The following is a 57,671-nucleotide window of genomic DNA, read 5'->3' on the forward strand; positions in this document are numbered from 1 at the left end:
ACCCTGCGTTGCAGTTGACGGCGGGGGACTGTGCCGTGGTCAGAGTTTTGTGGTCTCTCAAAGTTTTATCTTGCTATCAAACTTTTGTGGTAATTCTCCCCGCCGCACCTGAACTTTATCGTTAGCTAATATAAAAGAAACTCAACGGGAGGTGACAATATGGTAATTACTATTCCATTAGATCAAATGACTACAGCAGAAAAACTTCTATCAATGGAGAACATATGGGATGATCTATGCCGAAGGGCAGATGAAATCTCTTCTCCGCCCTGGCATGGGGAGGTTCTCCAGCAAAGGGAAGAAAAAGTAAAGAAAGGGGTAGAGGAATTTACTGATTGGGAGAATGCCAAAGGGAAAATAAAAGAGTCTGTTTCATGAAAATCAAAATTCTTGAATCGGCATCCCAGGATTTAATCGAAGGCTACTGGTTCTACGAAAAACAGCAAGAAGGTCTTGGTAGTTACTTTCTCGATACATTGTTTTCGGATATTGATTCACTACAGATTTATGCTGGCATTCATCCCATATATTTTGAACGATATTATCGTTCACTATCTAAACGTTTTCCCTTTGCTATTTATTATCGTATTGAACAAAGAACAGTACTGGTATATGCAGTGCTTGATTGTCGTCGAAATCCAGCATGGATAAAAGACAGATTAAAATTAAGAATCTAACCAGTCGTTGCAGCGGACGGCGGGGAGCTAACTGCTTTTCAAAAGTTTGTGGTTTATCAAAGTTTTGTCTTGCTTATAAAGTTTGGTGGCGATTCTCCCCGCCGCCGCTGAACTCAGTGTTAGATGTAATCAAAATGCGTCATGGCGTAGAATTGCAAGGGAGGTAGATAATATGAAGACTTTTCCAGCGGTTGTTGAAAAGTGTCGTGAATCTGGTTTATACATTGGCTATGTGCCAGGCTTCCCAGGTGCTTACACACAAAGCAGAAACACTGGATGAATTACAAAGAAACCTTCGCGAAGTTATTGAAATGCTGTTTGAGGACGGTGAGCCAGTAATTGAAACCAAATTTATCGGTACACAAATGGTGGCGGTTGCCTAATGAGCAAGTATCCCATTCTTAAACCTCATGAAGTAGTATCGCTCTTGGAAACCATTGGCTTTGTGGAAGTGCGTCAAAGAGAAGAGGTTCGCATAAGCAGTATCGACATCCAGAGGGGCGGACTACAACCGTTCTTCTCTGCAAACTCTTGCGTCTCTGCGGTAAATTACCATCTGAACAGTTACCGGATTCTATAATACAAGGGAAGAAATGAACATGCAGAAATATTTCAATACTCATAAGATTCAAGCAGTAGAGAGAGGCAGGTCTAAAATAAAAACCTGCCTCTCCCAACAATAAAGGGGTGAGAAAAAGGATATATTTTCCACCTGTGCAATTAGAAATAAAGGGATAATATTTTGGGGACGCTGTCCCCAAACCCCTGCTGGGGGATTGCAATCCTAAAGTCCCCCTTTATACTGTTTGCCATAGAAGCTTATTTGGGTTATTCTATAAGGTAGTATTGAGGGATACCTCCTAATCATTCTCTTCTGGGGGATTTTACCCCCCAGAAGAGAATGATTAAAAAGCATTCTTTCAGTATAACCTTGCAGGAATAATCAACTAAGCCTGTAGAGCAGATAGTGTATAGGGGGTTTGGGGGATGGGGCATCCCCATTGGGAAAGGGAGTTTCTCCAATGGGGTCTGGGCAAAGCCCCAGAGCATCTTCCTTAATTTTCTACCTGCACCGGTCGAAGATTTTGGTAAAATATTCCCATAATGAGCAAAAGTTAATCAGACTCATCTGTTCTGTTTTAATATCGATGCAGGTAAGAATCTTATTGTCCTTTAGACGGGACACCATAAGAACAAAAGTTGCTATTGTTGGTCTAACGCAAGATATTTCATGATGGGCTTCCTTTTATTTTAGATTTTGTTATATCAGTATAACATACCTGTCAATCTATTCAAGGGTGCCCGTCTTTACATATTATCAATTTCCTATCAGTAGAAAAAGTGTAGTAATCGGGTTCATCACTACTACGGCACTCAAAAATGGCTTCATCCAGTATGGGTCTCTTTTAATTTTCCTATAAAAAAGAACCATAGCAACAAACGAATATGTGATAATTATAAAACCAAACACTGTTTTTATACCTATTCTCCCTGATAAAATTTTCGAGCTGGACCTCGGGAAAAGGAACACTCTTTATAACTCTTTATTATAGTATTTCTTTTAAATCATTCCTGTCTGTGTGTTAGCACGGCAGAACTGTAGTCTAATCAGCCTGTTATAGAAAGTTACCCCTCTGTCTCTTAGGTGATTCTTCTATTCTTTAAGACTTTTTGCCGCACCATCTTTATGTACAAGTTAGTAATATAACGACCTCTTTTGTCTCCGCAAAAGTTACCCACATGGACTGAGATAGGAAGTATTCAATATTAAACCATTGGAAGCACATATTTGTAAAAATTCTTCAATCTCCCTTTGTTCACCCCATAAATTAACCTGTCCATTAGAACTTACACTTACAGTGAGAATTCTTTTACCATACCTGCGCAAACAATGATTATGATTAAAGTTTTCACCCGATAATATGTTTTTATCTCCTCTTTTTTGCTGAAAAGATTTCTGTTTTTCCATTGTCATTCTCTCCAAAGTTAATCATCTTTCAAAAATAGGTATTTCCGAATTTACTTTGTTTGAATATCTTCATCATCCTCAAGTAAAAGCAACTCATGGTCTTCTTTGGAATAATTATCTTCTTCAGATGGTTGTTGAGATAGATTCAATTTATCTGGAGAAGAAGGTGGCTGTTCCCATTGTGGAGGAACCCCACCTATCCCTGGTGGATATTGACCTGGTTGTTGCGGATAATTTACTCCCCCTATTGGTTGCTGAGGGGGCGGAGGCGGATAATATCCACCTGCTCCTGATGGAGGTGGATATTGACCTGGTTGTTGTGACCAACCTCTTCCTCGAGTTGGCTGTTGAGGTGATGAAGGATGGGAGCGGATTCCTTTAATACGAAGTCCAGAACCACTATCCTGTGGTGGAGCTATAGGTGGTTGTTGTGGTGATGGAGGTGGATAAGGGGGCCATGGATGAGGGCCACCGTATTGTGGTGGATACTGACCCGGTGGAGGAGGTGGATAGTAAACTGGTTGTTGAGGTGGTTGAGGTCCATAATAAGTTCCTGAAGGCGGAGGAGGTGGACTACCCCATTGAGGAGGGCCACTATATGGCGGTGGATATTGGTCTGGTGGAGGTGGATAATTCCTTACCTGTGGTGAGGTTGATATATAAGTAGGTTGACCATAGGATGGTCGTTCTCCGATTCCATCAGAAGAAGAAACTCCATGTCTTATAGGTCTCCGAACAGGAGGTGCTATGGGAGGTATTAATCGTTCTCTCAGTAAAGTATAGATATGGGGAAGAAAGTAAAAGAATATAATGATGCCTAACATAATTGTAAAAGTTATCAGTCTCTCAGGTATAATTTCCTGATGAAGAATTTGCTTGCGTTTTTCAGGATCTTCTGGTAGTATTAAACCAGGAATATTAGAAAAATTAATCTTATAAGGGGCTGACTGTACATTGTTACTAAGTTGGACCTTATATTCTACAGCATCAACCAATTTTTTCAATTCAAGATTAGTTTTAAAAACAAGTTGATACTCCTTAATAACCCCTAATTGTATATCTTGATAAATTTGAATAAGTCTATCGCTTGAAGGAGCATAGTAGTAATCACCATGAGACAAAAAAGCAAAATCTTTCAAGATATTCTCATCTATACCAGAATCATTTCTATATCGGGGATTTCCAAATCCTATAGTATAAATAGGAATATTTACCTCTTTAATCTTTTCACAAACTGGATTCACATCTGTCAAACCTGTTTCCCCTTCTCTAACTCTAACATCATTCTTTCCATCAGTCAATAAAATAACTATCTGTCTCCCTCCTTGTGGTGATATAGATTCTAATGCTCTGATTGTAGCAGAGTATAGGGCTGTGTTATAAGTTGTTGCTTGAAGAAATTCTATTTGGTTTTTCAGTTTTTCCTTATCAGAATAGAATACTATCCTAGAAACTTCAGGTACATAACTATTAAAAGCCATTATTGCTACTTTATCGTAGTCCCGCATATTTTCAATAAAATGATAAGCTGATTCTTTAGCAGCATCTATTTTTCTCTTCCCTTGACCACTATCATTAGCCATACTTCCACTTGTATCTATTGCCAATACTGCAATCAATGGAGTATTACTTTCTCCGATAATAGTTATCTCCTCGGGAGTTCCTATGTTCTTACCATTTTCAAAAAGAGTAAAATCTTCTTTGACTAATTTTTCACTATAAGGCTTTTTCTCCTCATTAAGAACGGAGACATAAGCTTTCCCATGAGGACAGTTATCCATTTTCATTTGTCGCAAATGAACTGATGAGATTTCCTCAGCTAAACATCGATTAATCATCATAAAAAGCATCACCATTAATATTAAACTAGTTTTCCTTCTCAAAAACATCTTTCTTCACCTCCTAATTTGTTCTCTTGGAGGAAGATTTGAAGAATCACCTGACGAACTTCTTACTTTCAGAAATCTAAAGCAGCTACTGCCCAAACAAATAAGGTCTCCATGTTGAAGCTGTTGCTTTCTATCAATTTTATGACCATTTACATAAGTTTCCTCTCCTTGATTTGGTAGCTCATAAGGTGAGATAAAAAACTGTCTTCCTTCCCAAGAGATTGTTGCATGAAGGGAATCAATAAGTTCATCTCCGACTATTTGAATGTTAGCCTTTGAGGAAAATCTACCTGGGTCTCCACTACCAATAATATTTCGAGCGTCACGGTAGAGAGACTTTTTATATTGCTCGCCATACTTTGATGATTTATTCCCTTCTACCCCTTGCAAATAAGCATCTGACCCCAAGATACAAGCAAAACTTACTCCTGAAGCAATAGATGCTCCCAGAATAGTAATTCCCCATGCCATAGAGACAGTTGGACCAAATATGGTACCCAGAAAGTGATGTATAAAACCTCCTATCAATCCTCCAATAGCTCCACCCAGAAGTCCATTAAGTGCCCGCCGCATTGACCTCCATCTTATCGCCTCTGCTATACTTACTAAAACACCTAAGGTGGACCATCCAAACATTCTTCCAAAATATGGAATTGTATCTTTGGTTGCTTCATACAGATAGAAAAATACTACTCCACCTAAACTACCACCAATGATTCCAGTTAACGCTCCCAATAGGAAATCACCAAGACAGGTAGTAATACCTGAATCCATAATTCTTTCAAGGGCACAAACAAAAGAACCAATGAATATTCCTACCAGACAACCCACAGCAACAGCGGTAATTAGTGGAGAAAATGAAAGGTCAACTATCCAACACGAGGTAAACCAGCCCAAGAGTCCTGCCAGACAACCTGTAACTCCAAAATAGTATATACTTCTAAAAAAAGTCATCTTTTATACACCTCTTATTTGTGCTTCTAATTCCCTTATTTTTTGTCTTAAGGGAGCATTAGTCTTTGTTCTTTTGACTTCTTCTATAATTTCACTCAACCATTGAGGCATTGTAAGAGGAAGCATACTGTAAAAATTAGTTGCCTCAAGAGCCAAAAGCGATTGATAATCATAGATAAGGGGGTCATGATTTGGTTTAAAATCAGCAATAGCATTTTTCAAATGGTCTATATTTACCTTTTTGGTCTTTGCATATTCAGCCGCGCGTCTTACAATGACCTCAATAGCGGAACCAGTCAAACCTTCTGTCTCAACGGTTACAAAATCAAAGTCAATACCATCATCATATTCTATTTTTACCTTCTTTTCCATCACTTCAAAGATACTCTTTCTATCCTCCTTATCTGGGGGTAAAAGGGGTATAACCTTATCAAATCGACGAAGCATAGCCTGGTCCAGAACATCTGGTCGATTAGTTGCGGCTACCCAAATTATCTTACCTCGATTAGAATTATCCGACATAAATGTTAATATCTTAGCAAAAATACGCTGGCTTACTCCACTATCTCGACTATCTGTCATCCGAGAACCAAAAGCTTGATCAACTTCATCTACAAATACTACTACTGGTGACAGTGCTAGTAAAATATCAAATACCTTAGAAAGATTCCGTTCACTTTCTCCTACCCACATACTGCGTATGTCCTTCATTTTCACTAAGTTCATCGTTGCCTCTTTAGCCAGTGCTTCTGCCAGAATAGTTTTACCAGTCCCTGGAGGACCAACTAACAAAATTCCCTTAGGAAGTAATTCTACTATGTCTAAAAGGATATTATCGTCTTTTATCTCTTTTTTTTGCTCAAAATATCGTTTTATATCAGCCACTTTCTCCTCAAGAAATTTCTTCACATGGTCCAAACCACCTATCGAGTCAAAGCCATGTTTTGGCTCCATCACTTCTAACAAGTTATTACTTTCTGCTTCAATAATTTCCTTCTTCTTCTCTTTCACTAAATCATAACTTACATTAATTCCCAGAGCTTTAGCAGAGTTAAAAAGATAATCTAAATCTTTAAGGTTAAACCCTGCGGTTATTTCAGCCAGTCCTTCCAATGTAGTCCCTTCTTCTAATTTTATTTTAGGCTTAATTTCTTCTAATGCCTTCACAACCTCTTCTAAAGTGGGAATATCTTCACCTGGCACCTTTTCCTTCTCTGATGTTGAAACTTCTTCTGAAGAGGGAGAACTTTTTTCTTCTGGCATATTTTTCTTTTCAGAGGAAAGAAATCTTAGAAATGCCAATCGTGTTTTTGCATCTGGTCGATCTATTTTAATAGCCTTACAGCCATAATGAGAATAGATGTCTGGATGGACTGCACCAAGATTTGGAGTTACTAATAGAACTATGTTACCAGTATCCTGTCTAATCTTATAGTTCGAAGCCCACCGCTGTAATGTCTCAATCAAGATAATAGCATCTTTATCTTGAGTCCCTGCAGGCAGCAATTTATCTACATATTCGATAACGATGGCAGTGCGATGTTCCTTTTGTAACAGAAGATGTTCAAAATTAGGAAAGACTTTCTTAGGGTCTCTGAATGTTTCATCCTGGGATTGCCTAGCTTGCCTCCCAAATCCTTCAACAACTTTGCGTGACTCTGTTGAAAGGTTTTTTAGTCTTTCTTCATCAGATTTTTCTGGTTCTTCTTCCTCACCAGCACCAAAAATAGGTAGAGCAAATCGTTTAAGTATGTCTTTTTTTGGCACTAAACCCTCTGGATAGGTAATTCCAGCTGACTGGCAATAGAATAAGATAATATCATACTTTAATGCCAGTCGCATGGTTAAAAATTCACGCAAGGATAATTTACCTTTTCCTGGCACATAGATAAAATCATTCACATTAAAGTAGAGAAGAAACATATGAGAGGCATTAGCATTATAGACATTATTAAGTTCTTCCAGCCAGGCAGGAGATTCCCAATTCTCTATAATATTAGTTTCTGACATTAATTAACTCCTTTCTTTTTCTTGAGGACTAATTTGTTTAACCATAGAGGTAGGAATAGTTTCTTCTAAAAGTTCTACAAAATGTGGGGAGATACAAACTTCACCTTGGGTATCTACCTCTACAATCCCTTTACCCTCAATCGAAAAAGTTTTGATAACCTTATTTTTACCAATAGTTTCTATTTCTATCTTATCATAGCCCATTTGGTGGAGTGATAGTAATATTCTATCTACTACTATATCTTGCAAAGTTCGCTCATCTTGAATAAGTTGTGGAATTGTTCCTGTTCCTTCTTTTACGCCAGTTACCTTATAATTTAAGTATATGCCTCGATTTTTTAACTCATCAAAAAAATGCTGTAACTCGGGTAGACAGGTAGCCTGACCTGCCTCATCGGATTTAAACCCATCGAGGTCATACAAAATTTCTCCCTCCGCGGAAACATTGACCCTAAAAATTTTCTCTCCTTTTATAGCTTTGTAATATATTCGCTCTTTTATTTCAGACTTTTCAATTTCTGTATATTTCATTATTTGAAATACCTCTTCTATCTTTTGACTAATATGTGCCTGAAGATTTTGATTGAGGGTATTAATTGCCTTTTCTTTAATCTGATTAAATTTCTCCTGAGCATATTTTGCCTGGGACAGAGCATCATCTAATCTACCAGTGCGAAACATCTCTTGAGCTTCAGCTAAAGTCTGTTTTGCTTCCTCAAAGTTGTCTTTCAAAGTAAGTCTAACAATCTCTCTAACAGATTGAAGTGACTCTTCTTCACTCTTTTCTAACATTTCTATAATAATCTCAGCATCTTCTACAGCTTTATCAAAATCTATTTGAATCTGGTTTGTTCTTTTTTCCCAGGTTTCTTTTTCTATCCTCAACCTATTACTTAAGTTAGACAAATGTTTAGTTATATCTTCCATGTGCTGCCAAACTATCGTGTAATTCTGGTCTTTCCAATTAGTGGTTATATCTCTAATCTCATCTTCTATTCTGCTAATCTCCTGTTGATTATTAGAAGGAAAAGAACCTGCAATTGTCTCTGTTTCTAATAAATCCAACTCCGCTTTCATTATCATTTCATGAATTTTCTCTGTCTGCTGATAGTGCTGTTCCTGAAGAACATAAGCTTTCTTCATTGTCTCTTGAAGCACACTTAAGGCTTCTTCTGCAAGACTATAAGAAGATGGAAATTCTCCTCTCTCTAAATTCTCTTTTCCTCGCTGTTCAATATTAACTATCCTATCTATTGCCTCTTTTTCTACAAATGGCAATCTCTGAACTTTTTCTAACATAAAATCCACTTCTTGCCAATTCATTGAAATTATTTGTTTAGCTGTTCTTTCCTCAGCCTCCTGGCCTAAAAATTTCAATTCTTCCCTAAATTGCTTTTCTTGCTGGAGATATTTCTGTCTTCTTTGTTCAATCTCCTGTTGCTCTTTAATAGCCTGTTTATGAGTCTGAAATCGTAATTTTTTATCTTTTCCTCGCTCTTTTTTGATAACTTCTGCTTTTTTCTGATGTTCTTTAATTAATTTAGTAACTCTCTGTTTTTCTTTCTCAAGCATCTTTTTTACTTTTTCTCTTCGTTTCTGAGCTATCTCTTGAGCGGTGTTATTAACTACTTCATATAACTTACAACCACAAAAAACCAATCCTTTGGCACCATAATAAACTCCGCTTACTGCTGCCCCTAAACAAATTCCTATTACATCTGCTCCCCCTGCACTACTCATTGGTATTCTCCTTTAAACTACATCTTGATTATTCAACAAATTTCGACCTGTGCGGTTAGGTTCAAATAAAATGCAAGAAGCAGATATTCAATGCTACAAACAGGTCGCTCCTACGGAGCTACAAACATATTGCTTTTGCGGAATGCTACAAACAGATTGCTCCTACGGAGCTTTATTTATATTAGCTCCAGAGGAGCGGTCTGTTTGTAGAAAGATTATATCCTTACAACATAATTAGCTCCAGAGGAGCGACCTGTGTATTCTTTTTCTCACCCTAACCGCACAGGTGGACAAATTTTATAAAGCTCCTTTTGTTGCCTCTTGAGAAATCCTCATCCTGTTCTTCAAATTTTTAACTTCATCATTTAAGTCTTTGATTTGCTTTTTCAAGTTTTCATTTTCTGTCTTCAGTTTGTTACACTCATCTACAAGTTCATTATTGACCTTCTGTAAACTCTCCTTATCTGCATTCACTTTCTTAAGTATTTCTTCTATTTCTTTTACCTTATCTGCTTTCTGGTGATTTTGTTCTTCACTTTGTTGAAGTTTTTGAGATAAGATTTCATTCTCCTTTGCTTTTTGAGAGATTAAACCTTCCTTTTCTTTTAATCTCCGCTGAACTTCATTAAGTTCAAATTGAAGGCTATTTATTTCTTGCCTATGTTGTGTCTGTAGTATAGTAATCTGACTATTTAAAGAACGATTTTGAGTAGTTAGATTTTTTATTTCAGCCTTATAGCGTTCTATTTCAGTATGTAATTGTCGAATCTCTTTTTCCTGTCCTCCTAATAAGAGCGATGGGGTCCTACTCATATTAGAAACAGGAGTTGGTTTTCTTTTTCTTCGTACCCGTATATCTTTTATTTTCACACTCGAACTATTTTGCATGTGATTATCTCCATTAAATAGAACGGCATCGTTCCACCCACATTTATCCTCCTATGAAATTATCCAATTTGGTGATTGTAACCTTAGCTACCTCACTCCACTTACCCTTTCTCTCATTATAGTCAATAGCTCTAATTCTATACTCAAGGATTTTCGTCAATCTGTTACCTCTGCCCATTCTGCCCTACTCATTTGTTTTCTTCTTTCAAACCTTCATTTCTCCTTACCCCCTCTTCACCACTATCGACATTCTGTAACGACTGGTCTTCCTTATTTACATCTGATGGATTAGACATTTCTTCTTTTTTTACACTTGGTTGAAGTGGTTGTTGAGGTGAACCCTCATCCTTTTTTACGGTTGGACCTTTTTTTTTATCTTCCTTTTCTCTCTTTCTTGTGTTTGTATTCCAATTATTTTGCTGGCCCTTCTTTCTTTCTTCTTGGATTGTAACCTTAACCACCTTACTCCACTCCCCCTTTTCATCATTACAGCCAATAGTTCTAATTTTATACATAAGGTTTTTCTTTTGTTTTGGTGACCACTCATCGCTATATTCTTTTGAATTCCACGAATATATATCTTTTAGTTTTTTAAAATCCTCCTCTCCCACTTTTACCTGAATTTCATAATATTTAACGGAACTATCTAAATTATCATTCCATTTCAAAATCACAATTTTGCCATCTTTTTCCAGCTCAGCGTTGAATCCCGTAGGTGCTTCTAGTTTAGGTGGTATTGGTTCCTGTGGTATTGGTGACGAAAACTCTTTCGTATAAGATTTATCATTTTGTAACTTGAGTGTTAAAGTATATTTGTAGTCTTTTCCCGGTAAGACATCTGTATCTTTATACTGCCCATTAATTATCTCTTGATGACTAAGGGTTAGTGATTTATCATGCTCATTAGATGATGTTCTCTTTAAAATTCCGTCTTTGATTTCTTTTTCATCTACTCCTTTCAACTCCCATTTTACAACTAATCCATCTTTAGATAGTTCGGGGCGCAATATATCAAATATATCATTAGAGACTGGATTACTTAGATTATCCTTTTTTTCTTGAGGGAATTCAACAGGCCGTTCACTAGGGATTTCAACAGGTTGGAACATAAGGAAGATAAGGTAGATAAAGATGACAGCCATTACAATCATTCCACACCAAAGGATTATTTCCATCACATCCTGGAAAGTAATTTCCTCCAGAGATTCAATAAGCTCACCCCAAATTTTTTTAATTGGATTAGGTTTTTTAGGACGGTATTGAGGTTCAGTTTTCTCATTAGATTGCCGATTTTGTCCTTTTGTAGGAATATTATTAACTCTGCGAGTTGAATAGTTATCCATGCAAGGGGAATAGTCATCCAGATAAAATTCAGCTCTACATTCTGAGTCTAACCTATCATTTTCCCAGATAAAGTATCCTGCTGTCTTCTTTTTAGGTTGAATAACCAAAGCTACATGCCAGGGCTGCATAAAATTGGTTTTCGCTAACTCTCGGTCAGGAGGAGAGAGTGAGATATCGTGACTTGGATGACTATGATACCAACCCACTTGTTTAAGATGTGAATACTTCTCTTGTTGTAGGTTTTTTACCCTATTTTTTTCTTGAGGGGTAAAGACAAAGTGGTCGTATCTGGCATTGTCATACTTCATAGGAATGGCTTCCTCAATATGAACCATATATGTTTCTCTTCCCATTTTCTTTACTGGAGGAGGCACATACCCTAACAAAATTCCTCCTGTTTCATTAGGAATTTTTTCTTGAGATTGAAAAAAGATTTTTTTGTAGACCCTCTTCACACAAAAAATTTCTACTGGAGAATTGGATACCTGCCAGGGAATCGTCTCGCCACTTATCTCTGTCTCCTTACTATTTCGTATCCCTTTTATTCGTAGATTAGTAACATTTTGGTTCTCTTTCTCTTTACCCAATTCTTTTTCTTTCTCAGGGGGAGGTGACATAGCTGATTGAGAAGATACTTGACTCTGTCTGGGAATAGAAGGTTGTATAGATCCTATTTTATGTTCCCACTGTTCTAATCTTCTTTGTAACCAATTTTCTTCCTTTTCCTTCAAGTCCATACTTCACCTCTTATATTTCAAGACTTTGCTTTTTAGTAGATTTCTCTGATGAATCCTTGTGCAATACTATTTTGACCCTTTTCTCTCCTAGTTTTAAAGGAAGTGTCAGCCCTACTCTACTTAAAGGAAAGAAGTCAGGATGTTTCTCTTTATAAGCCAAATACCATTCTTTGGCTTTAAGATTCATCCTCGGGTGGTCATCATCGAGGTTTACAGACCAATATTGTATCAATTTACAACACTGGACACAGGCATAAATCAAGTTACTGTCCAGTGGATACCATTCGAAGAATAAGCATACATCCCTTTTCTTATCCATATTGGCATTAGGATGAAAAATATCGGTTACCGCGATTACAACTGGTCGAAGAATAGGATAATCTCGTGACAATGTTAATCTAAGAATATGTTCATCTTCCTTTATTATTGGTTCTTTCTTATCGTCTAATCCACTAATTCCCTTTATCTTCATCAAAATAATTTCAATCTCTCCTGGAGATAGCCCCTTCACTCTTAGATGTTCAGGATTAGCCGTTGCTAACCGTAATAATCCAGCCCGGTCTTCTTGAACCCGGTTCGTGTTCTCATAGGCAGCTACTTCTGATGGGTCATATACTGAAATAACACTTCCTGGTGGGACACCCATGTTTGACAAACTATTATCAAGAAAGAGCTCCTCTTGATTCCAGAAAACAGAGTACTGAACCTCTTGTCCCTTTTCATCATAGAGACGGATAGGATATTCTGTTCCTTGAGAGGTTCTGATAAGGTCTCTCAAGACATCTATCAAAGATGTCTCATCATCCACTTCTACACTATACTCCTGCTGACCTTTTGGTGTAGTTACTACAAAAATAAAATTATTAATCATTAGTGATACACCTCCTTCAGAAGATTAGACTTTAACTTGACTTTTGAACGGAATAAGCAGGAAAATCCTCTTCAATCTTCCCCATTTCTCTCATTAAGAAGATTATCAAGATACCATTTGTTGGCTCCAAATCCAGAAGAGTTTCCGTTTTCTTTATGCTGAGTTTTCTTTCTGCTATTCTCTTTATCAAAGCGGGATTAATTGGTAATACGCAGTAGTTATTGCCCACCTCTTTTATTTCAGGGATAAAAACTGGTAATAAATCTACTATTGATACATCTGCTGGCAGCCGTCCTGAATATAGTTTCAACTGAGCAAACAGAAATGAAACAGCAAATACTGTAACGATAGGTCGAAGAACTAATTCTTCACAAGGAAAGATATTCTGTTCGTAGAGTCGCTTTTCGTTGTCTATCCAAATTCTTTTCTCTGGATGAACTAACCGATAATCTGTTATTCGAGATGCCTCTCCCTTATTCCATACTTCATTTGTTAATCTTAGGAAGTCAGGATGGTTAAATATTTGACTTACGGGCTGAAGACAATCTACATCAATCTCCACTCCTCCTTTTTCTCCAAATGTAGTTATCTTCATTTTAATAGACATAGGGTATGCAGTAATACTCTCCCCTTCTTCTAAAACAAATGGAGTAGGGTCTTGTGCTTGAAGTAATTGTTTTCTACCCTTAACTAAAATGAAATTATTCCACTTAACATCTTGTTGTAGATATTGATACAGAGAATAGATAGGATACCTTCCATCCGTAGGGAAATATAATGAAAATTTTTCCCCCTGCCTATCTTTGCTAGTCCAATTAAGGATCTCAACTACATCAGGGCTTTTAATCAATAGAAGATTTTCATGATGTCCCCTTAATTGTTCAAGAGAGAGTTTTAGATTTTTAACAATACCCCAGGAATTACGGTTGGGAGAAAAAACAGCTACATTAGTTTGCGCTTCTCTCCACTTAATTTCAGCTAAAAGTTGTGTTTTTATGTCTTTCAAAGAGGTATTTGATGGAAACCCTCTTCTTTGTCTAAAAAGTGATGGTTGACCTTGCAACAACTCAATCCACTGGCACAGTTTATCTTCTTGTATTATCTTCCAATTACCTTCATAGGTGTATATATTAGGGAATAAATTCATTTCTTATACCTCCTCTTCTTTCCTTTAACTCTTCGTCTTTTTATAACTTCTGAGATTAATTTTGCACTCAGGATTGAGGCATCTCCAGCGATTAGGTACTCCCCAACAATCTATACATAAGATAGTATCACAGTTAGGGCACTTTCTTAAGTCCAAGCTCTGTCCATCGCTTCCACTATTTCTTCGACAGAGTGGACATATATAGTTAGGTATCAATAGAGTATTACCAAGTGCCTCTGGTATAGGTTCAAATTGAGTAGATGGAATAGCTGTTCTGACTACTTTATCTTTTTTACCATACGCTGGGAAAAATATAATCGTGAGCACCCCTATTATTACTCCTACCGCACTTGCTATTAAAATCAGAGAATGCTCATCAATGAATTTGTTTAATTCTACTTGAGAGATTTGTAGAATCAAATAAAAGAACAATAGAAAATTTCCTATTCCACAACCTATACCTTGCACTAGAACAGTTAGAAGTCTCCACCTTTGAACCGACCTCAGTAGAAGAGCAATAACACATCCTACTACAAATTGGAGAATACCAAATACTATCCATGGAACCTTCACCCAAAAGAGTATCCCTCCTAATATTGCACCAAATAAGCTTATCACTCCTGAAACACCAAAATTTCTAATCTTATCCATATTCTGTTTTAATCTTCTCATGAACAGATTTTTTCTCCTTTTCATTCAAAATTCATAACCTCCATTTCATCACCAGTCAATTCATAGAATTTACTTATACTTTTCTTTCCATCATCTATTACTGCCTCTAAGATATCCAGTTGACGCAGTCCTCCTTGTGTTAAGGTCAAATTAAGGAAATCAACATTTTCATCTAACTCACTCACAGACTTAGCTATTTCTTGAGGTGTCCCACAATGAGAGCAACTTTGATGCTCTATAAATACATACGGGGATTGATAAACCTTCTCAGTCTTTTTGCAATTAGGACAGGAGGCAGAGATTACCAAATCATACCAAAGACTAATTCTTGCCTTCTTACCCAAATCCTTTTTAACTTTTTCAAGTAACTCGCCAATAGTGGTAGAATTAGAGTTAAACTCTTTAACCTCAATTATATCTTTTTCTGGGATAGGGGAACGAATTTGATGAATAAGACACTTTGGGTTACGGCGACGAGTAAATACTTCCATTTTATGGTCTTGTGTATCTATGTGAATAATCTTATTCAATAATGGTGTTATTTCTTCATTATTCATTAAAATTTTAAGTCCTTCTTGTACCTGAAGAGCACCAATAAGAGAAGCCATCATAGGTGTAGAAGGGACAAATCCTCTTTTTTCAGATTCTCTCTCAATTTCAGCGCAGATAACCCCTCTGCCTGTTCCTTTTTCCAGAATCTCCTTTACCATCTCTGATGATAGAGAACAAGCATAACAAGCTCCTGCAGGAACATCAAAAACTGTTACTGCTCCCCGTAAGACATTAACATCATTTAACCCGGCATCAATCCATGGTTTTTTAACCCGGATACAGGCATCGTTTAAAATAATACGGGGCAGGCGGCTGTCAAAATCACAAAAAATAAGGTCCATTCTACGCAATACTCCTAAACCAAGTGAAGCAATATTCCCATGAAAAGTAGCTACTTTAACATCAGGATTAACTTCCTTTATTTGCTCAGCTACTACCTCTACTTTAGAACGGCCAATATCTCTTTGGCGAAACATTATAGACCTGGTTAAATTAGAGAGCTCTATAATTTCCTTATCAACAAGTAAAATCTTACCACAGCCAATAAGAGCTAAGTTTTTAGCCACTTCATTGCCAATGGCTCCTACTCCACCTATCAGAGCCGTACTATTCTTAACCACACCTTGTTTCCACCCGTGGATAGTTTCTAATCTAGAATATCTTTCTTTATCCTCATCCTCTTTATCTTTTTTACTGATAGAAATTTGCTTTTTGAGTGTTTTGGGTATTATATCCATTTGTGCCTCATTATGAAAATATTTTACCACAAATTTTGTCCTTTGTCAACAAAAAATTCGGCTTTTTAAATCCAAAAATTAGTATCGAAAATCTGCTCGATTAGGACAAAATCATAAAAATGGACATTGCCAATAGTGATTTTGGACACACTTATCCCACGGAAGGTAATTGAAAGGTCATAAAAGAAAGAACTAAAAAGCAGGTGAGAACTACGACGGGTATCATCTTCCATGCCAGGAACCATTATAAAACCATCTCTTAGCCCCTGGCATATTCTTCAGGGCTTCCTCAATATCTTCTTTTTTGGGTGGTATCTGAAAATAACGCTAATAGTGAAATTTATGCAGATTTGGTGTAAAAAAGAGGATAAGGAGATAAGGGCGATATGGAGATAAGATAATAGAAATAGATTGAAATTTATAGAAATAGGTAGAAATTGATTGTGGAAAACAACAAATTTCCATAAATTTCTATTAGTTTCTACTAATTTCAATTTTTTTAATAATATCTCCCTATCTCCTTAATCTCCACATCTCCTTTTCGGACACTATTTCAACCTTTATGCTAGATTAAGACACCACCAAATATTTCAATACTCATAAGATTCAAGCAGTAGAGAGAGGCAGGTCTAAAATAAAAACCTGCCTCTCCCAACAATAAAGGGGTGAGAAAAAGGACATATTTTTATTCCCAGAATCTACCTGTTAGTCTTAGGTAAAATCCGCTGGCTGAATAACTATCATCAAGTATCTCACCATCTTTGTATTCGATGAGGTTATATCCTAAGACAAATTTAAAGTGGCTGTTAAATCCAAAACCTAACTCTAAGATAGGATTTAGCTTATAGTCATTGGTCAAATGTTGATGTAGAATTCTATACCCGCCGGTTATATCCAACCTTTCGTTAATATTATAAGTTAATCTACCCATTATAAGGTCAATATGAGAAATAATATCCTCTACCTCTATCCTCCTCATCGCATACTTTCCCAAAAGGCTCCATTTATTAGTTGGAACATAGATAGATTCTAAGGAAGCAATAGCACTTTTATTACTAAACTCATATTTACTCAATAAATTGAATTTATTAGTCTGAGGAGGTCTGTAGGCTAATGCAAGTAACAGCTTTGATTCGCAAGAATCAGTTTCTGTCCCGCTATCCTCTTTTTTACTCTTCTCATAGGTATATTTCAAGTAGGTTGTTAATCCGTTAAGGAATTTCTGTTTTAAGTCTGCAATTAGTAATGCGGTGGAATCATTAACATTTCCCTCTCTGGAGTAAGAATATTTTAGAGAAGAGGTTAAGTCATTATTAATTTTTTGGTTAAGTTCAACTTCTCCTGAAATAGTCTCCTCTTTATCCAATTCTTTCCTAATTTCGTTTTTAGCTGACAATTTTGTTTTATCAGTTGGTGTAAAGTTCACCCCAAATGAATTAGTGGTGGAATCAGTTATCTTCCCTGCACCAATCTCTTTTTCTGCATTATTTGCCGCGGAAATGACTATCTTTGGATGTGGTGAATAATCTATTCCAATAGTAGTAGCTATGGATTTGGTCTTCGTCCCTTCGATGTAGTCAGCCTTCCAACCAAGTGCACAGGAGGTATTTAGCGATACCAATTCAAATAGCTTAGTTATTGCTCCTATGGTAAGGTGATGTTCTCTAAGAAGATGTTTGCCATGTGCCATTTTATTAGTTAAATCATATTGGATAGAAGGTGATACCATATCATATTCTGATGTTAATTTGAGGCTAATGTCATGAGTTATCGTATCTAAATCACGATTAATAAAATTATCAGAATCTGTAAGGCTGTATTTTAATCCAAAATCATGCCTACCTATTGAACCTCTATCTCCTAAAGTAAACATCTGTTTACGGCTCTTGTGAATTTGGTTACTCACCTTATTTTCTTCTTGAAAATTTGCAAAGAATGTAGAATTATCAAGCTCCTGTTTAAACCCCAGTCCAAATATATCAGTTTTTGTCTTATTTTTCTTGGGCTCATTAGTAGTTATCTTCTTTTGAACATATAAGGCTTTATCAGTCATTAGCTTGTAATCAACTCGTGAGCCGTATTCTCGGATATCCTTTTGAGTAGTAAGATTAGTGATGTCATAAAACTCTGGTCCATACTGGTTAAAATCGTCTCTTTCTTTATCAGCAGTAGCCTCAATTTTATTAGAGAAGTTAGCTCCAATTTGATGATAAAAGGTCTTAACCTTGCATCTATCGTTTGAGTGAGAAGATAAGGTTTCTATAAAAGAGGCAGAGTTGTTAACTTTTGGATTTAATAGTTCTAAGTCTCCATCGGTCTGGGCATATTCACCCTTAATAGTAAATTCTTTGCAGGGATTAAAAGAACTATCTAACCCATAAAGGTGGTAGTCAGTTGGAGACTGTTCCTCTTTGATATAAGTTGTACCTACTTCTAAGCTCTTATGTGGTTTTGTTACTCCACGAAACCCATAAATGGCATGTTTGTAATCTGCACCTATGGGAATATATTCATAAATCACTACAATATAATATCTGATTCCTCCACTTTCGATTAAAGGGACAGGCTCTTCAAATATCAACCTTCCTGTATCATAATCCAGGGAATAGTCCTTATCTTTTTCTTTCTCTATAGTGGCAAAAACTTGTAAGTTTTTCTCATCCCGGGTTTGGATTTTAATCTTTTCACTTCCATCCACAATTGGGCAATGTGTAAGATAGTAAGGGCCACAAATTCCCCTCCCAGGTATATCATCCCGAGCACTAACTTGTCTTGTAGAGGCACCAAATACAGTAATCCTGGAATTGGCGATATGTTTTTCTATCTTTGCTCCGGTAAGACTTCTATGATATGTTGATAATTTATTTTCTCCTAATGCGGTTGAATAATCGCCATAAAGAAGCTCTAAATCCTTAGATTGTAATTTTAGAAAGATAGGGTCAGAAGATGGAGTGTTATTAACGACTTTACTATCATCACCATAGATTGGATAGTAATCATCTGGATTAGCCGGAGAGGATAATTTATCCTTGCGAGTTTTCTTAGTATCAAGTGAAGTAGTAAGTTGATATTTATCTTTTAACTTAGTTTTTAAGTAAAAGGCTAAGCATCCTTTATATCTTGCACTATTTCCATACTTTTTACGAAATGCCTTTATATTTCCAGTGACCGTATCTTCTTCCATTTCAAGCTCTGCTAATCCAATAAAAACAGGCTTATCTGTGTAAGTAGCAGAGTATCTTTTATCCGCTGCCCTTAAGATACCAAAGTCTAACTTTGCCATTCCATGAGGAGAAAGATCAATAAATTGTGGCTTAGTAGTACTTAAAGAATACTCATCAGATAAGGTATTTATGTCAATCATTAGCAGGTGACGACCTGGTTTAACCGCTGGAATTGAGTATCTACCTTCATCATCAGTAATTACACTCATCCCATTTTCCATAAGGATGCTTACATTACCAATTCCCGCCTCTCTATCTTGCTGTATCCCATCACCATTAGTATCCTCATATACCTTGCCAATTATAATCCCATGCTCTCTAAATACTCCATCTTTAATCCTGACTATTGCAAATACATTAGTTACTACTTTCTCCCCTTTTTCAGCAGTGCCCGATACCTCTGCTAAGTTCTTTTGGTCACCAGATTCAGCATCAATCCCAACTAACACCTTGTAAGTTAGTATCTTTTCTTCATTAATTGGGAAATCGCCAATCTCCCAGGTAAAAGGATTTTTACCTATCGGGTCTTTAAAGCAGTCAGAATTTAACCTACTTGTCCCTTTGATATACTTAAAATTATATGGGAATTTATCTACTATTTTAACCTGATTTATCTTCCCATAGCCAATATTCTTAACCTTGATGGTATAAGTTATTATATCACCAATCTGAGCGGTTTTATCACTTGCCGTTTTAATAACCAATAAAGAGGTATTGTGGTCAAGATAGATATCCTTTGTAAGTGTCTGTCCTGAAATCAAATGGAAGGTAGTAGAGGTCTTTGGATAATAATAGTCTGCCCTAACTGTAAGATAGTAATATCCTGCGGCTAAATTACTAACCTGGGTGAGAGCGTTGCAAATGTCTTTTAGTTATGGTGCGGGTTTGGGGTGAGTTTTGAGTGATAAAAGATGCCAAAGCGATAAAAAAGAGATAATTTGCTTAGTTGACATCAAAAAGAGGAGGTGTTATATAGTTGTAAGTTCAAAAAAGAGAAAGCTTTTGTGTTTTCTGGTAATGTATCTATTTTTGCAACAACCAGGTAGCGGAAAGGCTCCACTGGAAGTAATTATGCCCCAGGTTAAAGATATGCCCTTTTATCGACTGGTTAATGACCCTCTGGGTTGTCTTTTGGGACTCCAAAATGTCAAGAGAAACAAAAAGATGGCAAGAAATGAGGTAAAGCAATGCCTGGGACCATAGATATAGCCTTAAGTCCTACGCAACGCTCTCTTTGGATTTTTTTCAAAAGAGCCGAATTTTTTGTTGACAAAGGATAAAATTTGTGGTAAAATATCTTCACAATGGGCACAAATGGATATAATACCCAAAACACTCAAAAAGCAATTTCCTATCAGTAAATGAGTAGTAAATTATTGTTCTGGAGATAATTAATGAATCAAGAAACGATTTTTATACAGTTTTTACATGATAAAGCACGTAATAGCATTATTTTAAATAATGGATTTTCGAATGTTTATAATGAATGTAAAAATGCGGGAGATTTTTTTTGGAGTAAACATTACTCTGAAATTTCAGCAATGGAAAAGAATTGTTTACCGATTAAGAATGGTAAAGCATATATTAGCGCCTTTTATTATGATCATTTAATGCAGTCCTATATATGGGCCAGACAATATCCTGATATTCGGTTTATAGCAGGAGGACCGGCAGTTCGGTATGCTAATTTTACCAGTCAAAATTTACCTTACAATTTAACCTTATCAAAAGGATTAGCAGAAAAAGTGATTTTTTTAAAGGACAAACCGAACAAAACTTGGGATATAGATATACCGGTAAATTTAATCAAAGGGAAGAATATCATTCGTTTTGCATATAATATTGATCGTCGTTGCTATTGGGGAAAATGTATTTTTTGCGATGGATATAACAAAGATTGGGAATCGCCTTTAAATAATAATATCGATAATCTCAAAATTCCTAAATTAAACGGAAATATTAATAAAATCGTCCGTCTTAACATACCATCAATTACACCAAAATTTTTAAAAAATGAAGTTCCAAAATTACCCCGGCGTAATGATGTGATCTTTGATTTTTTTATCCGTGCAGGAAAGGAGATTTTACCGGTGATTACTCAAGTGCTTGAAGATTGCGCTAATGGCATCGGTCCTGCACCGGAGCAATTTCGCTTTGTGATCGGTGTAGAATTCCCTTCCGATAGAATGCTGCAATACATGGGGAAAGGAACTTCCAGGGCACTCTTATTGAAATTACTTTCTTTAGCAGAGCGATATAAGATTTCAGTTGGTATTCCATTCATTTTTGGTTGGAATAATCTAACTCTCAAAGATGTCCAAGAAGCAGTTGACTTTATAAAAAAAGTTGAACAAATGGAAGCTCTGGAAACCTTTAGTACAGGTTTTACTTTAGAAATTCATCCTAATTCACCGGTTTTTAAACAATTTAAAACAAGCGAACTGATTCCGATCAGGCGTAAGATATTTAATAATGGGGAATGTAGAATCAAGCTCAACAAAGAGCAACAAGAACTGAATGAGGCGGTCAGAAGTTTTTATTTACATAGTAAAATCAATTCGTATTTATATGATAGCGAAATTGGTAATATCAATTATGAATAATTTTATATATTTGATTTTTTTATATAAGGAGAATCCATGCATACCGGCAGAATAATAAAACTCGGTGATGATATAGACACCGATATTATTATTTCAGGGAAGTATATGGTTTTTAAAACCGTCGACGAAATGGCCAAATATGCATTTTCGATATTCCGACCAGAAATTCCTTCTATAATTAAACCTGGTGATATTTTTATATGTGGTAAAATTTCGGGTGTGGGTCATCACGTGAACAAGATTCTGAGATTTTTCATTCATTAGGAGTATATTGTATTATTGCTAAATCCTTTTCCCGTTTATTTTATCGGAATTCGATAAATAATGGATTATTAGTGATTGAAAATTTAGAGTTATATGCTGAAGTTAATGTGGGTGAAAAATTAATAATTGATTTGCCAAACTGTAAAATAATTACGGAAACGCTAAAAGAATTTCAATTTGTAAAAATCCCTGAAAAAATATTGCAAATGATACAAAATGGTGGTCTGGTGAATTTTTATAAGAGATACAATCAGGCAGGCATTCATTAGATTCTTCTTACTAAAAAATTTCGACCTGTGAAAGAGGAATATTTTGATCGTGGTTAGTATAAGAAGGGGGATAAGGGGATAAAGGGGATATGGAGATATCAAAAGAATATCAAGAAAATTTACTTAATGAGATAATAATTCAATGTATTATTAAGGTACACCAGACACTGGGTCCAGGTTTTCTGGAAAGTATTTACCGCAGGGCAATGGTAATTGAACTTATAAAACAGGGATTGAGAGTTGAGACAGAGAAAGAAATACTAATCTACTACGAAGGAGAAGAAATTGGGAAACACAATTTAAAACTTATAGGAATTGATATTTCGGATGAAGCTATTCATATTGCCCGAACTTCCTATCCGCATATTGAATTTTTAGCAGGAAATATTCTGGAGTTACCGTTTGGACAAAATTACTTTGATATTGTTTTTGGCAATTTTATTTTGCATTTATTTTCATATGAATTAAGACATAAAATGCTTGAAGAATGCCATCGTGTTTTAAAACAGGATGGTATTGCAATATTAAGTGTAGCTTCGGTACATGATCCGGATTACGGTATTGGCAGAGAGGTTGAAAAAAAATTACTTCGTTAATTCACGAGGAGTTACCAAGTTTTATTATTCAAAAGCAGCAGTATATGATGAATTTAAACTGTTTAAATTGATTGATATTATGGATATTGAAGAGCATCATGAACATGATTTCCCTCATTCGCATAAAAGCTTTTTAATAATTGCTCAAAGAGAAGGTGTTAAAATATGACAATAACGATGAAATTCTCACAAAATTAAAGCCCCTGAACGAGTAGACAAAAAAACCACTATCATGTATTGTTTTTGATGAAGAAAAACGATTTAATCTCTCCAATAAAGAAGAAAAAAGAATCTTTTAGGTGAAGAGAAATTAAATGCGTTGGCTGAGAACTTGGGAATAACCCAGTCGGCCGTGTTTCAACACTTAAGGGTTTTGGAAGCATCTGGGTTTGTAAAAGATGAGCGAAAGGGTTACTGGATTTATTACACCTTAAATCGTAAAGTATTAGAAAAGTGCCGACAGAGATTGAATAGAATATGTACCTGTGGTTGTTTAAACCCATTCTATTTTATCCGTGTCAATCTGTGTTAATCAGTGGCTGAACAGTTACTTTGATGTCCTATGTATTCCCATGATGGCATCAATAATCTTTTCTGTGATGTGATTTATTTCCATGTCTTCTCTGTTCCTCTGCGTCTCTGCGGTGAATTACTATCTGAACAGTTACAAAAAAATCCTTGACTTTTACGAATAGTTATGCTAATCTTATTTAAACATTACATAAGGGAAAAAATAAGTATGGGACTGACAATTGTAGAAAAAATTATTGCTAAAGCAGTTCATAAAGAAAGAGTAACTCCTGGAGAGATTGTTTCTGTGATTCCTGATCTTATTATGAGTAATGATGCTACAGCTCATATTACCATTGATATCTTTAAGAAAAGAATGAATGGAGAAAAAGTAAAAGAGTCTTCAAAGGTTATTTTTGTAATTGACCATAATGTTCCTTCTAATTCTATTGATACTGCTATGGTTCATAAAAAGATGAGAGACTTTGCCAAAGAACAAGATATACTTATATACGATGGAGAAGGAATTTGTCATCAGCTACTTATTGAAAATCATATATTACCTAATCAATTTATTGTAGCTGCTGATTCCCACACTTGTAGTTATGGGGCATTAGGCGCCTTTGGAACAGGAATTGGTTCTACTGATAACGCAGCAGTATGGAAGAGTGGGGATATTTGGATTAAGGTTCCCTCAACAATCAAGTTTGAGATTAACGGTCCATTACCAAACGGCGTTTATGCAAAAGATGTTATATTAAAAATAATATCAGATATAGGTGTAGATGGAGCTACCTATAAATGTATGGAATTTGGTGGCTCTACGATAGAAAACTTATCTGTAGATTCAAGAATTACCTTATGTAATATGGCGGTAGAAGCAGGGGCTAAGACTGGTATTATAGCTGGCGATCAAAGGGTGCTGTCTTATCTCAATGATAGAGGGATAGGTAAATTAGAGATGTTCAAAAGTGACCATGATGCAGAATATGACAAAGTTTATCAATATAATGGTGGAGATTTTGAACCGGTAGTAGCATGTCCGCATAATGTAGGAAATGTCCGCCCCTTACGAGAAATTGAGGGGTTAAAGATAGATGAAGCTTTTATTGGTTCCTGTACCAATGGGCGGTTGGAGGATCTTATAATAGCTGGAAGAATATTAGAAGGGACTAAAATCAATTCAGGGGTAAGACTAATAGTTTCGTCTGCTTCTAATAAAGTTTTTAAGCAAGCACTTAACGAAGGGTTAATAGAGACATTTATGAAGAGTGGAGCAATAGTGATGAATCCAAATTGCTCTGCTTGTTGGGGAGCCTGTCAGGGAGTATTAGCAGATGGACAGAGGCTGATTACAAGTGGCAATCGTAACTTTAAAGGAAGGGTTGGTAGTCCCAACTCTGAAATTTACTTGGCATCTCCAGCTACTGTAGCCATATCAGCAATAAATGGCAAAATCAGCCAATATGTTTAAGGAGGTAGAGTAGACATGGAAAAAATTGAAGGAAGATGTTGGGTTTTCGGAGATAATATAGATACAGATGTTATCTTTCCCACGCAATATCTCTCATTGCCAGATATTCAGAAGGCGTGTAAATATGCCTTTGAACCTATTAGACCCGAATTTTCAAAGGAAGTGAGAGAAGGAAATATTATTGTGGCCGGGAAAAATTTTGGATGTGGCTCTTCCAGAGAACAAGCTCCTGCTGTTTTGAAAGAATCAGGGATTAAAGTAATAATAGCAAGGTCTTTTGCCAGAATATTCTATCGTAATGCCATCAATTTAGGTATACCTGTGATAGAATGTGATACTATTCAGGATGTAATTAAAGAAGGGGATACATTAGAGGTTAACATTACTGATGGAGAAATAGTTCATAAAAAGACAGGTATTCTATTTAAGGCTACAAAGATTCCATCTTTTATGATAGAGATATTTAACTGTGGGGGATTGGTAGAATATATGAAACAGAGAAATAAATAAACCCGGAGATGAAGATGAATATAATTCAGAAAATATTGGCTAAAAAAACCCAGTTAGATAAAATTGAACCAGGGCAATTGATAAATATGTCTATAGATATGGCGATGGTTCATGATTACTTTGCCCATTTTTGTATAGATAAATTTTATGAAATGGGGTTTTCATCAGTCGGGAATCCTAATAAAGTTGTCTTTGTAATGGATCATGAAGTTCCTTCAGCCTCAATTGAAGAATCTGAAAATAATCGAAGGATGTATGAATTTGCAACAAAACAAGGGATAAAGAGAATACATTTCTCGGATGGTGTATCTCATCAAATTATCCATGAGTTAGGTTATATCTCACCGGGAGATATAGTAGTAGGTACTGATTCCCATACAACCACATATGGTGCCTTAGGCATATTTTCGACAGGTATTGGATATACAGAAATGGCCGCAGTCTTTGGTACTGGACAACTTTGGTTTCGGGTTCCTTCCAGCCTCAAATTCATAATTAATGGCACATTATCTAAAGGGGTTTATGCAAAAGATGTTATCTTAAAGATAATAGGAGATATAGGAGTAGATGGGGCTACCTACAAAACTATGGAATTTTCAGGTTCTACAATAAGAGATTTCTCGGTAAGTTCAAGACTTACATTATGCAACATGGTTGTAGAAGCAGGGGCTAAAAATGGCATTATTGAAGTAGATGAAAAGACTATCGAGTATCTAAAGGATAAAAGAGAGAAAAGAATTGAAATAGTGAAAAGTGATTCTGATGTAGATTATGAAAGAATTTATCAATATAATGCTGAGGAGTTTGAACCGGTAGTAGCCTGTCCGCATAGTGTAGATAATGTAAAATCTGTAAAAAAAGTTGAAGGATTAAAAATAGATGCAGCATTTATTGGTTCCTGCACAAATGGTCGCCTGGAAGATTTAAGGATAGCTGCAAATATATTAAAAGGGAATAAAGTTTCGAAATACACAAGATTAATAGTAACTCCTGCTTCTCGAAGTATTTATCTTGAATCTATAAGAGAAGGTATTATTGATGTGCTATTAGATGCAGGAGCGATAATTACTCATCCATCCTGTAGTTTATGTGCTGGTGCAAAATGTGGTGGTATCCTTGGAGATAGAGAACGGGTAATAAGTACCAGTAATAGGAATTTTATAGCCCGCATGGGAAGTAAAGATTCTGAAGTTTACCTTACTTCTCCAGCCACGGTTGCAATGTCAGCTATAAGTGGAAGAATTACATCACCAAGTACATAGTAATTTTTTATCATATCTTTCCTACTCTAAAAAAATCCCTTGACTATTATTTATTGTGATTTTATGCTTTGTCGATATATTCGAAAAACTCTTTGATTAGATTGAGAATATACTTTAATTCTTTGATATTCTTTTCTTTAAGCAAATAAATAATTTCATGAATCATTAACTCTTTTTCTGGTAATTCGTTTCTCTCCTTAGTTACTTCCAAAAGATACGCAGGAGTAACCCCTAATGCCTGGCTAACCCTTTGCAAACTATCCAGAGATAGATTTCTTTCTCCCCTTTCTACTGAGCCAATACTTCTCCAATCCAACTCTGCTTTTTCATCCAAGTCCTCTTGAGTAAGTCCTAATTGTGTTCTTAATTGTCTAACTCTGTTCCCCAGAACACGTTTTTAATTTTAACATGTTATACCCCTTGATGAAAGTAAAAAACCTTTCCTCATTTTTACTTTGCTAATAATATACAACAAATTATTAAGGATAAATTACAGGAAATATATACAAAAAAATACTTGACAAAATACTGCTTTAACTGTATACTTGTAAAAAGTTGATTTTGAGAGGAGAAAAAAGTGGATATGCAAGGAAGAGACTACTGGAATAAAAGATTTGAGGATGAAGAAAAGATTTGGGGAGAAACACCTTCAATTTCAGCGACTTATGCTGCAAAAATATTTAAAGAGAATGAAGCAAGGACAATTCTTGTACCCGGCTGTGGTTATGGAAGAAATAGCCTCTTTTTGGCAAAAGAAGGATTTACCGTTACGGCGTTTGATTTCTCTTCAGTAGCATTAAAAACTGCAAGAGAAATTGCTACAAATATGCACATAGATAATGTTGAATATTATGAAGGGAATGCTTTAGATGAAAAGGGATATAAAGGAGTTTATGAAGGTATCTATGTTTCTAATTTACTACATCTCTTTTTAAAAGATGATAGGGAAATACTGCTGAGAAATCTTGAAAAAGTCCTTTGCAGGAGAGGGATTATATCTCTAAATGTATTCTCACCTGAGGATAGCTCTTATGGAGAAGGAGAACTTGTAGAGGAAAATACTTATTACTCGAATGATGGACATTTCACCCACTATTTTACCCAAGACTCACTTATGAAAGATTTTCTCAATTTCGAACTATTATCATGTGAAAAAATCAGAGAATTTGAAAATCACGGAGAAAAAAAAGAACATTCCCATAATTTTTTATTTGCTGCATTTAGAAAATTAAACTAACATATAAAAAGAGGAGGTAGTTTAAAATGTTAAGTAAAGAGAAAGGTTTTGTTCTTCAGGGATTGGACCATTTTTCAAAACAAGAAATTAAAGAGTTTTGGGAAGGATGGGAGCCTAAAAATGATAAGCCAAAAATTTTAGGTGTTGGATTAAGTTGTACCTTCAGATGTAATCTTAAGTGTGTATACTGCTATGCAGGAGATAAGGAACCACTTCCAGACGAATTGACATTAGAGGAACAAAAATCTATTATAACACAAGCTAAAAAATTAGGGGCAGAGACAGTAATAATTTGTGGAGATGCAGAGCCCTTAATGGATAAAAATCTTCTTGGAATAGTAGAACATGGGTATAGGAATGAAATAACTTGTGTGGTTGTCTCCAATGGAATTTCACTTGGTGATGATAAATTGGCTATGAATATTCATGGGATGAAGAGTAAAGAAGTAGCTTCTACTCTTTATAACCTTGGTTCTTCCTTGGTAATAAAAATGGAGTCCATTACTTCAGAATTGTACAATCAGATTGTAGGAGTGAAAGATGCATACCGTAAATTTATGCAGGCAGTAAATAATATAATGGAAGTAGGGTTTGGAAACGGTATAGAAAGAGAGAGTGATATTTTAACCAGAGTGTGTTTTAGTTCGGTAGTAATGGTAAACAATATAGATGAATTGCCTGCCATGAAAGAATTTGCTAATCAAAGAAATGCTCAATATATATGCAAGTTACCGTCGTTGGTTGGACGAGCATTAGAGAACTTGGAAATGATGTTTCCAGTAAGCCGCTATGAAGAAATCAGGAGACACCTAAGCAAATTTACTGCAAAAAGAGAAACCTTGATGGTAGATACCCCTCGGTGTATGGCTTGGCATTATGGACCGGTTATAGATATAAGAGGAGAAATAAGAGAGTGTTATACTTCTCCTTGCAATCATCAAAATAGAATAGGAAATATTAGGGAAAAATCTCTTGAGGAGTTATTAAAGAGGCGAAATACAATTTATGACATAACAATTAATGACTTTTGTCCTGTCAAAACGCGAATAAATAGGGAACTTGAAGCTAAAGGATTACATAGGATTTGGGATGTTGAATCTAAGGATCGTCTTTAATGAAGGTGATTATTTACCTCTAAAGGGAGTAAATTAAAAAGATGAAAAAGGTTGGATTGTTATTATCAGGTTGTGGTGTTTTGGATGGCACAGAAATACATGAAACTGTTATAACTATATTAGCCTTACAAAGTAGAGAGTGTGTGGAGGTGAAATTTTTGGCTCCTAATATAGAACAATCTGTAGTTATGAACCATAGAAATAACAATCCATTACTCCAAGAACGAAGAAATGTTCTTATCGAATCAGCGAGAATTGCAAGAGGAGATATAAAAGATATGAAGGAACTAAACATTAAAGAAATTGATGGATTAATCATTCCGGGAGGAGCAGGAGTTATATTAAATCTTTGCACATTTGCTAATGATGGAATTAAGTGTAGAGTTAATCCAGATGTAGAAGGTTTAATTGTTCAATGTCTTGAGGCAAAAAAGCCAATAGGAGTACTTTGTATCGCCCCAGTTTTAATAGCAAAGATCCTTTCTCAAAATAATAAAAGGGCGAATTTAACAATTGGAAAAGACCCCAAAATAGCAGAGGCGATTAAAAAATTAGGTTCAACCCATATTCTTTGCGAGACAACTGATATTGTGTTTGATAAAGAAAATAATATTCTTTCTACACCCGCGTATATGTTAGGAAAGGATATTCATGAGGTTTCCAAAGGAATTACAAAGCTCATCAATAAACTTTTAGAATTATTATAGAGGATGAAAAAATGGATACAATTATAGTTGAAAGATCATTTCACTCTTTAGAAAAGATTATAGATGTTTTAGAAAGGGGAGGGGTAGTTATTCTTCCTTCTGAAAATGTCTATGGTTTTGCTGTTAAGGCCTTGTCCAAAGAGGCAGTAGATAGAGTATATGAACTTAAAGGGAGAGAGAAAAATAAACCTTTAGTATATTTTACATCTAAAAGAAAAGCAGAAGAATATGGTATCATAGACGATAATGCAAAGAAAATAATAGACTTGTGGCCTGAAGGAGTAGGGATTATCGTTCCTAAAAAGGATAATGTACCTTCCTATGTAACTGCTGGTAAAGACTCAATTATGCTGGTTTGCGTAGATGAGTTTTTAGAATCATTAGCCGATAAAGCGAGTTTTCCAATTGCTGGAACTTCTGCAAACAAATCTGGTGAAAAAGAGAATATCAAATTTGATTCAGTGGACAAGATGTTTAATGGAAGGGTTTCGATGATAGTAAAAGGTGGTAAATGTAAAAGAGGACAGAGTGGTACTATCATTAATTTATCTGTAAAACCACCTACAGTACTTAGAGAAGGTCCATTTTCTACAGAGCGAATTAGAGAATTAATACCAAATATACTTGTAAGCCTTTTATAAACAGTAATCTTAATGAAAAATAAGGGTGGTAACATGTTACTTAATAATAGAAAAAATGCAAGGTTGTTTTGTTTTTTTATTTGTTTGATTATCTTTACATTTATATATCCGTTATTAAGCATAGGGGAAAATCTACCACCTAAGAATATTCATAATGTTAGGCTACAATTTCGAAAAGATATTAATGGCAATAGAATTAATAATGAAAATAATTTTCAGGTAACTTATTTTTCAAATCTATCCCATAATTTTTTTCTCTTTGCAAATACAGAGGTTATCTATGAAGGAACAGAATATTATTCGTCCAATTCTGAGTTAAATATAAGCAGACCATTTTCCCCTTATTCTGAGTGGGGAAAAAGCCTTAGCTGGATAACTCGCCTCCAAATGGAAACTCATAAACGCCTCTTACTAAGTTTTGGAACTCAATGGTATATTACAGATATACCATTTTTTATCAATGCCGCTAAAAAATATAAAGTAAAAGTATTTTTGCAAGTTTTCCCAATTAAATCTCATAATGAAGAAGGTACGGTTGATGTTTATCTTTATTATCAATTACCTTTGAGAGATCAGTTTGCCTACATACGGGGATATGGTCGCTATTTTTCTAAAAATAAAGAGGGTGACGATTATAAATTACTCGTCCATGATATTATCTTTCCTATTAACAATACTTGGGATGTTTATGGGAGATATTCTTATTATAATAGATTGAGAAATAATGGAGTAGGGTTGGGAATCCGATATTTATTGAGGTTTTAAGAAAATATCTTGCTAATATTAGAGGAGTGTTAGGAGTATGATAAATCCGTTCTGGCTTTTATTATTTTTAACAGTAGTAATTAATATGGGTGTTGGTCTTATTATCCCTGTTATGCCAATATTTTTAAAAGAATTCGGGTTCTCAACAGGACATTTGTCTGTTGCCTTTTTTGCCTTGGTTTTTGCACGTTTTATAGCACAAAATGTTGGAGGACGATTAATATTGAAATTTGGATATTATAAGGTGTTAGGTATTTCTTTCTGCCTTTATGTAATAACGATGGGGTTATATCCTTTTGTTTTTACAAAGGACATCTTTATCTGTTTTCGGTTTTTAGAAGGAATATTTGAAGGATTTGCTGTAGTCTGCTTAACAGACTTATCAATTGAGCTCTCGAATAATAAAGACCGTGCTAAAAAGATGGGATATTTTAGTGCTGCCTTTGGGCTTGGATTCATTTTGGGTCCCAGTATAGGAGGTCTAATGTTTCAGGGTTACGGAAAGTACGGTATGTTTTGGTCAGCAGGCTTATTAGGTGCTATTGGCTTAATCGGTCTACTTATCGCCCATAAGGCTTTAAATTTAAAACATGAAGAAAAAACGACTTCAAGAAATTTCTTTGTGAATTTCAATAAAGAATCACTTTCATTGTTGCCATTTTATGGACCATATATCCTTAGAAGGGTATTATTCTTTTCGTTGCAATTACTTTTACCTTTATATCTTCATGAATATTTCCATGTATCTCCTGGAAAGGTAGGTATCTATTTTTCTATCTCTGCTATTTTAACTACCGCATTAATGCCTTTTACAGGTCGTGTAGCGGATATCTTTTCTTGCAAAAAAATTATCATTATGTGTTTATTAATCATGGGAGGTTCAATAGCCTCTTTTGGATTTATGCCTAAACAGTCCTTCTTTCTCACAGTATTTATTTTAGAAACCCTTGCATTTGCTTTTATGTTGCCTACGGGTATGAAAATCTTTGGAGATGTAATTTCTTCTAATTCTAACAGAGGGCAAATATTGGGATTCTTTGGAAGTCTGACGGATATTTGTACTATTATAATACCGTTTATAATACTTCCTCTTTATGACATAATGGCTAAATTACCCTGGATATTCTTAGGAGGACTATGTGTTTTGGCAAGTATCCCGTTTTGGAAAGTCCCAGTTTTAAATTATGCTAATAATAATTAAGTTGATGGAGAAAAAGAAGATGGAAAGAACAATAAAAAATGTGAATTTCCTTCTGGGTTGCTTTATTTTGATCACCATTTTTTTAGGTTGTTCAAATATGTCTGAAAGAAAACCCCTTGGTTCAAAATCAAATCCCATAAAATTTTATTTTACTCCATCTGGAGATGCTGAGAATATTTCACAAAATTCTATAGAGTTTGTTAAATTCTTAGAGGAGGAAACAGGATATTTTTTTAAAACCGCAGTCCCTATAAGTTATATTGCTGTAGTAGAAGCTTTCGGTACAAAAAAATGTGATATTGCCATTATTAATAGTTTTGGTTATTTGTTAGCACATCAACGATATGGGGTGGAAGCTTTATTAAGAATTATAAGATATGGAGAAAGTGTTTACCGTGGCCAAATTATTGCTCATGTAAATAGTGGAATTAATAAAATCAAAGATATTCATGGTAAAAAGTTTGCTTTCGTGGACCCATCTTCAACTTCTGGATACCTCTTGCCCTTAAAAATATTTAAGGAAAATCATATTCAACCTAAGGAGACAGTATTCGCAATGAAACATGATAATGTTGTAACCATGATTTACCAGCGGCAAGTAGATGCCGGCGCTACTTTTTATAGCCCACCAACTAAAAATGGGAAGATTCGAGATGCCAGGGCACGAGTTATGACTCAATTCCCAGATGTGGCTGAAAAGATAAAAATTATTAAGATTACAGACCCTATCTCAAATGATCCTATAGCCTTCCGAAGGGATTTACCAGAGAATATGAAACACAAGATTATCAAAGCAATATTAAAATTCATGGAAACAGAAACAGGTAAAAAAACTCTTTATAACATTTACTCAGTCGATGGTTTTATTCCAACCACAGATAAAGATTATGAAAGTCTTCGTAATTTATTAGACACTATTGGAAAGGGTGCGGAGGAATTTATTGAAAAATGATAATATTTTAAAAGTAATAGATTTGCATAAAACTTATTCAAATGGAATACACGCACTTAAAGGAATAAGTTTTGAGGTAAAAAAAGGTGAATTCTTAGCTATTATAGGATTGAGTGGTTCAGGAAAATCTACACTTCTTAGATGTTTAAATCGAATTCATGAACCGACAGAAGGCAAAATTATCTTTGATGACAAAGAGATTACTCAATTTAAAGGACAAGCACTTCGTAAGGTGCGGAGAGAGATGGGGATGATTTTTCAAGACTTCAATCTTATTGAAAGATATTCTGTCATGACTAATGTTTTAATGGGCTATCTTGGATTTACCCAATCTTTCAAGAGTATTTTAGGAATGTGGACACCAGAAGTAAAAAAAAGAGTAATTGAAAAATTAAAAATATTTGGTCTTGATGATAAAATTAACGATAGAGTAGATTCTCTCAGTGGAGGACAACAGCAACGAGTAGCGATAGCAAGAGCACTTATGCAAGAACCAAAGTTACTCTTAGCTGATGAACCAGTTGCCAGTTTAGACCCTGCTACATCTATCAATATTTTAGAATATATAGGAAAAATTAATAGGGAATACGGTATAACTGTTATTTGTAATATCCATTCTTTGGATCTCGTAAAATCTTATGCTTCCCGAATGATTGCTCTTAGAAAAGGTAGAATTATCTTTGAAGGGCAATCACCATTAGAAGTTGATAAGAAATGGTTTGAGGCAATTTATGGAGATAGTGGTTAAAATTTAGATGGTCAACGACAACACAGGAACAAAAAAATTAAAAAAAGAATATCTTAAAGCATTCCTTCTGGACTTTTTTTTGGTAACATATGGTATAATAATCAGTTATAGAATAATTTATATTAAACTAATAAAAGGGGTTCGGTTTCCCTCATTTCCAGAGGAGAATATAGTCTATTGTTGTGCTATTGGTATCTTATTAGCAGTGATGTGGTCTTTGACAAAGAATTCGTTAGGCAATAAGATTTGTGGTCTTATAAAAAATGGACAACAAGGAATATTTAGAAATTCTTGGAAATTTTTTGCCGGGTTTCTTATCATTTTAACATTTATTGCAGGGTGGGAGATTACTCAAATTTCGGTTTCTGATTTATTTAATTTTGATGGACTTCAAGGAGCTAAAAGGATCTTCCATGCACTTTTTCAACCTAATACATCCATCTTTGATCAAGTATTATTTGCAATAATTGAGACAATTTATATAGCCTTAATGTCAACATGTTTTGCCATCCCCATTGCTTTCATCTTAAGTTTTTTGGGTGCAAGGAACTTGATGAAGCAAAATAAGGTTACTTTCACTATCTATTGTCTAGTGCGAATTGTACTCAATTTTTGTCGTTCGATTGAACCTCTTATTTGGGCAATTATATTCTCAGTCTGGGTGGGAATTGGACCTTTTGCTGGTATGCTTGCCCTTATGCTTCATTCTATTACTGCACTTGGAAAACTTTATTCTGAACAAATAGAAAGTGTTAGTGAAAGACTTATTGAAGCTATCACAGCCACAGGCGCTTCGTTTATACAAGTTATATGGTTTGCAGTTGTCCCTCAAATTATTTTACCATTTTTATCATTTACTATCTACCGATGGGATATCAATGTAAGAATGGCAACTATCATTGGATTTGTGGGAGGAGGAGGTATTGGGACCTTACTTATTCAGTATCAGGGACTGGCTAAATGGAATGAAGTGGGATTAATCATCATTATGATTGCAATTGTTGTATGGATATTGGATTATATTAGTGCAAAAATTCGTGAGGCTATATATTAAAATATTTCAGAAAGATAATCAAGGGTAATTTTTTATCTTGACTTTCAAGTAACATTAGTGTATCTTAATAGAAGCATGAATGTTAAAAGGAGAAAGGATATGTCAAACACAACTAAGGAGGCAGTTAAATCCCAATTCTCTAAACAAGCAGAGTTTTACTCAAGAAGTACCTCTCATTCTGAAGGGGAATCTTTAGAATTAATGGTAACGTGGGCTGAGCCAAAAACTACAGATATTGTTCTTGACATAGCTACAGGGACAGGTTTTACTGCTTTTGCCTTTAGTCCTCATGTCACAAAAGTAGTAGCTACTGATATGACTCAAGCGATGCTTGAGCAAGCAGAGAAACTCTCAAAAGAAAGGAATCTTTCAAATATTGAATTTAAACTTGCAGAAGCAGAATCTCTTCCTTTTGGTGATAACGAATTTGATATTGTCACCTGTCGAATTGCACCTCATCACTTCTCTTCGATTGAAAAATTCTTATCTGAAGCCAAAAGAGTAGTAAAATCTACTGGTCGAATATTAATCGCAGATACTACCTGTCCTGAAAACCTTCAAGTAGCAAAATGGCAAAATGAGGTTGAGAAACTTAGAGACCCCTCTCATGTTTATAATTACTCACTTTCAAGTTGGAATGAAATGATTGGAAAAAGTGAATTAAAGTTGGAAAAATCTACTATAATTTTGTCTCCAATAATGTCTTTCTCAGATTGGGTAGAAAGATCAGGAAGTAATAAAAATGTCATTTTGGAACTTCGCAAGAAATTTTTAGAAGCCCCTTCTAATGTGAAGGAAATCTTTGGAATTAAAGAGGAAAATGGAGAAATCTTTTTCTACTGGAAAATAATAGTATTAAAAGCAATTAAGTAATTAAAGGTGAATGCGCTCTTGCCTGATAGGAATTTGATAATATGTAAAGAAGGTGTCCCGTCTATAGGACAATAAGATTCTTACCTGCATCGATATTGAAACAAGACAGATGGATCTGATTAATGCTATCCAAAGTGTTTCCGGGACGAAAACACTCGTAGTAGAAGAATCACCTTTAGCCCATTGGATAAGGAGAATCTTAAAACCTTATGTGAACAAACTTATTGTCGCAGAACCAAACTGATGAAGGTATTCGAGGAGAGTCTCACAAAAAGTATGGCCATTAAATGCCCAGAATTTGATTAGTCCTCCTTGTAAAATATACCCAAAATTAGATTAGCCCTGGAGGCTCAGATAGATGCATGGTATTTCTCATCTAATAAATATCAGTTGCGATTTTGAGAATTTTTAAAAAAGTATCTATGAGGTTTATTGCTAATCCCCATATCTCCTTTTCGGACACTATTTCAACCTTTATGCTAGATTAAGACACCACCAAATATTTCAATAGTCATAAGATTCAAGCAGTGGGATTAGAAGAGGCAGGTCTAACATAAAAACCTGCCTCTCCCAACAATAAAGGGGTGAGAAAAAGGACATATTTGGGGGGACGGTTCACTTTTGTTTGAAATCTTGCGGTTAAAAGATGGAGTTGAAATTGGAAATTAGAAATTAGAAATTGGAGAGCGAACTGAAGACCTAATTTCCAATTTCCAATTTCTGCAAGAAATCATAGGAAACGATAAAATGAACCGTCCCCATATTTTTATTGCCAAAACCGCCCTGTTAGCCTTAGATAAACTCCTCTGGCTGAATAACTATCATCAGGTATCTCACCATCTTTGTATTCGATGAGGTTATATCCTAAGACAAATTTAAAGCGGCTGTTAAATCCAAAACCTAACTCTACGATAGGATTTAGCTTATAGTCATTTGTCAAATGTTGATGTAGAATTCTATATCCGCCGGTTATATCAAACCTTTCGTTAATATTATAAGTTAATCTACCCATTATAAGGTCAATATGAGAAATAATATCCTCTACCTCTATCCTCCTCATTGCATACTTTCCAAATAGACTCCATTTATTAGTAGGAACATAGATAGATTCTAAGGAAGCAATAGCACTTTTATTACTAAACTCATATTTACTCAATAAATTGAATTTATTACTCTGAGTAGGTCTGTAGGCTAATGCAAGTAATAGCTTTGATTCACAAGAACCAGTCTGTGTACCTCTATCCTCTTTTTTATTCTTCTCATAGGTATATTTCAAGTAGGTTGTTAATCCGTTGTGGAATTTCTGTTTTAGGTCTGCAATTAGTAATGCGGTAGAATCATTAACACTTCCCTCTTTTGAGTAAGAATATTTTAGAGAAGAGGTTAAGTCATTATTAATTTTTTGGTTAAGTTCAACATCTCCTGAAATAGTCTCCTCTTTATCCAATTCTTTCCTAATTTCGTTTTTAGCTGACAATTTTGTTTTATCAGTTGGTGTAAAATTTACCCCAAATGAGTTAGTAGTGGAATCAGTTATCTTCCCTGCACCAATCTTTTTTTCTGCATTATTTGCAGCCGAAATGACTATCTTTGGATGTGGTGAATAATCTATTCCAATGGTAGTAGCAATGGATTTGGTCTTCGTCCCTTCGATGTAGTCAGCCTTCCAACCAAGTGCACAGGAGGTATTTAGCGATACCGATTCAAATAGCTTAGTTATTGCTCCTATGGTAAGGTGATGTTCTCTAAGAAGATGTTTGCCATGTGCCATTTTATTAGTTAAATCATATTGGATAGAAGGTGATATCATATCATATTCTGATGTTAATTTGAGGCTAATGTCATGAGTTATCGTATCTAAATCACGATTAATAAAATTATCAGAATCTGTAAGGCTGTATTTTAATCCAAAATCATGCCTACCTATTGAACCTCTATCTCCTAAAGTAAACATCTGTTTACGGCTCTTGTGAATTTGGTTACTCACCTTATTTTCTTCTTGAAAATTTGCAAAGAATGTAGAATTATCAAGCTCCTGTTTAAACCCCAGTCCAAATATATCAGTTTTTGTCTTATTTTTCTTGGGCTCATTAGTAGTTATCTTCTTTTGAACATATAAGGCTTTATCAGTCATTAGCTTGTAATCAACTCGTGAGCCGTATTCTCGGATATCCTTTTGAGTAGTAAGATTAGTGATGTCATAAAACTCTGGTCCATACTGGTTAAAATCGTCTCTTTCTTTATCAGCAGTAGCCTCAATTTTATTAGAGAAGTTAGCTCCAATTTGATGATAAAAGGTCTTAACCTTGCATCTATCGTTTGAGTGAGAAGATAAGGTTTCTATAAAAGAGGCAGAGTTGTTAACTTTTGGATTTAATAGTTCTAAGTCTCCATCGGTCTGGGCATATTCACCCTTAATAGTAAATTCTTTGCAGGGATTAAAAGAACTATCTAACCCATAAAGGTGGTAGTCAGTTGGAGACTGTTCCTCTTTGATATAAGTTGTACCTACTTCTAAGCTCTTATGTGGTTTTGTTACTCCACGAAACCCATAAATGGCATGTTTGTAATCTGCACCTATGGGAATATATTCATAAATCACTACAATATAATATCTGATTCCTCCACTTTCGATTAAAGGGACAGGCTCTTCAAATATCAACCTTCCTGTATCATAATCCAGGGAATAGTCCTTATCTTTTTCTTTCTCTATAGTGGCAAAAACTTGTAAGTTTTTCTCATCCCGGGTTTGGATTTTAATCTTTTCACTTCCATCCACAATTGGGCAATGTGTAAGATAGTAAGGGCCACAAATTCCCCTCCCAGGTATATCATCCCGAGCACTAACTTGTCTTGTAGAGGCACCAAATACAGTAATCCTGGAATTGGCGATATGTTTTTCTATCTTTGCTCCGGTAAGACTTCTATGATATGTTGATAATTTATTTTCTCCTAATGCGGTTGAATAATCGCCATAAAGAAGCTCTAAATCCTTAGATTGTAATTTTAGAAAGATAGGGTCAGAAGATGGAGTGTTATTAACGACTTTACTATCATCACCATAGATTGGATAGTAATCATCTGGATTAGCCGGAGAGGATAATTTATCCTTGCGAGTTTTCTTAGTATCAAGTGAAGTAGTAAGTTGATATTTATCTTTTAACTTAGTTTTTAAGTAAAAGGCTAAGCATCCTTTATATCTTGCACTATTTCCATACTTTTTACGAAATGCCTTTATATTTCCAGTGACCGTATCTTCTTCCATTTCAAGCTCTGCTAATCCAATAAAAACAGGCTTATCTGTGTAAGTAGCAGAGTATCTTTTATCCGCTGCCCTTAAGATACCAAAGTCTAACTTTGCCATTCCATGAGGAGAAAGATCAATAAATTGTGGCTTAGTAGTACTTAAAGAATACTCATCAGATAAGGTATTTATGTCAATCATTAGCAGGTGACGACCTGGTTTAACCGCTGGAATTGAGTATCTACCTTCATCATCAGTAATTACACTCATCCCATTTTCCATAAGGATGCTTACATTACCAATTCCCGCCTCTCTATCTTGCTGTATCCCATCACCATTAGTATCCTCATATACCTTGCCAATTATAATCCCATGCTCTCTAAATACTCCATCTTTAATCCTGACTATTGCAAATACATTAGTTACTACTTTCTCCCCTTTTTCAGCAGTGCCCGATACCTCTGCTAAGTTCTTTTGGTCACCAGATTCAGCATCAATCCCAACTAACACCTTGTAAGTTAGTATCTTTTCTTCATTAATTGGGAAATCGCCAATCTCCCAGGTAAAAGGATTTTTACCTATCGGGTCTTTAAAGCAGTCAGAATTTAACCTACTTGTCCCTTTGATATACTTAAAATTATATGGGAATTTATCTACTATTTTAACCTGATTTATCTTCCCATAGCCAATATTCTTAACCTTGATGGTATAAGTTATTATATCACCAATCTGAGCGGTTTTATCACTTGCCGTTTTAATAACCAATAAAGATGTATTGTGGTCAAGATAGATATCCTTTGTAAGTGTCTGTCCTGAAATCAAATGGAAGGTAGTAGAGGTCTTTGGATAATAATAGTCTGCCCTGGCGGTAAGATAGTAATATCCTGCGGCTAAATTACTAAAGCTATAATCACCTGTAGCATTTGATGTTGTCGAACCAACGAAATTGCCAGATGCTTCATAGATAGAAACTACTGCATTAGCTATCACGGCACTATTCCCTGCGTCTTTTATCTTTCCCTGAATAGTACCTGTCCCGGTTGTAGTATTTGTATCTACAGTGATTATTCCTGAGCCAATGGTAATAGAATTAATATCTTGAATCAAGTATTTATATTCATTATCAGATACAACAGTTCCAGAGCCATTTGTCCCATCCCAATTAACTGATAGTGCTCCAGAGGTTTGAGTAGCATTATTAAGTAAGGTTTTTATTACTGCATCTTCAATATCACGGATTGTCACTGTAATGGTATTATTAGAATCGAGGTAATAATAGATAGTCGTAATATCATTTATCCCATCGCCATCTGGTGAGAATGGATTTGGCTGGACGAATGAACTCTCAAGGAAACCTGCGGTAACACTGTAAGTAATAGTCCCATGATAATCGCCAGGGTAATCTGTCCAGTTAACTTGTAACTTATAGTCATAATCAAGGACACTACCTGCTGATGTAGTAGTACCTCCTGAGGCTATTGTGCTTGATGTAGTGCTAAAGGAAGTCCAAACTGGATTTATAGAAGAATGGTCTGCCCATTGTAATTGACTTATAGAAATGGTTTTTGTAGCACCACTGGTTTTTATTAAATCGCCAGTAGCCTGGGCGGATAAACTCCAGTTCCCACCAGTAGAGACAACTACAATCTGCGTAGCATAAGGAATTATACTTGATGAGTCTTTTGGACCAACATCACCAAAATTTACATTATTGCCTGAAGAGGTGATGGTGAGAATATATCCTGAAGTCTTACTTACATTCACCAAAACACAAAATAAAATAACTATGAAAATCATTAGTTTATTAACCTTTTCCATTTCTATCACATCCTTGTTGGGTAACTGGGTAATTAACATTCAATCAGTTACCTTATTACCCGAAATGAAACTTCTTGAGTAATTACCTCTTTACCTCCAATAATTAATGTTACTATTGAAAGATATTCTCCTGGCAAAAGTTTTAATTCAGAGCTTTTACCTAAATTTTGTATCATCTCTGGTTCTAACTCTACTCGGGCAATAGGTATCTCACCTACAACATTTCTCTGGCTATCTATTATTTCAATCATTCCCTCTACATAAATGGGAATCTTACATGTATTTTTAAATACTAATTCTGGAATAATTGGTTTGTTAGCTTGAGTAGTGGGAATATTAAACTTAAGTATCTTGCCTTCTTGAGATAGAACCTTTTTAATTACACAAAAATTCTGAGTTGCTACCTCTCTTTTGCCATCATATTCAACGCTTGCATAAGCGGTATAACTGCCAATTGGTAGTCCTTCTTTTAACACTGCCTTTAGTTCTTTACTACTTCCTGCTGGAATAGTCTCTTTTTCGAAAAGTGTAGTTGCCATTATTTCACCTTCTCTATTCTTAATGATTATTTCTCCAGTAGTTGTAAGATTGACATTTCCAGCATTAAACACGAACAAGGCAAAATAAATTGGTTTATTCCAAACAGCAATTGGAATAGTAAAAGAAATTATCTCAAGTTTTATTATTCCGATCTCATTTGGTCTGACTACCATAAATGGGGTGAGTAGTTCCACAGGTTCTCCATCTTCAATTTTAATATTAGATTCTGCTGTATATGTACCAACTGCTAAGTCTTTTAGTCTAAAGGGGAGTGTTATTTGATGTGAGTAATTAGGTAGGACAACTTCAGGTCTAATCTCCAGTTTAGCAATCTTCAATCCAAATGGATTTTTAATAGTTACATTTCCATGTAGTCTAAGATGTATATTACCTGTATTAACAAATCTTAGAAGGATAATAATAGGTTGCCCTGGTTTATCTTGTAGGAAACTAATATCACTAATCTTTCCTTTTCTTTTTAATTCTCCAGGAAATGTAAATGCCAAAATAACCGCACTCTTTACAGATTTATTATTTATAGGAGTAGTTTCAAAGACGATAGCTGTATAAAATCCACCTGTTATTTCTTCTGGTGTACGGAACTCTACCTTAACTATTTTAGATTCTTTAGCATCAAGTATAAAATTAGATGGATTAACATCAATCAGTTTAGTCTCCCCCCATGGTTTGGTTATGAATAAATGACTACCATCTAATTCCTGGCCTAATTGAGTAGGATAGACCTGAATCTGCTGAGAAAGATTAATAAGACTATAAACTCTAATAGGAAATGAATAACTCTTCCCATAGATAGTTTTTTCGAGCATGAATGGGTCAAGTTTGATAGTTCTGGAGGCAAATTCTTGTTTTGTAGGTTGAAAGAGTCTTTCTGCAACCCTAAGAAAGACCTCCTGAGTAGCACTTACCCCCTCGGCTATGGTAGGTTTTATAACAAGTAATAGTCCCAATATGAGGATTATAATAGGACTTTTTAGTCCTTGTTTGGATACAATTGTATTGTTCTTCAATTTTATAATATCCATTATTTCTCACCCCTATTTTGTGGTGGTAATTGGTTAAATGGTAACTGGTTAAATGGTAATTGGTTAAATGGTTACCAATCACCAGTTACCAATTACCAGTTACCAAGAATGGACTTGTTTTTGTAATCATCTTTCCATCTCCAAATATCAAAGTAGCTACTGCCTTGTATAATCCTGCAGGTAACTCTCCTTGCCAGCTTGCTCCTAACCTCTGGGTCATATCTATTTCTATCGTCTTTCTATCAATAGTTATTTGCCCAACAGTCATTCCTTGACTATTTTCCAACTCAATCATTCCCTCTACCTGGAGTGGAACATTCCCGGTATTTCTAAATAGTAATTTAGGAAGAATTAATACATTTCCAGCATTGACTTTTGGTATAGTAAGTTCAATTATTTCCCCTGCCTGGATTATCTCCTTTTCAATTACATTAATGTTAGTTGTTGCAGTTACTATTTTTTCATCTGAATACTTAATCTTTACTGTAGCAGTATAGGTACCAATTGGCAATCCTTTAGATAGAACAGTTGTTACTTCCTTACTCCCATGCGCTATCACTTCATTTATTTTTATTGGTACTCTTTCTATTATTTCATTTTCAAAGTCTTTCACTTCTATTTCCCCACCAATAGATAGGTTAACATTTCCACTATTGTGAAAGAGTAACTTAAAGCATAGTGGTTTATGTTGGACAACCTTTATTTGCTCGAAGGAAGCTATTTCTCCTTTTAGTATAGCAATCTCATTAGTATTAATGACCTCGAAGGTCTTTTTAGCTATTAATGACTTGCCTGCAAATGTTATATTAGACTCGGCAGTATATATTCCAACTTGTAGGTTTTCTGGTTTCCATTTAGCTATTAATTGGCGGGAGTAGGAGGGGAGTATCTTCGCTGGTTTTATAAATACCTTGTCTATTTTCTCTCCAGCCTGGTTTCTAATGACCACATATCCCTCTGGTCGTAAGTAGATATTACCTGTATTGTGAAAAGTTGATAGGATATAGATTTCTTCTCCCTGTTTGTTTTGTATTATATCAACTGATGTAATGGCAGCTTCTTTGATTGATTCTCCAGGAAGTGTTAATAGGGTTATCGCGCCTACCCGAGGGAGAGAGGCAACATGTCCCTCTCCAGAAGGTGTCAGAGGTCGCGCCTCAACATATATTATTCCATAAAGTCCACCGCCACTATCCTTTGGTATTTGAATCTCTGCCTCTACTATACTTGATTGACCACCTGCTAACTTAATTTTAGCCGGATTAAATTTAATCCATCTGACTAATGAAAATGGTGCATCAATATCATCTAAGGATATAGCCTCACCATCTAATTTTTGACCTAAACTGCTTGCGTATACAAAATACTCCAATGTTTCAGGTCCAGGATTTTCAATAGTAAGTGGGATGATATGGTCATCTTCAGATACACTTCTATCAATACTGGCAGGTGTAAGAGAGATACCAAAGGCACTTATCTCGCTTTGCCAGCCCAACAATAACAATAATAGTATTAACGCTATTCCATATTTAAACTTCATTTTCCTCTACCTCCTTTATGGTAATTGGGTAATTGGGTAATTAGGTATCCAGTTACCTAATTACCTAATTACCCACTACTACTCTTATCTTTACCCATAAGTTTTACTGGACAATGTTACATTCATTCACAATTCGCAATTCACCATTCACAATTCACAATTTCTTCCCTAAATCTCCTTAAAATGGTGAATGGTGAATTGTCAATTGTGAATTGTGAATTATCACTCTTCACGGTGTCCAGTAAAAATTGTGGGACATGATTAGACTACTACTCTGGGCGTACAGATGTTAACCAGAATCTGTACGCCCAATGAGTTTGTGATACAACTAACATACACCTCCTTTTACTCTAATGCATTTTGATAGACAGAGAAAGTGAGTACGCAGTGATGGGTTCTACCAGAGGGAAGTGCCTCGTCAGCATAGTCAATTTGTTGCGAGTAGTCAATATAGGTTACGGTTGCCGCATTTCCGGTGTGTTCTAAATCTGAACACCCTTGTACAACAGCCTCAGTCGTCCCAATAGTTGTAAGCACAGCCTGAGCAGTTTCTTTAGCCTTGAGCGCATACTGTAATGTTCTGGTCGTATCTGTAGCATAAGCCGCTGATGCAGTAATATACTCCTGCATAGTGGCCTTATCGCTCTTAGCCTTAATGTTGTAATCAACATTTGATTGAACAGACACCCCTTGAGCATCGTTCTTTTCGGTAGTACCAATTGGTAAAGCACCCATGTCATAACTGGCGCCTGTCAATGACATTACCAGAGTAGGAACGATTGTTGCATCAACAGTTGATGTACTGGAACCCTGAGTCGCTCCATAGGCTATGTTAGCTATCACAAAACTTAATCCTATTGCTAATCCTATTGCTATCCGTTTCATCTTTTATCACCTCCTTTGTTCTTAGAATAGTTAGCTTGACTACGAAAAGCAAGCTAACGAATGTGGGATTTAGGAGTTAAGAAGAAGTGAGGATTTTTATTAAAAAATTATATCCTCATCTCTAACTCCTAAATCCATTTTTTTAAAAAATTTAACACCTCCTTTTTTTTTGGTAATTGGTAACTGGTGAATGGTAATTAGTTACCAGTTACCATTTAACCGATTACTTACTTTATAATTTCGTGAAGCCCTATTAAGATTTTTTATGCCCTATTTAATACTCACCATTATCATATTAAGTATTACTAAAAACATTGTTAACCTTAATAACCAAATTGCTAACCATGTGCTCATTTCTTTATTATCTCCCTTGGTATATAATTGAGCGAATTTTTTCATATTGCTCAATACCACCATCTACTATTTCTCTAAATCTCCTGGCATAGTTATCAATCCAGACAAATGGATCTAAGCCAGATTCTTGAATAAGTCTAATCTGAAATGTATTTGCTTGATAAGTACTCATTGTTATCATCTCCTGATTTATTTAGTTTCTTTGATTTAAGAGATTCAACTAATTTTGTTTTATCTGTAGATGACTCTACTACTCTCTCCGCGTCATATTCTACATAATCAATGTAATAACATTTTCGTGGGATGCCATTAATCTTTTTTATTTTAATATTCAGGTTTATCATACAAAGCTTATCCATTTTAATCATCCCCTTTTGTAACAAATATCAGGTCTCAAATTATAAAGGTATTCTCATTCTCTCATTCTTCTGTGTTAATGCCTCTTTTACATTTTGTATTAGTTCATTTAAGTCAATTGGTTTAATCATAAATGTATAGATATTTCCGAGTGCAATTTCTGGGTCTTGTTTAAATCCTCTGTATGCGGTGGAAATAATCACTGTCAAATTTTTATCTTCATTTCTTATTCGTTTAAGGAGTTCCAGTCCATTTATATCTGGCATCTTTATGTCTAAAACTACTAAGTCTGGTCGATAATTTCTAATACACTCTAAAGCCTTTTTACCTGTCTCTGCGGAGTAAACTACATATCCTTCTCGATATAATGTTTCCATAAATGCCATACAAATATTATGCTCATCTTCAACTACTAATACTCGCTCGACTGACTTTGTTCCACCATTTAAATTTAATGATTGAACATTAGGGAACTCAGGCATTGTAGTTCCTGGAGGTAATTTTTGCCATACCTCAGAATGTAAATATTCATCATAATGATTTTCATATAAAGTACCATTAATTTGCGTTATCATTTTAATCCACCTCCTTAATATAAATTACCCCAAACTTTTGGATTCATTCTTTCTCCTAATATCTCTGTTACCTTTGCCCTTAACACTTCAATATCAATTGGTTTAGTCATAAAAGCTGATATCTTACCTAATGTTATCTCTGGATCTTTTTCTAAGCCTTTGTATGCACTAATTATTATTATTGGTAATTCCTGATTCACTGTTCGTATCTTCTTTAATACTTCTAACCCATTTATACCCGGCATCTTTATATCCATGATAAGTAAATCGGGCTGATACTCTTCAAATTTTTGTAAAATTTGCTTACCATTTTCTACTTCTAAGATTTCAAAGTCTTCACGATTAATGGTTTCTATTAATGCCCGTCTGATGAGTTTATTATCATCTCCAATTAATATCCTTTTCATTTTATCTTCACCTCCTTTACCTCTTTTAACATCTCATTTACTTTATTTTTCAACACATTCAGGTCTATTGGTTTGACCATAAGGGTAACTATGTTTCCCATCGCTACCTCAGGATCTTTGGCTAACTCTTTATATGCTGTAACTATCATTACGGGTACCGAATACTGTTCTGTCCTTATCCTCTTCAACAGCTCTATTCCATCTATCTTTGGCATTTTTAAATCCAGAATTAGCAGATGAGGTTTATATATCTTAAGGTTTTCTAATGCCCTTGCCCCATCTTCTACTGTAAATGTTAGGTATCCTTCCTGATATAATGTTTCAAGTAGTGCTCTTCTAAAATGACTATCATCTTCTGCAACTAAAATCCGTTTCATTTTTACCTACCTCCTATCTATTTTTTACTTTCCATTAATGTAAGAAGCAAAAAGCATGCCAAAGTTTAAAAGAGAATAAGAATTTTTTCTTAACTAATTGACTTAACATAGGTTAGTAAGTAGGAAGGTTAATTATTTTGTAGTGGTATCAGATGGATTATTGAGGAAATTGATACCTAGAGAGTTATTGATATAAATTAAAAATAATCTCTAAGTTATTTATTTATAGGTATTAACAAACTGGGGATTATTTTCCTCACTTTAATGTGAAAGTAGAAGGAAGAAGGCGAGAAAAAGGTTGGGGTTAAAAGTGGGGTTTGTTACAAGCCATATTCTTTTATTTTCTTCTGTAGGGTTTTACGGTCTACTCCAATGGCTTTGGCGGCTTTTGTCCGATTACCGCCAACTTCCTGTAGGACTTTAATCAACAATTCCCGCTCAAGTTGTGCCTTTGCTTGATATACTGACTCTTTAAATGATAGATTCTTCTCTTTTGCCTTAATTATATTATTTGGAATATCCTCAATATCTATTTTATCACCTTTAGCCAACACTACCATTCTTTCAACTACATTCTCAAGTTCTCGAATATTTCCAAACCAATCATATGAAGTCAATAATTCTTGTGCCTCTTTTGTAATCCCAAGTATATTTTTATTAGTCCGAAGATTAAATATCTTTAAAAAATGCTCTAATAAAATAGGAATGTCATCCTTTCTTTCTCGCAAAGGAGGTAAAAATATTGGGACAACATTTAGTCGATAGAACAATTCTTCTCTATATTTTCCTTCTTTAACCGCCTTTTCTAAATCACGATTAGTAGCGGCAATAACCTTGACATCTACTTTGATAGTTTTAGTGCCTCCAACTCGTTCAAACTCCCTTTCTTGCAACACACGCAGTAACTTAATCTGCATAGGTATATCCATCTCTCCCACCTCATCTAAAAATATAGTTCCTGTATTAGCCAGTTCAAATCTACCCAGTCGTTGGTTTATTGCCCCTGTAAATGCACCCTTTTCATGTCCAAATAATTCACTCTCTAATAGATTTTCTGGTAATGCCACACAATTAACTGGTATAAAAGGTTTATCTTGCCGCAGACTTAATCGATGTATTGCCTTTGCCACTAACTCTTTACCTGTCCCGGTCTCGCCTCTAATCAGAACAGTAGTATCGGTTTTAGCTACCTGGTTAATTAATTCATGTATCTCTTTTATCTTTTGACTTTTGCCAATAATCTCGTCAAACTTTGCCTCTTTTTTTATTTCTTTATGTAGTTGAAGTGCCTTTGAAACAACTATGGTTATCTCATCTAATTCAAAAGGTTTGGTGATATAATCATAAGCCCCTTGTTTCATTGCCTCAATTGCTGTCTTAAGAGTTCCAAAGGCAGTAATCATAATCACAATTACATCCGGGGAGATTTTCTTAGCCCTTTTTAAAAGCTCTAATCCGTCCATCTGAGGCATCTTTAAATCAGTAATTATTAATGAGAACTCCTGTATTGGTTTATTTAGTGCCTCTTGCCCATTCTTAGCAGTAGTTACTAAGTAACTCTCTTTAGTAAGAATAGTAACTAATGCATTGCGAATTTTTTCCTCATCGTCTACTACTAAAATCTTCTTCTTCATCCTGGATTATCCTTAAAAAATTATAGTAACCGTTCACCGCAGAGACGCAGAGAAGAAAATTAGAATCTATTCACCAGAAACAGAAATTTCTTTTTTTGTGCATTTCGGGTCTTCTGGAGTTTCGTTAATTTAAGGAGCCATTGAGGCTATCTGAATCCCTATCAATCTGTTTATTTTGCTCAAAGATGGCAAAATTAGGCTCAAAAGCCTGATGATTTTTTTGCAACTTATCCTTTGAAGTTGAGTTGATAAAAAATGTTTTACCTATTTTCTTCCCTTTGTGTCCTTTGCGTTACTACTTTGTGCCCTTTGCGATTTATCCTTTTTTAACCGCAAAGAACGCAAAGAAATCGACCGCAAAGAACGCAAAGATTAAAGGAGAAAGGAATCATAGAAAATTCACGAAACTCCAGGTCTTTCGTTGTTTATTAATCTTTTAATACTTACTTTCGACTAACTGTTTTTAAGCCTTTTTAAACACCGAAAAACGCGATAAACACGAAAAAAAGATATTTTCCTCTCTGTTTCTCTGCGTCTCTGCAGTAAAGGATTACCTGAACGGTTACAGTTTTTAAGCATAGTTGTAGGAGAACTAGGATTGGTTCAACTTCAATCCCGCGAACGGTATAGTGTAGCGTTCTCTAAATACATATAATAGTTATTAACGAAAATTTCCGACCTGTACGGTTAGCAGTTCGAGAATTATCCGCAAGCGTTAGTTGGTGTAAGAAAAGGAGATAGAGAGATAGGGGAATAAGGAGATTACTACTGCCTCAGCAAGTAAATTTTCTTGATATTTTTCCATCTCCATATCCTTTATCTCCTTATCCCCCTTTCTTACACTTTTGATATATAGCCTGAACGGTTACAAAAACTTTATATTGTTATATCTACTTAGAGAACGCTACACTAGTACCGTGTTAGCTAAGTTCTTTCACAGTTTAAGGGATCTATCATTACAAAATGTGTTCCCTTCCCTTTCTCCATCATTAGAAAAAAGTGTGAGAAAATTTACTTAACATGGCAATAGGATGCTAATTGCTTATATGTCTTTGACCATACCTCTATCTTTTGCTTATTAAATTTGCTCCAGAGGAGCAATCTGTTTGTAGAAAAAAATGTCCTCCCATAACATAAAGCTCCATAGGAGCGACCTAAATTATTCAATCCATTCAAACAAATATCTTTCATCGTATTCAATTTTAAATTTTTTCAAAAACTCATTTTTTGTTCACGGGCTTGAACAATACCTGTAATGTATTTCTGCCATTCTTCCCTATGTTGTTTGCGAATGAGATGTTATCTGCCTTTTACAGCAAATACAATTTGAATATAAATTTGAGAATAGGTGTTTGCCATTTTTCAGAAAGCAAAAAATGGCTTTAAGATGGTTACTTGGGCTGTTTATTCAGCTTCACCGAGAATTTCTGTGGTTGCAAAAAAAATATTGACAATATGATTATTTTAGTATAAACTATGGTTTAGAGAAGTCAGAAGATAGATAAAAATTGGTAACTAATTACCATTCACGTAAGTGTTCAGGGGGAAATGAAGGGAAAATGGAAAAAACTGGGGAAAGGGGTAAATAGGGCTTCACAAAATTAAATAAAGAGATTAGCATGGTAGAGGCGTTCTGTTTGTAGAATGTATGAGGCAGACAAAGAAGAAATGTAAGCGTTCAGCGGTCAGCCATCAGTTGTCAACATTTAGCCACCCTGCTTTCGAGGTTTGCTACAGGTATTTCGAAACTTTAGAGGAGTTGTTTTTGGCTACATATCCAGGTTGCTTTCTTCTTGTTAGTCGGGATCCAACAAATGGCAAACCAAAGGTGCAATTTGATAGCGCCAGTAGAAATTATGTGATTAAAGGGTTGGAAAAAGATAAAAATGAGAAAAAGGTTGTATCTAAAAAAATCGGACAGAAAGAATATAATATCGTTTATAGCTGTTAGTTTATGTTGGCTTTATACAGGTTGTGCGGGGATACCAATAACCCCAATAGAAAATAATGAGCAAGAGATAAAATATGAGCGATTAGGAGAACATATCATCAAGGCACATATAGATGGATATGCTAAAGATGACCTAATTATTTGTGTCCCATCTTATAATTCTAATCGTGGCAAAATTTATATATTTTATGGAAGAAATCTTGAGTCCAAAGGTTGTATAACATCTCCTCTCTGGGCTGATGCTACTATCGAAGGAGAAAATGAACAAGAGAGGATAGGTGAGTTTGTATTCACAGGTGACCTAAATGGAGATAAAATGGATGACTTAATTATTGGTGTCCCTTCTGCTAATTTCAATAAAGGCAAAATCTGTATATTTTATGGCGGGAATATTACTGGAAACAAGTCACTTTATTTTGCAGATACGGTTATTGAAGGTCTAAAAGAAGAGGATAGAGTAGGTGAAAATGTTACCATAGCCAATCATCATAAGGAAAGTGACAATAATAAGAATGATTTGATAATAAGTGTACCTACTGCTGATGCTAATAAAGGTAAGATTTATATCTTTTATGGAGGAAGTATCCCCCGATTTACAACCTCTGTATCCTCTGCTAATCTTACGATTCAATAGGGGAAAAGTGGAATTATAGTTATCGGTTATCAGTTATAGCATTATTACCGATTACCTGATTACCACACCACTTTCTCTCTCTTCCTGTGCGTCTCTGTGGTAAAGGACTATCTGAACGGTTACGGAAAAATAATCCTTCCAATCTTTATAAGTATTTCAATCTCTTGATTTGATTTATCTTTAATTATCTCAAATAACTCCTCACTTTTTACTTCTATATTTTTAACCATTCCTTCATCTACTAAAAGAGATGCTAATGGTATTTTGAAAAAGGTAGCAATTTTAGATAATGTGTCTAATGAAGGACTGCGTAATCCTCTTTCAAGCAATCCTATATAACTATTATGTAAATTAAGTTGTTCTGCCAATTCATCCTGAGTCAGGTCATGTTCTAACCTTAACTTACGAATTCTTCTTCCAACAAGTTTATTAATTGATTCCATAATTCCCTCCTGGTTTCAATAGTTTATCTTAAATTTAAAAAAAAGTTAAGAGACTGATAGAATTTTTTCTTGACTTTTAGAATTGTTTGTGGTATAATAAAATATAAAGGTCGATCTACTTTTGCCTAGAGGGAATGAATCTCTTAACTATCTTTATTCCTCAATCCAAAAGTAGAAAAAGATATCTCTTTCCTGACTACCATGCTGAATAAGAGAGATAAACTTTCTTGTATAGCAAAAAGTTATTGACAGGGAAAGAGAAAAAGATTAAAATGAAAGGAAGTGAAAAAAAATGAAATCCTATCGCTCAATTACAGTGTTAGCAGGGTTAGTATGTATCATTATTTTCTCTACAGGATGTGGGGAGAAAAAGAAGCCTGATTTTGCTGCTATACAACTTACTTGTTCTACAGATTTCCCTAAGATTAACGAAAACGTTACTACTTACTTAAGAGTGGAAAATGTAGGAAAGGCTGGGGGACATGGACAGGTAGCAATATACGTAATAGACAGGACGGATGGTAGCTATTTACTGAAGGTTGAAAAAAACGTGAACCTGAACAGTGGAGAACAAACGAGATTAGAAGGAACATGGCATGCTACACACCCATGTTCAGTTTACGTAGAGGGTAAGGCTCAAGCGAATGATGATGCGAATCCTAACAATGGTAAAATAGTGAAGACCTACGATATTGGCTGCATGTCTTCGCCTGTTGTTTTTCATTTCTCACACCCCTATCTCCGCTAGGAGGGATTGTTCCGTATGAGGGAGAGCTATTCACAATAGCGAATCCACCAGGAAATCATCCCAATCCAAATCCACTTATAGGATGATGGTGTGGACTACGGTAAGTAAATGATATCAAAACAGAAATGGAGAAGAAAAGGAGAGAGGAAGAATTATATTTTTATTTTTCCTCTCTCTTAATATTAGAGAACAAGAAAGAAAAAAGGGATGTATTAATTAATAAATTTTATCTGCTGGAGTTTCGTCAATTTATTTAATAAAACCACATTTCGTCCTTTTCGTGCTTTCGTAGTTCTATTTTGATAAATGAGCAACTAATCTATTATAAATTCACGAAACTATACGGAAATGGAAATAATGAAAAAGATAAAAGATAGTCTTTATTTTTGAATGGTGAGATAAAATACACTTATGCTCCTATCTCAAAATGGAATGACATAGATGTAGGCGGGATAACTGTCGTTGGTGGAATTAATTATTTATTTTAAGTGCGAGGGCAAATGAAAAGGATAGTAATCTATGGGGGACTTATCTTATTTAGTTATATCTCCAGAGGATATACTGCACCAATTAACCTATATAATCTGGAATATAGAATTGATAAGGAATTTGATAATCAACTGGAACTGAAACCGTTACAGTTTGAAGAGAAAAGATTCTTTTTAAATATTCAACCTCTACAATCTAACCTCTGGAATGTAAAAATGGATTTTAAAGAGGGATTAGGAGACAAAATAAATGGTGAGATTTATGGTAATTTAGATTCAAAGGGGCATATCTTAGAGGCTGAAGCAAAGTTGAAGATACAAAGGGAAAAGTTTACCTTATCTACCGCATTAGCTCATTTTAATCAAACTCCCATAATGAAAGAATCTCTATTTGGCAAAGTGAGTTTTATCTTTCTGCCTTCTTCAATGTTTGGCTTTATAAATCAGGAAGGTAAAATAAACATAGGTTGGTTTCACCTACCTTCTTTATATTCAAGATATACTTTTGGCAAAGATGGAACAGATTTGTTTGGAGTTGGCAGTATGTGGCGTTTCTATACCAGACCTTATGAGATTACTCCTGATTTTTTATTCAAAACGGAATTAAAATTAGCTCCGCACTTATTCAGTGAACTACCAGGTAAAGATTATGATGAGAACATGCTATATGCTTTTTCTGATTTTCCCCTCTCTTATAGTCTAAATCTCAGCAAAAAATTCTCCCAAAAGTGTAAGGTAGAAATGGACTATCAAGGTGAGACGGATCTATCCTTCAGTCCATGGAGAGAAATCCCTTTAAGTCATGGAGTAATAAGCAAAATAGATTTAAAACCTACTGATGCTCTGCTTTTTCAATTATCAGCATCATACCCTTTTGAAGTTAAAAAAATTTCTTATTTTAATTCAAATGCTTCGTTTATGTCTAAAGAAATATTAGGGAATTTAGAATTTAAAGAAAGAAATGGGTGGAATTTCAAAGTGCTTTCAGATTATGATTACGAAAAAAATTGGTTTGAAGAGACAACATTTTCTATTTCCAAAAGATTTAATTCCTTAGATGGTGGAATATATTATACCAATGAGAGACAATCCTCCCAGCATACAATTGGAATTTATCTTAGCACCAGTGGGAAAACCGGTTATTCCAGGTATAATCTTACCAGATACGAAGAATTTCCACCAAAGGTCTTACCTGTGTATCAACAGGAAAATATGCAATGGTTGAAAGGTAAAAGTTTTGAGGAAACAGTAGCGGCATTAGATACTCCAGAAAAGATTAGTTCATATATGGGTCAGTTCTTCAGCTATTATTCTGAGGGCAGAATTATTCCTCAAACTCCCAGAGAGACCTTTGAGAAAAAAAGGGGAGATTGTGATGACCAGGCAAGATTTGCCAGTTATGTTTTAACTCAGCATGGTTATGAGGCTTATGTGTTTTGCTATGCTGGACGTAGAGTCGGACATGGCATTTCTGTTTATAAAGACTATAATGGAAAATGGAATGGTATCGAATATGGCGATATCTTTTATGCTCAAGCAGATAATCCTGAAGAACTTATCACTAAAATAGAGCCGGCGATGATTAGATATGTACTTTTTAAACCAGATGATAACTACGAAGTAAAGTCATACCTTCAAAGTCAAACCTTTGAAAGAATCATTAATTGGTTCTGGTCAGAGTAAAAGATAATGGTTAAAATTCAGGTTGTTTTAATTGTTGTAATGATTTTGATGTTCTGGCAAAAATTAGTTTTTGCCTCAGAAAATAAAAATTCTTCTACCTTAACTCTTAGCCTGAAAGACGCCATCTCTACTGCCTTACTTAATAATCAGACAATCCTTAATGATGCTAAAAGTAACTTGAAACTGGCATCTCGAAATTTAATCGCTATTCATAAACTTTATCAGCCTAAAATTAGTTTAGATATCAGCAGTCAAAGAACAACAAATGAAACAGAACTTACCTCAACCAGACAGGATAAATATTCTACTTCATTAAACTCTACCTGGTCAAAGGTTATCTTTACCTCAGGGGTTTTAACTCTATCAGAAGGATACAATTTAAGTGAGGATAAAAACTCATCACAAAAATTCTCAACTAATCCCTATGTTTCTATAGGATTAAACCAACCACTAAGTGAAGGTGGAAAACTGCAACAAAGATTATCTCTTATAAATGCTGATGAAAATCTCAAATTAGAAAAAATGAAATATGCCTTAATAGAGGAGCAACTTACACTAAATGTTATTTGTAATTATTATCAACTCATTAGAGCCAATCTATTGGTTAAACAAGCAGAAGAACAAGTAGCATTGTCGAAACAACTATTAAAATGGACAGAAGCAAGGTTAAAAGTAGGTCAGATTGCAGAATTAGATGTGATGAATGCTAAGGTACAATTAGCTAATGATGAAGATTTCTTAGTTCAATCTTATGAACAACGCCAAACACTACAGAGAAGTTTTCTAAGATTACTCGGATTATCTGAAGATTTGAAACTTGAACTAAGTGATGAAATAGAGGTCAAGATTTTAAATGAAAAGGTTGAGGAAAGTATTAATGCGGCGATTGAAAATAGATTAGAGATAAAAATGGCTAAAATAAGTATTGAACAATCTAAAAGAAATATTCCTATTGCCAGAAGTACTAATAAACCTACCTTAACTATATCAGGAAATTATAGTTGGACAAACGAATCAGAGGAATTGGAAGAAGCAATAAAAGAGCTACCTCAAAGAAATTGGCTTATCCAGACTAAATTATCATTTCCGTTTTTTGATTCAGGTTCAACTAAAAATCAGGTAAAGATAGCTGAAATAAATTACCAGAAAACTTTGAATGCCTTTGAGCAGTTAAAAAAGGATATAATTGAAGAAATAACCCAAATACATTGGAATCTTAACAAGAATCAAAGAAGACTTGAGGTCTTAGAAGTAAATCTAAAGATTGCTCAGGATGCCAGACGGATAAGCCAATTAAAATACGAGATGGGTTTGCTTACTATTCGTGAGGTATTACAATCACAAATTACCTATTCTAATGTAAAAATTTCAATTGATGATGCCAAAATAGATTACCTCATTAATCAAGCAAAATTATCTAAGGCAATAGGAAAACTAAAAAATGAATATCTTTAATTTGTTATTAAAATTAGTAAATTTGTTAATAATAATTATTGTTATTCTTATTGGATATAAGTGGTGGAACCACTATGGACAGCAGACTTTCTTTCCTAATAACAGTGAGACTAAAGAGATAAAAGTAGCATCTGCAAAAAGAGGCAAGATAAAATATCAAATAGTTGCTTCTGGGAAGGTAAGCTCAGATAAGATAAAAAAGATACAAACTAAAACATCAGGAATTGTAAAATTACTATCTTGTAAAGAAGGTGATAAGGTAAAAGCAGGAGATGTGCTTTGTATAATTAAAAGTCCAACTATCTTTGGAAATAGTAAAGAAATAGAAAAGGCATTATTTCATAAAAGAGTTAAAGTATTAGAAAACTATCTCCGTAAAACCTATAATAACAAATTAGAAGCATTAGAATCAGCCCAGATAAATTATCACTCTACCTTAGAAAAATATAGCCAATTAAAATTACTCTATCAGGAGAAGGCTATATCCAAACAAGAGCTCACAGAATCTGAAATAGCCTTTAAAAGAGCCGAATTTCAATATCATTCAGCTAAGTTTGCATTTGAGCAAGAATTAGAACTATCAAGGGTTATAGCACCAGGTAGTGGAACTATTATATTAAATCGTGTAACAGAAGGTACAGAAGTAGAGACAGGAAGTGAGTTGTTTTTATTAGCAGATATGTCTTCTCTTATAGCTAAGGTAGTTGTAGATGAGGCTGATATAGAGAAGGTAAAAATTGGGCAGAAAGTAGAGATTAGTGGAGAGAGTTTTGCACCACTTATGTTATCTGGTGTAGTTGAGAAGATAGGTGCTTATGCTTATCAATCGGAACGAGGTTTTCCAGGTATAGAAGTGATTTGTAGGATTAATCTTAATAAAGAAGTTGCTAAATTGCTTATATTAGAATCCTCTTGTATCGCTAAGATAATTATTGAAGAAAAAGAAAATGCACTCTGCATTCCCTCAATTGCCCTTTTAGCGAATGAAAAAGAAACTCAAGTATTTGTAGTTGATAATTCACAGGTCCATTTAAAAAAAGTAAAGATTGGAATAATTACTCAAGATTTAGTAGAAATAACTGATGGATTAAAGGAAGGAGAGAAAGTAGTTACCATCGGGAGTTTAGACCTACAACCTGGCGATTATGTAAAGATTAAAAAATGAGCTTAATAGATACAATAGAAACAGCTATTACTAATCTCAAAATTAATAAATTTCGTTCCTTTTTAACTATATTAGGGGTAGTAATAGGTATATCGGCAATTATAATTATTTGTGCCTTAGGTGAAGGGAATCGGATTA

The 57,671-nt window shown here is 34.9% G+C and carries 53 protein-coding genes and 3 pseudogenes (1 of these 56 running past the window's edge); 29 read left to right on the top strand and 27 right to left on the bottom strand.

All coding sequences use genetic code 11. From position 1 onward, the window contains the following. The first annotated feature begins 159 nt into the window (after positions 1-159). The 4 genes and pseudogenes from AB1422_00205 (at position 160) to AB1422_00220 (ending at position 1,193) form a co-directional block, all read left to right on the top strand. Positions 160-378, top strand: a complete 219-nt coding sequence (locus AB1422_00205) for an addiction module protein (protein ID MEW6617772.1) — start codon at positions 160-162, stop codon at positions 376-378. Then, entirely contained in the window at positions 375-677 is a 303-nt protein-coding gene (locus AB1422_00210; GenBank protein ID MEW6617773.1) for a type II toxin-antitoxin system RelE/ParE family toxin, read from the top strand. The genes AB1422_00205 and AB1422_00210 overlap by 4 nt, the downstream gene beginning before the upstream one ends. A 172-nt stretch (positions 678-849) precedes the next feature. Continuing rightward, a pseudogene (locus tag AB1422_00215) lies at positions 850-1,060 on the top strand (type II toxin-antitoxin system HicB family antitoxin). Continuing rightward, positions 1,060-1,193, top strand: a pseudogene (locus tag AB1422_00220) (type II toxin-antitoxin system HicA family toxin). The pseudogenes AB1422_00215 and AB1422_00220 overlap by 1 nt, the downstream one beginning before the upstream one ends. A 1,216-nt stretch (positions 1,194-2,409) precedes the next feature. On the opposite strand, the gene AB1422_00225 reads toward AB1422_00220, so the two are convergent. The 14 genes from AB1422_00225 to AB1422_00290 all read right to left on the bottom strand — a co-directional run bounded on the left by AB1422_00225 (position 2,410) and on the right by AB1422_00290 (position 20,172). After that, on the bottom strand, positions 2,410-2,646 hold the full coding sequence (locus tag AB1422_00225; GenBank protein MEW6617774.1) for a hypothetical protein: 237 nt from the start codon (positions 2,644-2,646) through the stop codon (positions 2,410-2,412). A gap of 50 nt (positions 2,647-2,696) precedes the next feature. Beyond that, a complete protein-coding gene (locus AB1422_00230) occupies positions 2,697-4,535 on the bottom strand; it encodes a VWA domain-containing protein (protein MEW6617775.1) in 1,839 nt (612 codons plus the stop codon). Between the two features lie 6 nt (positions 4,536-4,541). After that, positions 4,542-5,489, bottom strand: a complete 948-nt coding sequence (locus AB1422_00235) for an FHA domain-containing protein (protein MEW6617776.1) — start codon at positions 5,487-5,489, stop codon at positions 4,542-4,544. A 3-nt stretch (positions 5,490-5,492) separates the two neighbouring features. Beyond that, the gene (locus AB1422_00240) at positions 5,493-7,499 is read right to left on the bottom strand and encodes an ATP-binding protein (GenBank protein ID MEW6617777.1); all 2,007 of its coding nucleotides are present in this window, start codon (positions 7,497-7,499) and stop codon (positions 5,493-5,495) included. 3 nt (positions 7,500-7,502) lie between these two features. Then, entirely contained in the window at positions 7,503-9,239 is a 1,737-nt protein-coding gene (locus AB1422_00245; GenBank protein ID MEW6617778.1) for a hypothetical protein, read from the bottom strand. Between the two features lie 297 nt (positions 9,240-9,536). Next, complete coding sequence (locus tag AB1422_00250) at positions 9,537-10,127, bottom strand: hypothetical protein (GenBank protein MEW6617779.1); 591 nt, start codon at positions 10,125-10,127, stop codon at positions 9,537-9,539. A gap of 188 nt (positions 10,128-10,315) precedes the next feature. Continuing rightward, the gene (locus AB1422_00255) at positions 10,316-12,208 is read right to left on the bottom strand and encodes a Mov34/MPN/PAD-1 family protein (protein ID MEW6617780.1); all 1,893 of its coding nucleotides are present in this window, start codon (positions 12,206-12,208) and stop codon (positions 10,316-10,318) included. Positions 12,209-12,218: 10 nt separating this feature from the next. Further along, complete coding sequence (locus AB1422_00260; GenBank protein ID MEW6617781.1) at positions 12,219-13,079, bottom strand: hypothetical protein; 861 nt, start codon at positions 13,077-13,079, stop codon at positions 12,219-12,221. 31 nt (positions 13,080-13,110) lie between these two features. Beyond that, on the bottom strand, positions 13,111-14,226 hold the full coding sequence (locus AB1422_00265) for a hypothetical protein (protein ID MEW6617782.1): 1,116 nt from the start codon (positions 14,224-14,226) through the stop codon (positions 13,111-13,113). 24 nt (positions 14,227-14,250) lie between these two features. Continuing rightward, complete coding sequence (locus AB1422_00270) at positions 14,251-14,898, bottom strand: hypothetical protein (GenBank protein ID MEW6617783.1); 648 nt, start codon at positions 14,896-14,898, stop codon at positions 14,251-14,253. Positions 14,899-14,918: 20 nt separating this feature from the next. Next, positions 14,919-16,187, bottom strand: a complete 1,269-nt coding sequence (locus AB1422_00275) for a ThiF family adenylyltransferase (GenBank protein MEW6617784.1) — start codon at positions 16,185-16,187, stop codon at positions 14,919-14,921. A 65-nt stretch (positions 16,188-16,252) separates the two neighbouring features. Beyond that, positions 16,253-16,432, bottom strand: a complete 180-nt coding sequence (locus AB1422_00280) for a hypothetical protein (protein ID MEW6617785.1) — start codon at positions 16,430-16,432, stop codon at positions 16,253-16,255. A gap of 82 nt (positions 16,433-16,514) precedes the next feature. After that, complete coding sequence (locus tag AB1422_00285; GenBank protein ID MEW6617786.1) at positions 16,515-16,652, bottom strand: hypothetical protein; 138 nt, start codon at positions 16,650-16,652, stop codon at positions 16,515-16,517. Between the two features lie 220 nt (positions 16,653-16,872). Next, positions 16,873-20,172, bottom strand: a complete 3,300-nt coding sequence (locus AB1422_00290; GenBank protein MEW6617787.1) for a hypothetical protein — start codon at positions 20,170-20,172, stop codon at positions 16,873-16,875. Positions 20,173-20,308: 136 nt separating this feature from the next. Between AB1422_00290 and AB1422_00295 the strand changes: the two genes are divergently transcribed. The 8 genes and pseudogenes from AB1422_00295 to AB1422_00330 all read left to right on the top strand — a co-directional run bounded on the left by AB1422_00295 (position 20,309) and on the right by AB1422_00330 (position 26,899). Further along, complete coding sequence (locus tag AB1422_00295) at positions 20,309-20,614, top strand: hypothetical protein (protein MEW6617788.1); 306 nt, start codon at positions 20,309-20,311, stop codon at positions 20,612-20,614. A 191-nt stretch (positions 20,615-20,805) separates the two neighbouring features. Continuing rightward, positions 20,806-22,014, top strand: a complete 1,209-nt coding sequence (locus AB1422_00300) for a hypothetical protein (GenBank protein MEW6617789.1) — start codon at positions 20,806-20,808, stop codon at positions 22,012-22,014. A gap of 335 nt (positions 22,015-22,349) precedes the next feature. Next, a complete protein-coding gene (locus AB1422_00305; GenBank protein MEW6617790.1) occupies positions 22,350-22,547 on the top strand; it encodes a hypothetical protein in 198 nt (65 codons plus the stop codon). 89 nt (positions 22,548-22,636) lie between these two features. After that, positions 22,637-23,143, top strand: coding sequence for a GxxExxY protein (locus AB1422_00310; protein MEW6617791.1), 507 nt, complete (start codon positions 22,637-22,639; stop codon positions 23,141-23,143). A gap of 310 nt (positions 23,144-23,453) precedes the next feature. Beyond that, positions 23,454-23,675 (top strand): annotated as a pseudogene (locus AB1422_00315) (ArsR family transcriptional regulator). Positions 23,676-23,882: 207 nt separating this feature from the next. Next, entirely contained in the window at positions 23,883-25,127 is a 1,245-nt protein-coding gene (locus AB1422_00320) for a 3-isopropylmalate dehydratase large subunit (GenBank protein ID MEW6617792.1), read from the top strand. A gap of 15 nt (positions 25,128-25,142) precedes the next feature. After that, entirely contained in the window at positions 25,143-25,637 is a 495-nt protein-coding gene (locus AB1422_00325) for a 3-isopropylmalate dehydratase small subunit (GenBank protein ID MEW6617793.1), read from the top strand. Positions 25,638-25,651: 14 nt separating this feature from the next. Continuing rightward, entirely contained in the window at positions 25,652-26,899 is a 1,248-nt protein-coding gene (locus AB1422_00330) for a 3-isopropylmalate dehydratase large subunit (GenBank protein MEW6617794.1), read from the top strand. A 61-nt stretch (positions 26,900-26,960) separates the two neighbouring features. On the opposite strand, the gene AB1422_00335 is transcribed toward AB1422_00330, so the two are convergent. Continuing rightward, positions 26,961-27,287 (bottom strand): helix-turn-helix transcriptional regulator, encoded by a 327-nt coding sequence (locus AB1422_00335; protein MEW6617795.1) that lies wholly within the window; start codon positions 27,285-27,287, stop codon positions 26,961-26,963. A 195-nt stretch (positions 27,288-27,482) separates the two neighbouring features. Between AB1422_00335 and AB1422_00340 the strand changes: the two genes are divergently transcribed. The 10 genes from AB1422_00340 (at position 27,483) to AB1422_00385 (ending at position 36,192) form a co-directional block, all read left to right on the top strand. Beyond that, positions 27,483-28,136 carry a class I SAM-dependent methyltransferase gene (locus AB1422_00340; GenBank protein ID MEW6617796.1) on the top strand — a complete coding sequence of 218 codons (654 nt, stop codon included), beginning with the start codon at positions 27,483-27,485 and terminating at the stop codon, positions 28,134-28,136. A 26-nt stretch (positions 28,137-28,162) separates the two neighbouring features. Further along, the gene (locus AB1422_00345; protein MEW6617797.1) at positions 28,163-29,251 is read left to right on the top strand and encodes a radical SAM protein; all 1,089 of its coding nucleotides are present in this window, start codon (positions 28,163-28,165) and stop codon (positions 29,249-29,251) included. A gap of 41 nt (positions 29,252-29,292) precedes the next feature. Further along, a complete protein-coding gene (gene elbB, locus AB1422_00350; GenBank protein ID MEW6617798.1) occupies positions 29,293-29,958 on the top strand; it encodes an isoprenoid biosynthesis glyoxalase ElbB in 666 nt (221 codons plus the stop codon). Positions 29,959-29,969: 11 nt separating this feature from the next. Beyond that, entirely contained in the window at positions 29,970-30,599 is a 630-nt protein-coding gene (locus tag AB1422_00355; GenBank protein ID MEW6617799.1) for an L-threonylcarbamoyladenylate synthase, read from the top strand. Between the two features lie 12 nt (positions 30,600-30,611). Next, positions 30,612-31,364: a hypothetical protein gene (locus AB1422_00360; GenBank protein MEW6617800.1), complete on the top strand. Its 753-nt coding sequence runs from the start codon at positions 30,612-30,614 to the stop codon at positions 31,362-31,364. A gap of 37 nt (positions 31,365-31,401) precedes the next feature. Next, entirely contained in the window at positions 31,402-32,565 is a 1,164-nt protein-coding gene (locus tag AB1422_00365; protein ID MEW6617801.1) for an MFS transporter, read from the top strand. Positions 32,566-32,584: 19 nt separating this feature from the next. Continuing rightward, positions 32,585-33,517 (top strand): phosphate/phosphite/phosphonate ABC transporter substrate-binding protein, encoded by a 933-nt coding sequence (locus tag AB1422_00370; protein MEW6617802.1) that lies wholly within the window; start codon positions 32,585-32,587, stop codon positions 33,515-33,517. Continuing rightward, positions 33,507-34,265, top strand: a complete 759-nt coding sequence (phnC, locus tag AB1422_00375) for a phosphonate ABC transporter ATP-binding protein (GenBank protein MEW6617803.1) — start codon at positions 33,507-33,509, stop codon at positions 34,263-34,265. Before AB1422_00370 ends, phnC begins: the two co-directional genes overlap by 11 nt. A gap of 7 nt (positions 34,266-34,272) precedes the next feature. Next, positions 34,273-35,319 carry a phosphonate ABC transporter, permease protein PhnE gene (gene phnE, locus AB1422_00380; protein MEW6617804.1) on the top strand — a complete coding sequence of 349 codons (1,047 nt, stop codon included), beginning with the start codon at positions 34,273-34,275 and terminating at the stop codon, positions 35,317-35,319. Between the two features lie 99 nt (positions 35,320-35,418). After that, positions 35,419-36,192: a methyltransferase domain-containing protein gene (locus AB1422_00385; protein ID MEW6617805.1), complete on the top strand. Its 774-nt coding sequence runs from the start codon at positions 35,419-35,421 to the stop codon at positions 36,190-36,192. 766 nt (positions 36,193-36,958) lie between these two features. Here AB1422_00385 and AB1422_00390 read toward each other — a convergent pair. The 11 genes from AB1422_00390 to AB1422_00440 form a co-directional block, all read right to left on the bottom strand. Next, positions 36,959-41,254, bottom strand: coding sequence for a carboxypeptidase regulatory-like domain-containing protein (locus AB1422_00390; GenBank protein MEW6617806.1), 4,296 nt, complete (start codon positions 41,252-41,254; stop codon positions 36,959-36,961). Positions 41,255-41,301: 47 nt separating this feature from the next. After that, entirely contained in the window at positions 41,302-42,837 is a 1,536-nt protein-coding gene (locus AB1422_00395; protein ID MEW6617807.1) for a hypothetical protein, read from the bottom strand. A gap of 85 nt (positions 42,838-42,922) precedes the next feature. Then, a complete protein-coding gene (locus tag AB1422_00400) occupies positions 42,923-44,377 on the bottom strand; it encodes a hypothetical protein (GenBank protein ID MEW6617808.1) in 1,455 nt (484 codons plus the stop codon). A gap of 345 nt (positions 44,378-44,722) precedes the next feature. Continuing rightward, entirely contained in the window at positions 44,723-45,262 is a 540-nt protein-coding gene (locus tag AB1422_00405; GenBank protein MEW6617809.1) for a hypothetical protein, read from the bottom strand. 361 nt (positions 45,263-45,623) lie between these two features. After that, positions 45,624-45,788 carry a hypothetical protein gene (locus tag AB1422_00410; protein MEW6617810.1) on the bottom strand — a complete coding sequence of 55 codons (165 nt, stop codon included), beginning with the start codon at positions 45,786-45,788 and terminating at the stop codon, positions 45,624-45,626. Beyond that, complete coding sequence (locus tag AB1422_00415; GenBank protein MEW6617811.1) at positions 45,754-45,975, bottom strand: hypothetical protein; 222 nt, start codon at positions 45,973-45,975, stop codon at positions 45,754-45,756. The genes AB1422_00410 and AB1422_00415 overlap by 35 nt, the downstream gene beginning before the upstream one ends. A 39-nt stretch (positions 45,976-46,014) precedes the next feature. Continuing rightward, entirely contained in the window at positions 46,015-46,548 is a 534-nt protein-coding gene (locus AB1422_00420; protein ID MEW6617812.1) for a response regulator, read from the bottom strand. Positions 46,549-46,562: 14 nt separating this feature from the next. Then, the gene (locus tag AB1422_00425; protein ID MEW6617813.1) at positions 46,563-46,955 is read right to left on the bottom strand and encodes a response regulator; all 393 of its coding nucleotides are present in this window, start codon (positions 46,953-46,955) and stop codon (positions 46,563-46,565) included. Then, positions 46,952-47,332: a response regulator gene (locus tag AB1422_00430; protein MEW6617814.1), complete on the bottom strand. Its 381-nt coding sequence runs from the start codon at positions 47,330-47,332 to the stop codon at positions 46,952-46,954. Before AB1422_00430 ends, AB1422_00425 begins: the two co-directional genes overlap by 4 nt. Before the next feature lie 320 nt (positions 47,333-47,652). Beyond that, positions 47,653-48,966 (bottom strand): sigma-54 dependent transcriptional regulator, encoded by a 1,314-nt coding sequence (locus AB1422_00435; protein MEW6617815.1) that lies wholly within the window; start codon positions 48,964-48,966, stop codon positions 47,653-47,655. 1,011 nt (positions 48,967-49,977) lie between these two features. After that, positions 49,978-50,157 (bottom strand): hypothetical protein, encoded by a 180-nt coding sequence (locus AB1422_00440; protein MEW6617816.1) that lies wholly within the window; start codon positions 50,155-50,157, stop codon positions 49,978-49,980. Positions 50,158-50,731: 574 nt separating this feature from the next. Between AB1422_00440 and AB1422_00445 the strand changes: the two genes are divergently transcribed. Further along, the gene (locus tag AB1422_00445; protein ID MEW6617817.1) at positions 50,732-50,917 is read left to right on the top strand and encodes a hypothetical protein; all 186 of its coding nucleotides are present in this window, start codon (positions 50,732-50,734) and stop codon (positions 50,915-50,917) included. Next, entirely contained in the window at positions 50,853-51,551 is a 699-nt protein-coding gene (locus AB1422_00450; GenBank protein MEW6617818.1) for an integrin alpha, read from the top strand. Before AB1422_00445 ends, AB1422_00450 begins: the two co-directional genes overlap by 65 nt. A gap of 119 nt (positions 51,552-51,670) precedes the next feature. On the opposite strand, the gene AB1422_00455 is transcribed toward AB1422_00450, so the two are convergent. Then, on the bottom strand, positions 51,671-51,994 hold the full coding sequence (locus AB1422_00455) for a helix-turn-helix transcriptional regulator (GenBank protein MEW6617819.1): 324 nt from the start codon (positions 51,992-51,994) through the stop codon (positions 51,671-51,673). Between the two features lie 292 nt (positions 51,995-52,286). Between AB1422_00455 and AB1422_00460 the strand changes: the two genes are divergently transcribed. The 5 genes from AB1422_00460 to AB1422_00480 form a co-directional block, all read left to right on the top strand. After that, complete coding sequence (locus AB1422_00460) at positions 52,287-52,742, top strand: hypothetical protein (protein MEW6617820.1); 456 nt, start codon at positions 52,287-52,289, stop codon at positions 52,740-52,742. Between the two features lie 500 nt (positions 52,743-53,242). Continuing rightward, positions 53,243-54,913, top strand: a complete 1,671-nt coding sequence (locus AB1422_00465) for a hypothetical protein (GenBank protein MEW6617821.1) — start codon at positions 53,243-53,245, stop codon at positions 54,911-54,913. A 6-nt stretch (positions 54,914-54,919) separates the two neighbouring features. After that, positions 54,920-56,368, top strand: coding sequence for a TolC family protein (locus AB1422_00470; GenBank protein ID MEW6617822.1), 1,449 nt, complete (start codon positions 54,920-54,922; stop codon positions 56,366-56,368). Further along, entirely contained in the window at positions 56,355-57,533 is a 1,179-nt protein-coding gene (locus tag AB1422_00475; GenBank protein ID MEW6617823.1) for an efflux RND transporter periplasmic adaptor subunit, read from the top strand. The genes AB1422_00470 and AB1422_00475 overlap by 14 nt, the downstream gene beginning before the upstream one ends. Then, a protein-coding gene (locus tag AB1422_00480; protein MEW6617824.1) for an ABC transporter permease crosses the window boundary here: on the top strand, positions 57,530-57,671 show its beginning. It continues 449 nt past the right edge of the window; 142 of the gene's 591 nt are visible here — the first part of the coding sequence; the start codon lies at positions 57,530-57,532; the stop codon falls past the right edge of the window. Before AB1422_00475 ends, AB1422_00480 begins: the two co-directional genes overlap by 4 nt.

The organism is bacterium (genome assembly GCA_040757115.1).
Taxonomy (GTDB): Bacteria; UBA9089; CG2-30-40-21; order CG2-30-40-21; family SBAY01; genus JBFLXS01.

Bases quoted from the DNA above. Each gene is read 5' to 3' on its own strand.
- AB1422_00205 (MEW6617772.1), top strand. From the start codon at position 160: ATGGTAATTACTATTCCATTAGATCAAATGACTACAGCAGAAAAACTT.
- AB1422_00210 (MEW6617773.1), top strand. From the start codon at position 375: ATGAAAATCAAAATTCTTGAATCGGCATCCCAGGATTTAATCGAAGGC.
- AB1422_00225 (MEW6617774.1), bottom strand. From the start codon at position 2,646: ATGGAAAAACAGAAATCTTTTCAGCAAAAAAGAGGAGATAAAAACATA.
- AB1422_00230 (MEW6617775.1), bottom strand. From the start codon at position 4,535: ATGTTTTTGAGAAGGAAAACTAGTTTAATATTAATGGTGATGCTTTTT.
- AB1422_00235 (MEW6617776.1), bottom strand. From the start codon at position 5,489: ATGACTTTTTTTAGAAGTATATACTATTTTGGAGTTACAGGTTGTCTG.
- AB1422_00240 (MEW6617777.1), bottom strand. From the start codon at position 7,499: ATGTCAGAAACTAATATTATAGAGAATTGGGAATCTCCTGCCTGGCTG.
- AB1422_00245 (MEW6617778.1), bottom strand. From the start codon at position 9,239: ATGAGTAGTGCAGGGGGAGCAGATGTAATAGGAATTTGTTTAGGGGCA.
- AB1422_00250 (MEW6617779.1), bottom strand. From the start codon at position 10,127: ATGCAAAATAGTTCGAGTGTGAAAATAAAAGATATACGGGTACGAAGA.
- AB1422_00255 (MEW6617780.1), bottom strand. From the start codon at position 12,208: ATGGACTTGAAGGAAAAGGAAGAAAATTGGTTACAAAGAAGATTAGAA.
- AB1422_00260 (MEW6617781.1), bottom strand. From the start codon at position 13,079: ATGATTAATAATTTTATTTTTGTAGTAACTACACCAAAAGGTCAGCAG.
- AB1422_00265 (MEW6617782.1), bottom strand. From the start codon at position 14,226: ATGAATTTATTCCCTAATATATACACCTATGAAGGTAATTGGAAGATA.
- AB1422_00270 (MEW6617783.1), bottom strand. From the start codon at position 14,898: ATGAGAAGATTAAAACAGAATATGGATAAGATTAGAAATTTTGGTGTT.
- AB1422_00275 (MEW6617784.1), bottom strand. From the start codon at position 16,187: ATGGATATAATACCCAAAACACTCAAAAAGCAAATTTCTATCAGTAAA.
- AB1422_00280 (MEW6617785.1), bottom strand. From the start codon at position 16,432: ATGGTTCCTGGCATGGAAGATGATACCCGTCGTAGTTCTCACCTGCTT.
- AB1422_00285 (MEW6617786.1), bottom strand. From the start codon at position 16,652: ATGGAAATTTGTTGTTTTCCACAATCAATTTCTACCTATTTCTATAAA.
- AB1422_00300 (MEW6617789.1), top strand. From the start codon at position 20,806: ATGAATCAAGAAACGATTTTTATACAGTTTTTACATGATAAAGCACGT.
- AB1422_00310 (MEW6617791.1), top strand. From the start codon at position 22,637: ATGGAGATATCAAAAGAATATCAAGAAAATTTACTTAATGAGATAATA.
- AB1422_00320 (MEW6617792.1), top strand. From the start codon at position 23,883: ATGGGACTGACAATTGTAGAAAAAATTATTGCTAAAGCAGTTCATAAA.
- AB1422_00325 (MEW6617793.1), top strand. From the start codon at position 25,143: ATGGAAAAAATTGAAGGAAGATGTTGGGTTTTCGGAGATAATATAGAT.
- AB1422_00330 (MEW6617794.1), top strand. From the start codon at position 25,652: ATGAATATAATTCAGAAAATATTGGCTAAAAAAACCCAGTTAGATAAA.
- AB1422_00340 (MEW6617796.1), top strand. From the start codon at position 27,483: ATGCAAGGAAGAGACTACTGGAATAAAAGATTTGAGGATGAAGAAAAG.
- AB1422_00345 (MEW6617797.1), top strand. From the start codon at position 28,163: ATGTTAAGTAAAGAGAAAGGTTTTGTTCTTCAGGGATTGGACCATTTT.
- elbB (MEW6617798.1), top strand. From the start codon at position 29,293: ATGAAAAAGGTTGGATTGTTATTATCAGGTTGTGGTGTTTTGGATGGC.
- AB1422_00355 (MEW6617799.1), top strand. From the start codon at position 29,970: ATGGATACAATTATAGTTGAAAGATCATTTCACTCTTTAGAAAAGATT.
- AB1422_00360 (MEW6617800.1), top strand. From the start codon at position 30,612: ATGAAAAATAAGGGTGGTAACATGTTACTTAATAATAGAAAAAATGCA.
- AB1422_00365 (MEW6617801.1), top strand. From the start codon at position 31,402: ATGATAAATCCGTTCTGGCTTTTATTATTTTTAACAGTAGTAATTAAT.
- AB1422_00370 (MEW6617802.1), top strand. From the start codon at position 32,585: ATGGAAAGAACAATAAAAAATGTGAATTTCCTTCTGGGTTGCTTTATT.
- phnE (MEW6617804.1), top strand. From the start codon at position 34,273: ATGGTCAACGACAACACAGGAACAAAAAAATTAAAAAAAGAATATCTT.
- AB1422_00385 (MEW6617805.1), top strand. From the start codon at position 35,419: ATGTCAAACACAACTAAGGAGGCAGTTAAATCCCAATTCTCTAAACAA.
- AB1422_00390 (MEW6617806.1), bottom strand. From the start codon at position 41,254: ATGGAAAAGGTTAATAAACTAATGATTTTCATAGTTATTTTATTTTGT.
- AB1422_00395 (MEW6617807.1), bottom strand. From the start codon at position 42,837: ATGGATATTATAAAATTGAAGAACAATACAATTGTATCCAAACAAGGA.
- AB1422_00400 (MEW6617808.1), bottom strand. From the start codon at position 44,377: ATGAAGTTTAAATATGGAATAGCGTTAATACTATTATTGTTATTGTTG.
- AB1422_00405 (MEW6617809.1), bottom strand. From the start codon at position 45,262: ATGAAACGGATAGCAATAGGATTAGCAATAGGATTAAGTTTTGTGATA.
- AB1422_00410 (MEW6617810.1), bottom strand. From the start codon at position 45,788: ATGAGTACTTATCAAGCAAATACATTTCAGATTAGACTTATTCAAGAA.
- AB1422_00415 (MEW6617811.1), bottom strand. From the start codon at position 45,975: ATGGATAAGCTTTGTATGATAAACCTGAATATTAAAATAAAAAAGATT.
- AB1422_00420 (MEW6617812.1), bottom strand. From the start codon at position 46,548: ATGATAACGCAAATTAATGGTACTTTATATGAAAATCATTATGATGAA.
- AB1422_00425 (MEW6617813.1), bottom strand. From the start codon at position 46,955: ATGAAAAGGATATTAATTGGAGATGATAATAAACTCATCAGACGGGCA.
- AB1422_00430 (MEW6617814.1), bottom strand. From the start codon at position 47,332: ATGAAACGGATTTTAGTTGCAGAAGATGATAGTCATTTTAGAAGAGCA.
- AB1422_00435 (MEW6617815.1), bottom strand. From the start codon at position 48,966: ATGAAGAAGAAGATTTTAGTAGTAGACGATGAGGAAAAAATTCGCAAT.
- AB1422_00440 (MEW6617816.1), bottom strand. From the start codon at position 50,157: ATGAAAGATATTTGTTTGAATGGATTGAATAATTTAGGTCGCTCCTAT.
- AB1422_00450 (MEW6617818.1), top strand. From the start codon at position 50,853: ATGAGAAAAAGGTTGTATCTAAAAAAATCGGACAGAAAGAATATAATA.
- AB1422_00455 (MEW6617819.1), bottom strand. From the start codon at position 51,994: ATGGAATCAATTAATAAACTTGTTGGAAGAAGAATTCGTAAGTTAAGG.
- AB1422_00460 (MEW6617820.1), top strand. From the start codon at position 52,287: ATGAAATCCTATCGCTCAATTACAGTGTTAGCAGGGTTAGTATGTATC.
- AB1422_00465 (MEW6617821.1), top strand. From the start codon at position 53,243: ATGAAAAGGATAGTAATCTATGGGGGACTTATCTTATTTAGTTATATC.
- AB1422_00470 (MEW6617822.1), top strand. From the start codon at position 54,920: ATGGTTAAAATTCAGGTTGTTTTAATTGTTGTAATGATTTTGATGTTC.
- AB1422_00475 (MEW6617823.1), top strand. From the start codon at position 56,355: ATGAATATCTTTAATTTGTTATTAAAATTAGTAAATTTGTTAATAATA.